This is a genomic window from Antricoccus suffuscus (assembly GCF_003003235.1).
In the GTDB taxonomy this organism is placed as follows: Bacteria; Actinomycetota; Actinomycetes; order Mycobacteriales; family Antricoccaceae; genus Antricoccus; species Antricoccus suffuscus.
The window spans coordinates 115,030-172,133 of the sequence record NZ_PVUE01000009.1 but is presented as its reverse complement, the minus strand read 5'-3'; the positions used below and the strand labels follow the sequence as shown (position 1 = coordinate 172,133).

50 protein-coding genes are annotated in these 57,104 nt (G+C 63.7%); 22 read left to right on the top strand and 28 right to left on the bottom strand.

What is annotated here, in order from left to right; genetic code table 11:
- Window positions 1-472 precede the first annotated feature (472 nt).
- Entirely contained in the window at window positions 473-2,116 is a 1,644-nt protein-coding gene (gene pgm / locus CLV47_RS12380) for a phosphoglucomutase (alpha-D-glucose-1,6-bisphosphate-dependent) (RefSeq protein ID WP_106349353.1), read from the top strand.
- A gap of 17 nt (window positions 2,117-2,133) precedes the next feature.
- Window positions 2,134-3,741, top strand: a complete 1,608-nt coding sequence (locus tag CLV47_RS12375; protein WP_106349352.1) for an acyl--CoA ligase family protein — start codon at window positions 2,134-2,136, stop codon at window positions 3,739-3,741.
- An 83-nt stretch (window positions 3,742-3,824) separates the two neighbouring features.
- Here the strand turns inward: CLV47_RS12375 and CLV47_RS12370 are convergent, their stop codons facing one another.
- The 5 genes from CLV47_RS12370 to CLV47_RS12350 all read right to left on the bottom strand — a co-directional run bounded on the left by CLV47_RS12370 (window position 3,825) and on the right by CLV47_RS12350 (window position 9,762).
- Window positions 3,825-5,399: an ABC transporter substrate-binding protein gene (locus CLV47_RS12370; RefSeq protein ID WP_106349351.1), complete on the bottom strand. Its 1,575-nt coding sequence runs from the start codon at window positions 5,397-5,399 to the stop codon at window positions 3,825-3,827.
- Between the two features lie 198 nt (window positions 5,400-5,597).
- Window positions 5,598-7,172, bottom strand: coding sequence for an ABC transporter substrate-binding protein (locus tag CLV47_RS12365; RefSeq protein ID WP_170111054.1), 1,575 nt, complete (start codon window positions 7,170-7,172; stop codon window positions 5,598-5,600).
- A 190-nt stretch (window positions 7,173-7,362) separates the two neighbouring features.
- Window positions 7,363-7,983 carry a TetR/AcrR family transcriptional regulator gene (locus CLV47_RS12360; protein WP_106349349.1) on the bottom strand — a complete coding sequence of 207 codons (621 nt, stop codon included), beginning with the start codon at window positions 7,981-7,983 and terminating at the stop codon, window positions 7,363-7,365.
- Between the two features lie 114 nt (window positions 7,984-8,097).
- Window positions 8,098-8,910, bottom strand: a complete 813-nt coding sequence (locus CLV47_RS12355; protein ID WP_106349348.1) for an enoyl-CoA hydratase/isomerase family protein — start codon at window positions 8,908-8,910, stop codon at window positions 8,098-8,100.
- Window positions 8,911-8,931: 21 nt separating this feature from the next.
- The gene (locus CLV47_RS12350; RefSeq protein ID WP_202862545.1) at window positions 8,932-9,762 is read right to left on the bottom strand and encodes an enoyl-CoA hydratase/isomerase family protein; all 831 of its coding nucleotides are present in this window, start codon (window positions 9,760-9,762) and stop codon (window positions 8,932-8,934) included.
- A gap of 259 nt (window positions 9,763-10,021) precedes the next feature.
- Between CLV47_RS12350 and CLV47_RS12345 the strand changes: the two genes are divergently transcribed.
- Together CLV47_RS12345 and CLV47_RS12340 are read left to right on the top strand one after the other, a co-directional pair.
- Window positions 10,022-10,216, top strand: a complete 195-nt coding sequence (locus tag CLV47_RS12345; RefSeq protein ID WP_106349347.1) for an Asp-tRNA(Asn)/Glu-tRNA(Gln) amidotransferase subunit GatC — start codon at window positions 10,022-10,024, stop codon at window positions 10,214-10,216.
- Between the two features lie 5 nt (window positions 10,217-10,221).
- Window positions 10,222-11,610, top strand: a complete 1,389-nt coding sequence (locus tag CLV47_RS12340) for an amidase (protein ID WP_106349368.1) — start codon at window positions 10,222-10,224, stop codon at window positions 11,608-11,610.
- Between the two features lie 152 nt (window positions 11,611-11,762).
- On the opposite strand, the gene CLV47_RS12335 is transcribed toward CLV47_RS12340, so the two are convergent.
- The 8 genes from CLV47_RS12335 to CLV47_RS12300 all read right to left on the bottom strand — a co-directional run bounded on the left by CLV47_RS12335 (window position 11,763) and on the right by CLV47_RS12300 (window position 21,483).
- The gene (locus tag CLV47_RS12335) at window positions 11,763-12,728 is read right to left on the bottom strand and encodes an ABC transporter permease (protein ID WP_106349346.1); all 966 of its coding nucleotides are present in this window, start codon (window positions 12,726-12,728) and stop codon (window positions 11,763-11,765) included.
- A gap of 4 nt (window positions 12,729-12,732) precedes the next feature.
- Complete coding sequence (locus tag CLV47_RS12330; RefSeq protein ID WP_106349345.1) at window positions 12,733-13,680, bottom strand: ABC transporter permease; 948 nt, start codon at window positions 13,678-13,680, stop codon at window positions 12,733-12,735.
- Window positions 13,681-13,687: 7 nt separating this feature from the next.
- Complete coding sequence (locus CLV47_RS12325) at window positions 13,688-14,740, bottom strand: ABC transporter ATP-binding protein (protein ID WP_106349344.1); 1,053 nt, start codon at window positions 14,738-14,740, stop codon at window positions 13,688-13,690.
- Complete coding sequence (locus CLV47_RS12320) at window positions 14,737-15,783, bottom strand: ABC transporter ATP-binding protein (protein ID WP_106349343.1); 1,047 nt, start codon at window positions 15,781-15,783, stop codon at window positions 14,737-14,739. Before CLV47_RS12320 ends, CLV47_RS12325 begins: the two co-directional genes overlap by 4 nt.
- 12 nt (window positions 15,784-15,795) lie before the next feature.
- The gene (locus tag CLV47_RS12315) at window positions 15,796-17,616 is read right to left on the bottom strand and encodes an ABC transporter substrate-binding protein (RefSeq protein WP_202862544.1); all 1,821 of its coding nucleotides are present in this window, start codon (window positions 17,614-17,616) and stop codon (window positions 15,796-15,798) included.
- Between the two features lie 354 nt (window positions 17,617-17,970).
- The gene (locus tag CLV47_RS12310) at window positions 17,971-19,128 is read right to left on the bottom strand and encodes an alpha/beta fold hydrolase (protein ID WP_106349366.1); all 1,158 of its coding nucleotides are present in this window, start codon (window positions 19,126-19,128) and stop codon (window positions 17,971-17,973) included.
- A gap of 198 nt (window positions 19,129-19,326) precedes the next feature.
- Complete coding sequence (locus CLV47_RS12305; protein WP_106349342.1) at window positions 19,327-19,623, bottom strand: hypothetical protein; 297 nt, start codon at window positions 19,621-19,623, stop codon at window positions 19,327-19,329.
- A gap of 87 nt (window positions 19,624-19,710) precedes the next feature.
- On the bottom strand, window positions 19,711-21,483 hold the full coding sequence (locus CLV47_RS12300; RefSeq protein WP_106349341.1) for a PHA/PHB synthase family protein: 1,773 nt from the start codon (window positions 21,481-21,483) through the stop codon (window positions 19,711-19,713).
- A gap of 132 nt (window positions 21,484-21,615) precedes the next feature.
- Between CLV47_RS12300 and CLV47_RS12295 the strand changes: the two genes are divergently transcribed.
- Entirely contained in the window at window positions 21,616-21,996 is a 381-nt protein-coding gene (locus CLV47_RS12295) for a helix-turn-helix domain-containing protein (protein ID WP_106349340.1), read from the top strand.
- Here the strand turns inward: CLV47_RS12295 and CLV47_RS12290 are convergent.
- Entirely contained in the window at window positions 21,993-23,123 is a 1,131-nt protein-coding gene (locus tag CLV47_RS12290; protein ID WP_238145424.1) for an NDMA-dependent alcohol dehydrogenase, read from the bottom strand. The genes CLV47_RS12295 and CLV47_RS12290 overlap by 4 nt on opposite strands.
- Before the next feature lie 121 nt (window positions 23,124-23,244).
- The gene (locus tag CLV47_RS12285) at window positions 23,245-23,766 is read right to left on the bottom strand and encodes a cupin domain-containing protein (RefSeq protein WP_106349339.1); all 522 of its coding nucleotides are present in this window, start codon (window positions 23,764-23,766) and stop codon (window positions 23,245-23,247) included.
- Between the two features lie 62 nt (window positions 23,767-23,828).
- Between CLV47_RS12285 and CLV47_RS12280 the strand changes: the two genes are divergently transcribed.
- Window positions 23,829-24,917 carry an SDR family oxidoreductase gene (locus tag CLV47_RS12280; protein ID WP_106349338.1) on the top strand — a complete coding sequence of 363 codons (1,089 nt, stop codon included), beginning with the start codon at window positions 23,829-23,831 and terminating at the stop codon, window positions 24,915-24,917.
- A 341-nt stretch (window positions 24,918-25,258) separates the two neighbouring features.
- Here the strand turns inward: CLV47_RS12280 and CLV47_RS12275 are convergent, their stop codons facing one another.
- The 4 genes from CLV47_RS12275 to CLV47_RS12260 all read right to left on the bottom strand — a co-directional run bounded on the left by CLV47_RS12275 (window position 25,259) and on the right by CLV47_RS12260 (window position 29,397).
- Window positions 25,259-26,476 (bottom strand): CaiB/BaiF CoA transferase family protein, encoded by a 1,218-nt coding sequence (locus CLV47_RS12275; protein ID WP_106349337.1) that lies wholly within the window; start codon window positions 26,474-26,476, stop codon window positions 25,259-25,261.
- Entirely contained in the window at window positions 26,473-27,429 is a 957-nt protein-coding gene (locus tag CLV47_RS12270; RefSeq protein WP_106349336.1) for a glycine reductase, read from the bottom strand. Before CLV47_RS12270 ends, CLV47_RS12275 begins: the two co-directional genes overlap by 4 nt.
- Window positions 27,430-27,559: 130 nt before the next feature.
- Window positions 27,560-28,267, bottom strand: coding sequence for an ABC transporter ATP-binding protein (locus tag CLV47_RS12265; protein WP_106349335.1), 708 nt, complete (start codon window positions 28,265-28,267; stop codon window positions 27,560-27,562).
- 50 nt (window positions 28,268-28,317) lie between these two features.
- Entirely contained in the window at window positions 28,318-29,397 is a 1,080-nt protein-coding gene (locus tag CLV47_RS12260) for an ABC transporter permease (RefSeq protein WP_106349334.1), read from the bottom strand.
- Window positions 29,398-29,625: 228 nt separating this feature from the next.
- On the opposite strand from CLV47_RS12260, the gene CLV47_RS12255 reads away from it, so the two are divergent.
- The 5 genes from CLV47_RS12255 to CLV47_RS12235 all read left to right on the top strand — a co-directional run bounded on the left by CLV47_RS12255 (window position 29,626) and on the right by CLV47_RS12235 (window position 34,740).
- On the top strand, window positions 29,626-31,818 hold the full coding sequence (locus tag CLV47_RS12255) for an MMPL family transporter (RefSeq protein ID WP_106349364.1): 2,193 nt from the start codon (window positions 29,626-29,628) through the stop codon (window positions 31,816-31,818).
- Window positions 31,811-33,049, top strand: coding sequence for a sensor histidine kinase (locus tag CLV47_RS12250; RefSeq protein WP_202862543.1), 1,239 nt, complete (start codon window positions 31,811-31,813; stop codon window positions 33,047-33,049). Before CLV47_RS12255 ends, CLV47_RS12250 begins: the two co-directional genes overlap by 8 nt.
- Window positions 33,046-33,675, top strand: a complete 630-nt coding sequence (locus CLV47_RS12245; RefSeq protein WP_106349333.1) for a response regulator — start codon at window positions 33,046-33,048, stop codon at window positions 33,673-33,675. Before CLV47_RS12250 ends, CLV47_RS12245 begins: the two co-directional genes overlap by 4 nt.
- Before the next feature lie 109 nt (window positions 33,676-33,784).
- Window positions 33,785-34,369, top strand: a complete 585-nt coding sequence (locus CLV47_RS12240) for a VOC family protein (protein WP_106349332.1) — start codon at window positions 33,785-33,787, stop codon at window positions 34,367-34,369.
- Complete coding sequence (locus CLV47_RS12235) at window positions 34,366-34,740, top strand: nuclear transport factor 2 family protein (protein WP_106349331.1); 375 nt, start codon at window positions 34,366-34,368, stop codon at window positions 34,738-34,740. The genes CLV47_RS12240 and CLV47_RS12235 overlap by 4 nt, the downstream gene beginning before the upstream one ends.
- A gap of 52 nt (window positions 34,741-34,792) precedes the next feature.
- On the opposite strand, the gene CLV47_RS12230 is transcribed toward CLV47_RS12235, so the two are convergent.
- The 4 genes from CLV47_RS12230 to CLV47_RS12215 form a co-directional block, all read right to left on the bottom strand.
- A complete protein-coding gene (locus CLV47_RS12230; RefSeq protein WP_106349330.1) occupies window positions 34,793-35,572 on the bottom strand; it encodes an IclR family transcriptional regulator in 780 nt (259 codons plus the stop codon).
- A 99-nt stretch (window positions 35,573-35,671) separates the two neighbouring features.
- Window positions 35,672-36,106, bottom strand: coding sequence for a DUF3237 family protein (locus CLV47_RS12225; protein WP_170111053.1), 435 nt, complete (start codon window positions 36,104-36,106; stop codon window positions 35,672-35,674).
- 29 nt (window positions 36,107-36,135) lie between these two features.
- Window positions 36,136-37,239 carry an alpha/beta hydrolase gene (locus CLV47_RS12220; RefSeq protein ID WP_106349328.1) on the bottom strand — a complete coding sequence of 368 codons (1,104 nt, stop codon included), beginning with the start codon at window positions 37,237-37,239 and terminating at the stop codon, window positions 36,136-36,138.
- A 20-nt stretch (window positions 37,240-37,259) separates the two neighbouring features.
- On the bottom strand, window positions 37,260-37,835 hold the full coding sequence (locus tag CLV47_RS12215) for an NADPH-dependent FMN reductase (RefSeq protein ID WP_146135375.1): 576 nt from the start codon (window positions 37,833-37,835) through the stop codon (window positions 37,260-37,262).
- Window positions 37,836-38,065: 230 nt separating this feature from the next.
- Between CLV47_RS12215 and CLV47_RS12210 the strand changes: the two genes are divergently transcribed.
- Genes CLV47_RS12210 through phtC form a run of 5 tightly spaced genes read left to right on the top strand, consistent with a single transcriptional unit; the run spans window position 38,066 to window position 41,838 of the window.
- Complete coding sequence (locus tag CLV47_RS12210; RefSeq protein ID WP_106349326.1) at window positions 38,066-39,463, top strand: Rieske 2Fe-2S domain-containing protein; 1,398 nt, start codon at window positions 38,066-38,068, stop codon at window positions 39,461-39,463.
- The gene (locus CLV47_RS12205) at window positions 39,460-40,047 is read left to right on the top strand and encodes a 3-phenylpropionate/cinnamic acid dioxygenase subunit beta (protein ID WP_106349325.1); all 588 of its coding nucleotides are present in this window, start codon (window positions 39,460-39,462) and stop codon (window positions 40,045-40,047) included. Before CLV47_RS12210 ends, CLV47_RS12205 begins: the two co-directional genes overlap by 4 nt.
- Entirely contained in the window at window positions 40,044-40,319 is a 276-nt protein-coding gene (locus CLV47_RS12200; RefSeq protein WP_106349324.1) for a hypothetical protein, read from the top strand. Before CLV47_RS12205 ends, CLV47_RS12200 begins: the two co-directional genes overlap by 4 nt.
- Complete coding sequence (hcaB, locus tag CLV47_RS12195) at window positions 40,316-41,098, top strand: 3-(cis-5,6-dihydroxycyclohexa-1,3-dien-1-yl)propanoate dehydrogenase (RefSeq protein ID WP_106349323.1); 783 nt, start codon at window positions 40,316-40,318, stop codon at window positions 41,096-41,098. Before CLV47_RS12200 ends, hcaB begins: the two co-directional genes overlap by 4 nt.
- An 8-nt stretch (window positions 41,099-41,106) precedes the next feature.
- Window positions 41,107-41,838, top strand: coding sequence for a 3,4-dihydroxyphthalate decarboxylase (gene phtC, locus CLV47_RS12190; protein ID WP_202862542.1), 732 nt, complete (start codon window positions 41,107-41,109; stop codon window positions 41,836-41,838).
- A gap of 270 nt (window positions 41,839-42,108) precedes the next feature.
- Here phtC and CLV47_RS12185 read toward each other — a convergent pair whose 3' ends face one another.
- Window positions 42,109-43,488 carry a maltokinase N-terminal cap-like domain-containing protein gene (locus tag CLV47_RS12185; RefSeq protein WP_106349321.1) on the bottom strand — a complete coding sequence of 460 codons (1,380 nt, stop codon included), beginning with the start codon at window positions 43,486-43,488 and terminating at the stop codon, window positions 42,109-42,111.
- Window positions 43,485-45,302 carry a maltose alpha-D-glucosyltransferase gene (treS, locus tag CLV47_RS12180; protein WP_238145423.1) on the bottom strand — a complete coding sequence of 606 codons (1,818 nt, stop codon included), beginning with the start codon at window positions 45,300-45,302 and terminating at the stop codon, window positions 43,485-43,487. Before treS ends, CLV47_RS12185 begins: the two co-directional genes overlap by 4 nt.
- A gap of 190 nt (window positions 45,303-45,492) precedes the next feature.
- Here treS and CLV47_RS12175 point away from each other — a divergent pair, with 190 nt between their 5' ends.
- From CLV47_RS12175 to CLV47_RS12155, 5 genes are all read left to right on the top strand, one after another.
- Window positions 45,493-45,789, top strand: coding sequence for an ArsR/SmtB family transcription factor (locus CLV47_RS12175; RefSeq protein ID WP_238145422.1), 297 nt, complete (start codon window positions 45,493-45,495; stop codon window positions 45,787-45,789).
- Window positions 45,786-46,874 carry an ACR3 family arsenite efflux transporter gene (gene arsB, locus CLV47_RS12170; RefSeq protein ID WP_106349318.1) on the top strand — a complete coding sequence of 363 codons (1,089 nt, stop codon included), beginning with the start codon at window positions 45,786-45,788 and terminating at the stop codon, window positions 46,872-46,874. Before CLV47_RS12175 ends, arsB begins: the two co-directional genes overlap by 4 nt.
- A gap of 147 nt (window positions 46,875-47,021) precedes the next feature.
- The gene (gene arsM, locus CLV47_RS12165; protein WP_106349317.1) at window positions 47,022-47,762 is read left to right on the top strand and encodes an arsenite methyltransferase; all 741 of its coding nucleotides are present in this window, start codon (window positions 47,022-47,024) and stop codon (window positions 47,760-47,762) included.
- Window positions 47,763-47,935: 173 nt separating this feature from the next.
- Window positions 47,936-49,498: an AMP-binding protein gene (locus tag CLV47_RS12160; protein WP_106349316.1), complete on the top strand. Its 1,563-nt coding sequence runs from the start codon at window positions 47,936-47,938 to the stop codon at window positions 49,496-49,498.
- 126 nt (window positions 49,499-49,624) lie between these two features.
- Window positions 49,625-50,164 carry a hypothetical protein gene (locus CLV47_RS12155; protein ID WP_177557532.1) on the top strand — a complete coding sequence of 180 codons (540 nt, stop codon included), beginning with the start codon at window positions 49,625-49,627 and terminating at the stop codon, window positions 50,162-50,164.
- On the opposite strand, the gene treZ is transcribed toward CLV47_RS12155, so the two are convergent.
- The 3 genes from treZ to glgX are packed head-to-tail and all read right to left on the bottom strand — an operon-like array spanning window position 50,127 to window position 56,347.
- Complete coding sequence (gene treZ, locus CLV47_RS12150) at window positions 50,127-51,860, bottom strand: malto-oligosyltrehalose trehalohydrolase (protein ID WP_106349315.1); 1,734 nt, start codon at window positions 51,858-51,860, stop codon at window positions 50,127-50,129. The genes CLV47_RS12155 and treZ overlap by 38 nt on opposite strands.
- On the bottom strand, window positions 51,860-54,196 hold the full coding sequence (treY, locus tag CLV47_RS12145) for a malto-oligosyltrehalose synthase (RefSeq protein WP_106349314.1): 2,337 nt from the start codon (window positions 54,194-54,196) through the stop codon (window positions 51,860-51,862). The genes treZ and treY overlap by 1 nt, the downstream gene beginning before the upstream one ends.
- A gap of 39 nt (window positions 54,197-54,235) precedes the next feature.
- Window positions 54,236-56,347, bottom strand: coding sequence for a glycogen debranching protein GlgX (gene glgX / locus CLV47_RS12140; protein WP_106349313.1), 2,112 nt, complete (start codon window positions 56,345-56,347; stop codon window positions 54,236-54,238).
- Between the two features lie 232 nt (window positions 56,348-56,579).
- Here glgX and CLV47_RS12135 point away from each other — a divergent pair, with 232 nt between their 5' ends.
- Window positions 56,580-57,050, top strand: a complete 471-nt coding sequence (locus tag CLV47_RS12135) for a DUF5709 domain-containing protein (RefSeq protein WP_202862541.1) — start codon at window positions 56,580-56,582, stop codon at window positions 57,048-57,050.
- Window positions 57,051-57,104 lie beyond the last annotated feature (54 nt).

The window sequence follows — 57,104 nt, the reverse complement described above, 5'->3', positions numbered from 1 at the left end:
AGCTCGACCGGTCCGAGCCCGGACAGCGCGCCCCGGGACGCGGTCGCGATCAACCCGGCGGCCGCACCGGCGAGGGCGTGCTGGCCGTCGGTGAGCAGGTCCCGTTCGGGCAGGTACGCCACGCTCACGACTACTCACCCCACTCCGTTCACCAGTCATTTCATTCATTAGCACGTACGTTCGATTCTAGATCATCACTGCAACACTTGTCTAGTGGTGAGGGCATGTTTTTCTGGGGCCCGGGTCCGCAGGAAAACATTTGTGCCGATTCGCACCGTGACCGACTCGCCGGTGATGTATTCGGGCACATATGTACCGGAAGGACGTGAGCGTCAGCGACCGCGGTCACCCACATTTTCGAAGTCGCGAGTTTGCGAAACCTTCGACTCGCTCGCGCTCGCTCAGGCCAAGTCGCCGCGGCCCCCTCAACCAACGGGAGGTAGACCTCGATTCTGATGGGTATTGTGTGGTCATGGGGATCAATGAACGCGCCGGACAACCCGCGAAGCCAAGCGATCTTGTCGATATTGACGCGTTGACGTCGGCGTACTTCGACCTCCAACCCGATGTCAGCGATCCGCGTCAGCGTGTCGCGTTCGGTACGTCGGGGCACCGCGGCTCGTCGCTCACCACGTCCTTCAACGACGCCCACATCGCCGCGACGTCGCAGGCGATCTGCGAATACCGAGCGCAGGCCGGGATCGGCGGCCCGCTGTTCCTCGGCCGCGACACGCACGCCCTGTCCGGGCCTGCGCACGACACTGCCCTGGAGGTCTTCGCCGCCAACGATGTCCACGTGCTCGTCGACTCGTCCGATGGTTATGTGCCGACTCCGTCGCTGTCGCACGCGATCTTGCGCTATAACGGCACTGCTGGCAATACCGGCCGCGCCGACGGTGTCGTCGTGACCCCGTCGCACAATCCGCCGGCCGACGGTGGTTTCAAGTACAACCCGCCAGACGGCGGTCCCGCCGGCGGCGACATCACCGGCTGGATCCAGGACCGCGCTAACGAGTTGCTGTCAGGCAACCTCGACGGCGTACGCCGGATCCGCGTCGAACGGGCCCGGGGAGCAGACACCACCGGCACCTACGACTTCATGTCGTCGTACGTCGACGACCTCGGGAGCATTGTCGACCTCGACGCCATCAAGCGCGCGGGGGTGCGGATCGGCGCCGATCCGCTCGGTGGCGCGAGCGTCGCCTATTGGGGCGCGATCGCCGACCGATATGGGATCGACCTGACCGTCGTCAACCCGCACGTCGATCCACAGTGGCCGTTTATGACGCTCGACTGGGACGGCAAGATCCGGATGGACTGCTCGTCGCCGTACGCCATGGCCAGTCTCGTTGCGGCGAAGGACAAGTACGACATTTCGACCGGTAACGACGCGGACTCCGACCGGCACGGCATCGTCACCCCCGACGCCGGCCTGATGAATCCCAACCACTATCTCGCCGTCGCGATCGATTACCTCTTCACGCACCGCCCGGCCTGGTCGGCAGGCACGGCAATCGGGAAGACTCTGGTGTCCTCCTCGATGATCGACCGTGTCGCGCAATCCCTTGACAGGGAGCTGATCGAGGTGCCAGTCGGCTTCAAATGGTTCGTCGCCGGACTCGTCGACGGCAGCATCGGTTTTGGCGGCGAAGAGTCGGCCGGGGCCTCCTTCCTTCGCACCGACGGCGGCGTCTGGACCACCGACAAGGACGGCATCATCCTCTGCCTACTCGCGTCCGAGATCCTCGCGACCACCGGAAAGTCACCCTCGGTGAGGTACGCCGAACTCACCGAGACGTTTGGCTCCCCGGCGTACGAACGCATCGACGCGCCCGCCACCCCCGAGCAAAAGGACAAGCTGAAGGGGCTGTCCGCCGACCAGGTCACCGCGACCGAGCTCGCCGGGGACCCGATAACCGCCAAACTCACCAATGCACCGGGAAACGGTGCCTCGATTGGCGGCCTCAAGGTGACCACGGACAGTGGCTGGTTTGCCGCACGCCCGTCCGGCACCGAGGACGTCTATAAAATCTATGCAGAGTCATTCAAAGGTCGCGACCATCTCACGCAGATCCAGGCCGCCGCCAAGAACGTCGTCGACAACGCAATCAGCTAAATATTCGGGAGAATACCGTGTCCTCGGTCTACGTCACACCGCTCACCCCTCTGTCGTTCCTCGAACGCTCCGCCGACGTCTATCCCGACAAAGTCGCTGCCATATATGGGAAGCGCCGCATCACGTTTGCCGAGCTCAAGTCCGACGTACTCAAGGTCGCCAATGCGCTGAAGGCAAGCGGGATCGAGCCCGGCGATCGGGTCGCCTACCTCATGCCCAACCTCCCGGAGATGCTGGTCGCGCACTTCGCCGTACCGCTCATCGGAGGCGTGCTCGTGGCCATGAATACGCGGCTTGCACCGGCCGAGCTCCGCTATATTTGCAACCACTCCGGCGCGAAGGTTCTCATCGCCGACGCCGGCCTGCACGACTCGTGGGGTGAGTTGGTCGGCACCACCGAAACCGTCAAAGAGATCTTCAGCTTCACCGATACCGAGGCACAGATCGCCCCTGTGGCGGGAATTCCGGCGTACGAGGAGCTCGTGGCTCGCGGCGACGAGTCCCCGCTTCCGTGGGAGGTCGAGGACGAGCTGGCGACGATCTCGATCAACTACACCTCCGGCACGACGGGCAAACCGAAGGGCGTCATGTACACCCATCGCGGCGCCTACCTCAACTCCTTCGGCGAGATCATCCACTCGACCCATTCGCCGGACAGCGTCTACTTATGGACTTTGCCGATGTTTCACTGCAACGGATGGTGCACGCCCTGGGCCCTGGTCGGGATCGGCGGCACACAGGTCTGCCTGCGCGAGGTACGCGGCGACGTGATCTGGGGCCTGTTCAGCGAGCACGGTGTCACGCACCTCAATGGTGCCCCGACAGTCGTCACCACGATCATGAACGCCGAACAAGCGGCGACCCTCGAATCGCCGATCACCATCACGACGGCCGGCGCCCCGCCGAGCCCCACCACCATCCTGCAGATGGAGAAGATGGGCTTCACCGTCGTACATGTCTACGGCCTGACCGAGACTTATGGCCCGTATTCCGTCGGCGAGTACAAGCGCGAGTGGGATTCCCTTGCCGCCGCGGAACGCGCCAAACTCCTTGCCCGCCAGGGTGTCGGCATGATCCAGACCGAACGGGTGCGCGTAGTCGACGAGCAGATGAACGACGTACCCGCCGACGGTCAGACCATGGGCGAGGTCGTGATGCGCGGCAACAACGTCATGAAGGGCTACTTCGACAACCCGGAAGGTACCGCCAAAGCGTTCGAGGGCGGTTGGTTCCATTCCGGCGATCTCGGCGTCATGCACCCGGATGGTTACGCCGAACTTCGCGACCGCGCTAAGGATGTCGTCGTCTCCGGAGGAGAAAACATCTCGACGATCGAAGTCGAGCAGGCCATTGTGTCGCACCCAAGCGTGCTCGAAGTGGCCGTCGTCGGCGTACCCGACGAGAAGTGGGGTGAACGCCCCAAGGCGTTTGTGACACTGCGCGACGGCAAGTCCGTCACCGAGGACGAGCTTCTTGCGCACGTGCGCACCCAGATCGCCCGCTACAAGTCTCCCGGACACATCGAGTTTGTCGACGAGCTGCCCAAGACCTCGACCGGCAAGATCCAGAAGTTCGCATTGCGCGACAAGGAGTGGGCCGGTCACGAGCACCGGATCAAGGGCTGAGCAAGATCAAGGGCTGAGCACAGAGAAACCGCCGCCCACTCCTTCCGGAGCGGGCGGCGGTTTCTCGCGTGAAGCTCGTTCTGTTACTTCTTGTCGACGGCGATCCCGCGCAGGTCGGGACTCCCGCTTGACTTCTGATAGATGTTCGATACCGCTGGTGACATGCCGGTCGCCAGGTGGATCATGCACACCGGGATCACGTGCGGCGGCGCGTCGACCCAGGCATCCATCATCTTCGCGTACGCCGTGCTGCGCTCGGCCGGATCGAGCGAGGCCGCGCCCTCGGCGGCGTACTTCAAGATGTCGTCATTGACTCCGCCGCCCGGATTGAACAGTGCGCTCGGCGCCAGGTATCGACCATTCAGCGCATCCGGGTCGTTAAGACCGGTGAACACCGAACTTGCCAAGTCGGAGGTCTTGTCAATCGAGAAGTCCTGCACCATCTGGGCCGGCGGTAGTGGCTTGACCGTCACCTTGATGCCGATGTTCTTCAGCTGATCCTGCACTACCTCGGCGAACTTCGTGTAGATCGTGACGTTGGGCGTCACCGTGGTGAGCTCGAGGTCCTTGACTCCCTTGTCTTTAAGGATTTTCTTAGCGGCCTCGGGGTCGTACGGGAATTTGTCGAGCCCGTCACCGATTTTCTTACTGTAGCCCGGACTCGTCTCGGGGAACGGTTGAATCTGCGGCGTGCAATGCCCGTCGTACATGCCCTCTGAGATCGCCTCGCGGTCGATCGCCATGTTGAGCGCCTTGCGGACCTCCGGGTCGCCCAGCGGGCCCTTGGACGTATTTAGCGCTATATAAAGGAAGATCGCGCTCGGCTTCGTGATGACCTTGATGCCGTCCTTCTCGGCGGTGTCCAACTGGTCGGGGTTGATCTGGGCAACGTCGATCTCGCCGGCGGCAAGCGCGTTGTAGCGCGTCTGGTCGTCGCTGATGAGCTTGAAGGTCATCGTGGCGACCTTCTGCGCATCCGGATCCCAGTAACCGTCGACCTTCTTGTACGAAACACGGTCGCCCGGAACAATCTCGGTCGTTTCGTAGCCACCGATGCCGACCGGCTGTGTCTTGAGGAGGCCGGCCTCCGCCGCGGCGGGCGATACCATCACGCCGGTACGAGCCGCGAGCGCGACCGCAAGGGACCCGAGTCCGCCGTCGACGCTGATCTTCACCGTCAGCGGGTCGACCACATCGACGCTGGTGATCTGATAAACCTCACCGGAGATCTTGCTGTCCTTCCCCCGGTTGCGGTCCAGGTTGTACTTCACGGCCGCCGCGTCAAACGGCGTGCCATCGGCAAAGCTCAGTCCCGCACGCAGCTTGAGGGTCATGGACTTCAGGTCAGCGGCCGAGGTAAATTCGGTCGCCAGTTGTGGCTCGATGTCACCGTCCGGAGTCTGCTGCAGGAGCTTGTCGTAGACCGGGTTCCAGAAGGAGATGTCCGCGCCGTTGATGCTGTCGATCGGGTCCCAGCTCGATGCGAACGCCGTGTAACCAAATGTGAAGTTCGCATTCGGGTCAAAATTCTTGGAGAGCTTAACCGACGTCGGATAGTCACTTGTCGCCTTGGTGCTCTTCTTCGGCGCGTCGCCGCAGCCGGCAAGCAACAGGCCGGCAGACAGCAGTACAGCGGTGATTTGAACTCGTCTTCGCATTTATTCCTCGTCTTTGTGAGATAGCGCCGCAAATCCATACGACGCACAAACGCACATAAAGGCTTTGTAATGTAATGAACGCTCCATATATCTAGCACGAGACCAGCGCGTCGGCAAGACCACGAGACCTAGTTGCAACCACAAAGCGGGCTCACCGGCGTCGCCGCCGGTGAGCCCGCTTTGTCGGATGGTGAATTACTACTTCTTAGCCACCGCAACGTCGCGCAAGTCCGCCGCCCCGCTAGCGGTCTGAGAAACGCCCGAGACGTTGGTCTGGAAGGCAGCGGCAAGATGCACCATGCACACTGGCAACATGTGCGGCGGTGAGTCGACCCACGCGTCCATCATCTTCTCGTAAGCCTTACTGCGCTCAGCCGGATCGAGCACTGCGGCGCCCTCGGCGGCGTACTTCATCAACTCGGGATATTCCGCGCCGCCCGGGTTGAACAGCGCCTTTGGTTGTAAGTAGCGGCCCGAGAGCGCATCGGGGTCATTAATTCCGGTAAACACCGAGGACGTCGCCTCGACAGACTTGTCAATCGAGAAGTCCTGGACGACCTGCGCCGCTGGCACGGATTTGACATTGACCGTGATCCCGACTTCCTTCAACTGAGCCTGAATCACCTCACCGAACTTGGTGTAAATGGTGACGTTCGGGCTGACAGACGTAATCTCAAGATCCTTGACCCCTTTTTCCTCGAGGATCTTCTTGGCCGCCTTAGGGTCATACGGGAAGACGTCGAGTCCGTCGCCGATCTTCTTGCTGTATCCGGGACTCGTTTCTGGGAAGGGCTGAATCTGCGGCGTGCAGTGGCCGTCGTACATGCCCACTGAAATTGCCTTGCGATCGATCGCCATGTTGAGTGCCTTGCGGACCTCCGGGTCGCCGAGCTGGCCCTTGGACGTGTTCAGCGCGAGGTACACGAAGATCGCGCTCGGCTTGGTGATGACCGCGAGCCCTTCCTTTTCCGCGCTGGCGAGCTGATCGGGGTTCAGCGAAGCACCGTCGAGCTCACCGGCCATCAGCGCGTTGTAGCGCGTGTTGTCATCCGTGATGAGTTTGTAGGTCATGGTGGCGACCTTCTGGGCTCCGGGCTCCCAGTAGCCGTCGGTCTTCTTGTAGGAAACGTGGTCACCCGGCACGATCTCGGTTGTGACGTAGGCGCCGGCGCCGACCGGTTCCGTCTGGATGATGCCGGCCTGCGCGGCGGCGGGTGAGACCATCATGCCGGCGCGCCCGGTAAGCCCGGTGGCGAGCGATCCGAGGCCACCATTGACGTTAATCTTCACCGTCAGCGGGTCGACGACCTCGACGCTGGTGATCTGGTAGAGCTCGCCGGAGATCTTGCTGTTCTTCGCGCGAGCGCGGTCGAGGTTGAACTGGACCGCCGTGGCGTCGAACGGCGTGCCGTCGGAGAAAGTCAGGCCCTCACGCAGCTTCAGCGTCATGGACGCCAGGTCTGCCGCGGGCGTGAATGCCGTCGCCAGCATCGGCTCGACCTTGCCGTCCTCATCCTGTTGCAGGAGTCGGTCGTAGACCGGCGCAAAGAACGTGAAGTCACCCCCGGTGACACTCTCAATGGGATCCCAGCTTGACGCGTACTGGACGTAGCCGTAGGTGAAGTTCGCATTCGGGTCGAAACCCTTTTTCAGGTCGATCGAGGTGGGATACTCGTCGGTCGCCTTTGTCGCCTTCTTCGGCGCATCACCACAGCCGGCGACGAGGAGACCAGTCGCCAGGAGCGCGGCGGTAAATCGGAAACGATGGCGCATCGAGATCGGAACCTTCCGTGAATACGTCGAGGCAAAGCTGCCTGTCGAATCGTCGGCGCACTCGCTCAATGCGAATGCGCCGCCATAATGTACTGGGCGATCCATTAATGACTAGCAGAGACTTAACATATGTTCAAGATCACTCTTCAGTCCGCAACCTGACCGATACCCAACCGATCCTCGCGGTTCGCTATGCGCCCGGAGGTACCTGCAGGCCGGCGATCAGGAAGTCGGCGATTATGTCGGCGACCTCGGCGCTCGTATGTGCGCCGCGCGTCCGATACCACTGCGATACCAGGCTGACCATGCTCAGCATCGAGTTGGTGATCACCCGGTCGTCCGAGCGGAAGACTCCCGCGCGTACGCCGTCCTCGAGCGCCTGCTGCCAGAACTGCTGCACGTCATCTCGGGCCTGCTGAAACTCGTCTTGATGCGCCTTCGATAATGCGTCACGGTCCCGCAACTCAATCGTGACTGCGCGCCGATATCGAATGATGTGGGTGACGTGATCGCGCACCATTGCACGCAGGCGGTGCTCAGGATCGTCGTACGCCGCCACGGTACGTCGAGTGTTTTCATACATATTCGCGATGTACGAGCTAAGGATCTGCCAGAGCAGTTCGTCTTTGGACTTGATGTGGTAGTACAAGGCGCCGGACTGCACGTCGGCCATCTTGCAGATCTCCGAGACGCTGGTGCCGTGGAATCCTTGCCTGGCAAACAACTTGGTCGCGGAGTCGAGAATTCGCTTCTGGGTGTCGCCGGTGTCGGACCCGGGCGGGCGTCCACGGCGGGCTGGCGTCTGAGTCATCCCGCCTCCGGTGGGCCCGTCAATGTAGTAGCAACCACTACATTAGTAGCATGCTGCCGGAGAATTGCTTGGGCGCGACAAGGCTGCTGACACCAATCGTCGTACCGCAGCTGCCTAGCGGCCCTTGAAGACAGGGGCGCGCTTTTCGAGGAACGCCGAAGCAGCTTCCCGGCAGTCCTCCGTTCGGCCGACCTGCACGTGCGCGGCGATCTCGTTGTCCAGCGCAGTGGCGAATGTCTGGTCCTGGGCACCGTTGAGGCAGCCCTTCATCGCGGCCAACGCCAATGGAGAGCGGGTGGCCATCAACACCGCACGGGACGCGACAAATGGCATGAGTTCATCGGGTTCGCGTACGTCGGACACCAGACCGATCTCGAGTGCGCGCGCGGCGGTGAACTTCTCAGCAGCAAACATCAGCTCGCGAGCCCTCGAGGGGCCGACCAGCCGCTGAAACGTCCACGAGATGCCGAAGTCACCGGACAGACCTGCGGTGAGGAACGCGGTGTTGAATGCCGCTTTGCTTGAGGCATAACGGATATCGCAGGCCGCGGCGAGCGACAGCCCGGCGCCGGCGCAGGCACCGTTGATCGCCGCGATCGTTACTTTGGGCATGTCGTGCAACATCTGCACGACGCGCACGCGGGCTCGCAGGGTATTGATTGCCGTGGGGATGGGCGTCTGCGACTTCGGAGGGCCTTCGTTGCCTGAAATGTTGCCGAGGTCGCCGCCGGCGCTAAACGCCCGCCCCGAGCCGGTCAGGATGAGTACCCGCACGTCGTCGTTGCCGGAGACCTCCTCGAGCGCCGTGAGCAAGTTGTCCATCAACGGCTCCGAGAAGGTGTTGAGCTTGTCGGGGCGGTTGAGGGTTACGGTCGCGATCGCGTCATCGATCTCGAGTAATACCGGTTTTGTTTCCACGGAGGTCATGATTGTCTACCTAACTGTTGCTTAGCGGCCGTTGAAGGTCGGCGTACGACGAGTGCGGAAGGCATCGGTGCCCTCGCGTGAGTCTTCGGAGTCATTGGAGATCATTACCGATAGCGCCGCGTTGTCGAGACACTCGTCGAGAGTGCTGGTCGAGGCCCGGTCGATCATTCGATTGTTGAGCCGGATCGACAGCGGTGCACCGGCAGCGAGTTTGCCGGCCATCGCGCGGGCAGTCTCGATGAGGACGTCATCGTCGACGACCTGACCGACGAGCCCGAGTCGGTGAGCTTCTTCGGCGTCGTAAATCTCCCCGAGCAGGCTCATCCGTTTTGTCGCCTCGAGACCGATCAGCCGCTGGAAAAGCCACGGCCCACCTTCGTCCGACAGCAGACCAACGCGTACGGCGGTGTCGCCCAGTCGCGCGGACCGGGCCGCGATCCGGAAGTCACACGCCGCGGCGAGCGCGAGACCGCCAGCCACGGCGGCACCGTTCACCGCCGCAATAGTCGGCTTATCCATAGAATGCAGCGTGCGAATGACCGGATGCATCCCTTCACGCATGACAATGGCGTGCCCCAGCTGACGCTCCGCGGCGCCGTCAGAGCTCTTGAGGTCGCCTCCGGTGCAAAACCCTTTGCCGGTGCCGGTGATGATCAGTGCTCGCTGCGCGTCGTTAGCGGTAAAGGCCAACAGCGCGTCATTGATCTCGGCGCACATCTCTGAGGTGTAGGCGTTCATCGTGGCCGGACGGTTGAACGTCAGCGTCGTGACGCCGTCGCCGCCGTTCTCCACGATGATCGTCTTGTATGCCCGGCTTGTGCCAATGGAGTCGGAGTTACTGGTATTGCCCACGAAGCACCCTTTTCAGTATCTTGCCCCGACGTCGACGCGTGCAGGACCCGGTACGCCGACCCTAGCGAATATCGAAGATCTTCACGAACATCGGCGTATCGAATAGCAGGCGCGGGGCGGTTTCGGGAGTCTTTCGACGCCGAGTTCAAACCCCTTGTCGGCACCGCGGGCCCTTCGACAGGCAGGCACATCTGTGTGAGAATCCGACGCAGGGCCCGACGGCTACCGGCCGCCGGACACGGACGTGAGGCGGAGTCACATGGCGCAACGACCAAGTATCAGCGGACAGCCACTTGAGGAGGCCGCCAAAATGGCGCGTCTGGATCTCAGCGACGCGCGCAAGGAGGCCGTCGCACCGGCGCTGGATATGGTCCACGGCCTTGTCGACCTCCTCGACGGGATCGAACTGGGCGACGTACCCCCGGCTAGCAGCTTCAACGCTCGGTGGGTGTGATCGGCATGCATCCATACGAGCTGACGCTGACTGAAGCCGCCGAGAAGATCGGCAGCAAAGAACTCTCCCCCGTCGAGCTCGCAGAGTCTGTGCTCGGTCGAATCGAAGCGGTGGACGGCAGAGTCGGCGCGTTCGCCGCGGTGACCGCCGATCGCGCAATGGCCGACGCGAAGCGGGCCGCCGACGACATCGCCGCGGGCAACTACCGCGGCGCGCTGCATGGCGTGACGGTCGGCGTCAAGGACTTGGTCGACACGGCGGGCATCGCGACCACGTCAAGTTCGAAGACTCGGGCAGACAACGTGCCCAACGCCGACGCGGCGGTGGTCGAGCGGCTTAGCGGTGCCGGCGCCGTACTCGTCGGCAAGACGCATACGCACGAGTTCGCGTACGGCGTCATCACCCCGACGACTCGTAACCCGTGGAACCTCGACCACATACCGGGCGGCTCCAGTGGCGGGTCCGCGGCGGCCATCGCCTCCCAGATGTGCCACGGCGCGATCGGCACCGACACCGGCGGCTCGATCCGCATCCCGTCGGCCGCGTGCGGCACGGTCGGCCTGAAACCGACGTACGGCCGCGTCTCTCGGCGTGGCATAACGTCGCTGAGCTGGGCGCTCGATCACGTCGGCCCGATCACCCGCACCGTGCATGACGCGGCCCTGATGATGAATGTGCTCGCCGGTTACGACCGCGCCGACCCGGGGACGGTCGACGAGCCGGTACCCGACTTCACCGCCGGACTCGACTCGGGCGTGAAAGGCATGGTCTTCGGCCTGCCCACCAACTACTTCTTCGACAACATCGACCTCGAGGTGGAGTCCGCCGTACGCGCCGCGGTCGACGTACTCACAGGTCTCGGCGCGCAGGTCCGCGAGATCGAGCTTCCGATGACCGAGACCTATATGTCGGTGGAGTTCGGGATCCTCGTGCCCGAGGCAAGCGCGTACCACCAGAAACTGTTGCGCGAGAAGGCCGACCTCTACACCGACGACGTACGAGTCTTCCTCGACGCCGGCGAGCTCATGCTCGCGACTGACTACATCAAGGCGCTGCGCGTGCGCACCTTGATCCAGGACGGCTGGCGAGACATGTTCGAGGGGCTCGACGCCGTACTCGCGCCGACCCTGCCCTCGACCGCCGCCCGCGTCGGCCAGGACACCTTCAACTGGGGCGTCGAGGAGCCGGTCATCAATGCCTATGTGCGGACCTCCGCGCCGGGCAATCTGACTGGCCTGCCGGGATTGTCGGTGCCGTGCGGGCTCAGCAACGACGGCCTGCCGATCGGGCTGCAGATCCTTGGCAAGCCGTTCGCCGAGCCGACTGTCCTGCGCATCGGGGCGGCGTACGAGGCCGCCAACCCGTCTGCCGGCAAGGTGCCCACGCTCGGCTAGGCCGCTGCGTCAGTCCGCGACTTCGTGACGGATCGCCGGCCATTCGTGACGGACGGACGGACATTCGTGACGGATCGCCGGCCATTCGTGACGGACGGGCGGACATTCGCGACGGATCGCCGGCCATTCGCGACGGATCGGGGGAACTGACGCTATGTCAGGCGCACCCGCGGATCGAGTACGGCGTAGAGCAAGTCGACAATGATGTTCGCGAGCACGACAAACACTGCGGCTAGCAGCACTATCGCGATGATCACCGGCTCATCCTGGTTGACCACCGCCTGCACGGACATCCGGCCGAGTCCGTTGAGCCCGAACACCTGCTCGGTGACGATGGCACCACCTAGTAGTACGGCGACGTCGATGCCGAACTGGGTGACGATCGGGACGAGCGCGGCGCGAAGAGCATGTCGGAACGTCACGCGCGTGTCGGAGAGACCCTTCGCCCGCGCTGTACGGATGTAGTCCTCGCCGTAGACTTCGAGCATCTGCCCGCGAGTCAACCGCACGTAGACCGCCATCGAGGCCACGGCCAGCGTGATCCACGGCAGGATCAGGTGCGAGAACCAGCCGGCGGGGTCCTGCGTCAACGGCACGTATCCGCTGCCCGGGAACAGATCCACGCCGTTGATGTGCAACTGGAAGAACAAGAAGTACAGCAGCAGCAGGCCGAGCACGAACGTCGGAAACGACAGACCCGTCAAGGCAAAGAGCGTGGCCCCGCGATCGAGCAGGGTCCGAGGGCGGGTAGCGGAGAGTATCCCGATGAGCACGCCAAGCACGACCCAGATGATGGCCGCGCCGATCGCGAGCGACGCGGTCACCGGGAGCGCGCGGGCGATGAGCGTGGTGACCGGCTCATGGCTGTAGTACGAAAAGCCGAGATCGCCGTGGAACAGCCGCACGATGAAGTGCCAGTACTGCACCTGAATCGGCTGGTCGAGGCCTAGCTGGGCGGTCACCGTATGCACGAGCTGCTGGTTCTGTGCCGCAAACTTGCCCAACAGCAGCTGCGCCACATTCGTCGGCGCGATGAAGAAGATGCCGAAGACGATAACGCTGATCAACCAGATCACGATCAGACCGGTGAGGAGGCGGCGGATCAGAAACCTAATCATTCGGCTACCTCGCCATCAGTCGTTCGGTCCGTGGATCGAGCGCGTCGCGGACGCTGTCGCCGAGCAGATTAAACGCTAACGTCGTGAGAATCAGTGCCAGGCAGGGGAAGACAAGGAACCACCAACCAACTTGATAGAAATTCTGCGCGTCGCTGATCATGTTGCCCCAGCTCGGCGTGGGCGGAATGATGCCGACTCCGAGGTAGGAAAGGGTCGCCTCGAAGACGATTGAGACTGGGATCAGCAGTGTCGCGTAGACGATCACCGGCGCGATCAGGTTGGGCAACACGTCGACGACCATGATGCGCAGGTCACCCGCGCCAAGCGAGCGCGCCGCCTCGATGTACTCACGTTCTCTAATTGCCAGAGTCTGGCCGCGCACAATTCGCCCGACGGCGGCCCACGAGAAGAACGCGATCACGACAATCTCGATCAGTTCGCTGGGGCCGACAACCGAGACGAGCGCGATGGCGAACAGCAGGAACGGGAAGGACAACACCACGTCCATCAGCCGCGACAGGATGGTGTCGACCACCGGGCCGAAGTAGCCCGCGCATAGCCCGACGACCACACCGATGAACGCCGCTGCAGCTGCAGCAGCCACACCAACGACCAGCGAAACTCTTGTGCCATAGATGATCCGGACGAGGATGTCACGGCCGAGGTTGTCCGTGCCGAGCCAGTGACGCGAGTTGGGGGCGACAGGTAGACCGGCGACAGTGATCCCGAAGTCGCGATCCTGTTCGGTGGGAGAGTAGCCGACCAGGTGCGACAGCGGCCCCGCGAACACGGCCACGACGATCAGGAGCACGATGAACGTCGCGCACGCGACGGCGACCTTGTCCCGGCGCAGTCGAGCCCATGCGATCTGCCATGGACTGCGACCGGCCACGGGCTGCCCGGCGGGTGGCGTCTGGACTGGACCCGTCGTCGTCAGCTCGGTGGCAGACATCGCAGCATCACGCTTCCGCGACGCTGTTTGAGGTGCCGGCAAGTCGTTCTCCCGGCTCGACCGGGAAGAGGCACGCGGTGAGGTGATCCCCAGGGTCTGCCGCGCGCGGCTCGAGCGCGGGGATCTCTGCCGAGCAGATTGCCTGCGCCTTAGGACAACGCGGATGGAATCGACAGCCGGACGGCGGACTGACCGGTGACGGAACGTCGCCGCTCAGGAGGATCCGTTGCCGCTGTCGGGACCGGTCCGGGTCGGCGATCGACGCAGCAGATAGAAGCGCATTGGTGTAGGGATGCCTTGGTACGCCGTACAAGTCGGATCGGTCGGCGAGTTCCACTATCTTGCCTAGATACATCACCGCCACCCGATCACTGACGTGCTCGACTACCGACAGATCGTGCGCGATAAACACATACGTGAGGTCGAAGTCGTGCTGGAGCGACTCGAGCAGGTTGATGATCTGGGCCTGGATTGATACGTCGAGCGCAGAAACCGGCTCGTCGCACACGATCAGCTTTGGCTTCAGGGCGAGAGCTCGCGCCACTCCAATTCGTTGCCGTTGGCCGCCGGAGAAGTCAGCCGGAAACCTGTTGTAATGCTCCGGGTTGAGGCCGACGAGCTCCATGAGTTCCTGCACCCGGCGCTTGCGCTCCGCGCCATTGGCGATCCCGTGGATCGCGAACGGATCGCCGATGATCGAGCCGACCCGTCGTCGCGGGTTGAGTGAGCCGTAGGGATCCTGGAAAATCATCTGGACTTCCCTGCGGTACGGACGAAGTTGGCGCCGCGACAGGGTCGACAGATCCGTGTCTTCGAACAGCACCCGACCGCCGGTCAGCGGATATAGCCGGGTGATGCACCGTGCCAGTGTCGACTTGCCGCAACCGGTCTCCCCGACCAGCCCGAGCGTCTCGCCACGGCGTACCTCGAGGTCGACCCCGTCCACGGCGTGGACTCGGCCGATCTCCTTCTTGAAGATGATCCCCCGTTTGATCGGAAAATGCTTCACCACGCCTTCCACCCGTAGTAGTACGTCGCCGCGAGGCCGCGGATCGCTCATGATGCAACCTCCCGTTCGGATTCCCGCAGCGGCGCTTCGTTGGCCGCCGCTGCCCTAGCTTGATGTGTCTGCGGCGCAAGCCCGCGCAGACCCGGGGGCAGCCAGCACGCGGAAGTATGGTCGTCGGCAACCTCGGTCAACTGCGGATCTTCGACAGCGCAGCGCTGCATCGCATAGCGGCAGCGCGGATGGAACGCGCAGCCAGACGGAATATTGATCAAACTTGGCGGCGTACCGGGGATTGGGCGAAGCTTCTCCCCTGTCCCTGCGGCACCTGGAATCGACTCGAGCAGGCCAACCGTGTACGGATGGTGCGCGTCGTAGTACAGCGGGCGCCGTGGCGCCTGCTCCACGGCGCGACCGGCGTACATCACCAACACCTCATCGGCGATGTCTGCGATGACGCCTAGGTCGTGGGTAATCATGATCAGCGCCGTGTCGAACTCCTTCTGCAGCCGTGTCATTAGATCGATGACTTGCGCCTGTACCGTCGCGTCCAGAGCCGTCGTCGGCTCGTCGGCGATGATCAGTGCGGGGTCAAGGGCAAGGGCCATCGCGATCATGGCACGCTGACGCATGCCCCCGGAGAACTGGTGCGGATAGTCGTCAACCCGGCTTTCAGCCTCCGGGATCCCCACCAGAGACAGCAATTCCACCGCCCGGGCACGTGCCGCGCGCTTGCTCACCTTGCGGTGCGCCCTGATCATCTCGACGATCTGCCAGCCGACCTTGTACAGCGGATGCAGGCTCGACAGCGGATCTTGGAACACGGTAGAGATCTGTGCGCCGCGGACCTGACGAAGCTCCTTCTTGCCCATAGTGAGCAGGTCGTGACCTTCGAACATCGCCGTACCTGTCACGGTCGCGCCTTGAGTCAGGCCGAGCAAGGTCTGCGTGCAGACGCTCTTGCCCGAACCTGACTCCCCGACGATGCCTAGGGTGTGTCCGCGTTCGAGGGCGAACGACACCCCGCGGACGGCCCGGACAAGGCCGTCCGCGGTTGGAAACGTCACCGACAGGTCAGTGACCTCGAGCAGAGCCATGGCCCGCCCCTGTCAGCTAGTCGGATCCAGCCAGATTTGCGTGATGTCGTAGTTGACGCTGCTCGGCAACTCAAGCGCGTTATGTACCCGCGTCGAGCGGAAGATCGGTGTCGACTGCGTTTGGAACGGCACGAACGCGGCGTCCTTCATGACCTGCATATCCGCCTCGTGCATGGCTTTCGTGATCTCCGCCTTGTCGGTCGAGGCCAGGGCCTTGTCGATATCGGCGTTCACTGTCGCGTTGTTGTAGTCGCCCCAGTCGGTCGATCCCGGCCCGTAGGTCCGGCCATCGAACAGCGGTTCCATGATGGAACGGGCGTTGTTGCCGTACCAGTCGGGAATCCAGCCGGGTTCGGAGATGTCCCACGTACCGGCCTTCGCCGCATCCGGTGCCGACAGGTACTTCCCGTAGTAGTCGCCCGCGCTGGACGGCGTACCGACGGTCGTGATCCCGCACTTGGCCAGGTCTGCCTGGATCGACTGGTAGACCGCGGGATGCTTACCGGAAGTCCGGTACACGTCCTTGAGGGTCAGACCGTTTGGATAGCCTGCCTCCTTCAACAGCGACTTGCATTTGGCCGGATCGCCTTTGTTGTCCTTGGTCGGGTAGAGGTTGAACTTCTCGTAGCCGACGTTGCCCGGTGGAATCACCTGGTTGAGTGGCTGGTTGAGCGTCGGACCACCGTAGATCTGTCCGAGCGCTACCTTGTCTACGGCGTACTCGATTGCCTGCCGTACCTTGACCTTGCCGAGGGCGCCATTGTTGTTGGGGCTCTGCATGTTGAAGGTCAGGAACGGGTTGGTGTCGAGGTTCGCGTAGATCCCGAGCCGCGGGTCGTTCTGCGCTTTCAGGGCCGGGACGTTGGCCGTCGGCACTGTGGTATCCCACGACATGTCGGCAGTTCCTGCCTCGATCTGCTGCTGTACACCGTTTTCGTCCGGTCCGAGGGTGATCTGAATGTGATCGACGTACTGATGCCGGATCGGATCGGACTTCTGACTCCATGCCGTGTTTCGGTCGAGCATGTAGGACTGGCCGGGCGTGTACTGCACGATCTTGTACGGGCCGTCGGAGATCGTGTGTTGACGGAAGTTCGCATCGTCCGGAAGGTAGTTCAGGTACTCGACAGGGGCCGGAGACGAGAACGGCAACGCCAATATATTGATGAAATCGCCCGCCGGCTTAGTCAAGGTGAACTTCACCGTGTTGTCGTTCACCGCTTCAATACCGGAGATCTGGTTGCTCTCGATGAACGCCTTGAATGCCTCGACCGTCGGCGCAACCTTGGCAAACGCGTCGCAGTACTCTTGCATTCCTTCAATGACGCCCTCGTAGTAGCCGGGCGCGCCGACCGAGTTCTGCGTCGGGTTGCACAACCGCTTGAAGCCAAGGACAACGTCGTTGGCGGTGACTGCCCGAGCCGGCGTAGTGTCCCACTTGACGCCATCGCGAAGATGGATTGTGTAGGTCTTGCCGTCAGAACTGATCCCGCCGTTGCTCGTGGTCGGGATCTCGGTGGCAATGTCCGGGGTCGGGGTGTTCGCCTTGTCAAGGTTCGTCGAGGCCGGATAGCTGAACAGCTGGCGCGTGTACGCCCGCATTAAGGTGTAGGTCGCCGTGTAGTAGCCGGCGGCGGTGTCGAGGTGATCGACGTCCGCGTTGCCTACTATCTTGAGGGTTCCGCCTTGTTTGACGCTCCCGCTCGCGTTGACGTTGGCGCTCTGCGCCGACGACGAACTTGAACCCGTCTTGCCGTTGCTCGACGAGGACGGCGTGCTGCTACAGGCAGTCGTCACCATCGCAAGCGCGGCTGCTATGGAAAGCGCCGCCATCGTTCGATTTTTTCTGAGCATTGCTCGGACCTCCAGAACGTCAAATGACGGAAGCCCAGCGGAAACACTCGTCGTGGCGGCGGGCGCCTCTGAGGGCATTGCCGACACCGTGGACATCGCAGTTGTGAGGCAGTCGAGCAGTTAGGCCATGCGGTCGAGCTAGCAGGCTGTCGCGAACCGTGTGGAGCGCGGTGAAACAATTCGGTATGACCTGAAATGTATGCCCGCTATGTGGGAACCCGCCTGGGCCCAAGGCGAGAGTGCATCGAAATCGCAACCAGACCGTTACCTCGGCGTGCCTTTCGACGACGTCAGATCACGCCCAGTTCACACCTCGGTCGCGCTGGCAGCGAGCTACTTCGAGATTGTGAGGACGTTCGCCATGAGCTTGGTCCAATGATTGCGCAAAGACGTGTGGCCCATAAACAGACCGAGGTGGCCGGCCTCTACTAGTTCGCGGGCGATCTGCGCTTTCGGTGTCGAAATGTAGTCGGCGAGGGCCCACACCTGGTCGGCCGGCGTGATGTGGTCTTGAGTGCCGGCCAGCAAGTTGACCTGGCAGTCGATCTTGGCGAGGTCGACGTACTCGCCGCCGATCTGCAGTGTGCCTTTGACGAGCTTGTTTCCGGCGAAAAGCTCCTCGACGATCCAGAGGTAGAACGCACCCGAGATGTCCTGCGTCCACTCGAACCAGTCGGTGAACTCGGTATAGCGGCGCACTGCATCGGCGTCGTTGATCTGCGGCAGCAGCCCCCAGATCCGTTCAATTTCGCCGGGCGGCTGCATCATCTTGAAGCCGGTGACCTGGTTGCTTCCGGCGTACAGGCCGTTGTTGGATTCGACCATCGAGCGGTACGCCGCAATGTCGGCACGGCCGCCCAGGACGTCGATCCACTCGAGGATCACGCCATCGCCTGCGTGGTAGTCGATCGGCGCGCCGCCGATGGTCAGCGAGTTGACCTTGTCAGGGTGGAGCGCCGCATAGATTGTCGCCAACCAGCCGCCCTGGCAGTCACCGACGAGGTTGGCTTTCCCGCCGAGTGCATCGACGGATTCATCCATGATCGCGAGGTAGTCGTCAATCGAGAAGTCTTTGCTTTCCTCGGTGGCCGGCGTCCAGTCGAGCGTGAAGAGCCGGTCCAGGCCGCATTCGCGGATGGTGATCATCTGACTCTGGTCACGGGCAAAATCGACAATCGACGAGGAATGGCCGGCCTGCGGTGGCAGCACGAGCGTGGCGACCTTGGCCTTCGGGCGGGCCGCGGAGTAGTCCAGCAACCGAGCGACCGGCCACGTCTTGACGACTTTGTGCGGGTGTGCCCATTTCGGCTCGTTGCGCTGGGTCGTCACCCGCCACCACTCGGCCAGATCGTTTGCGACGTCCAACGGCGTACTTTGCCGATCTACCGCACCCAGCCAATAGTCAGTCCAGCCGGTCGCAATGGCGAGTGAGGCTTCGAATGGGGCCGTCGCAAAGCTGGAGATGATCTTGGTCGGCATCGCTGTACTCATGGAGAATTCGTCCTTGTCAGATTGACGTGATCCACGCAACTGGATCACCGAACAATACAGCGGACCGTCCGGTCGGACTGGCAGGTCCGCACAAATTCCATAACGATCTGACCGCGATCAGGCCGAAGAAATCGACATAACCGACAAAGGGCGGGCGACCAATTAGGTCACCCGCCCCAGTTGTACTGCGAAAATGTGTTACTTCAGCGCCTCGCGAGCGGCGTTGGTGTACGCCGTGCTGACGGACGTAACGAAGTTGGCATGTGCGCTGGCGAGTGCGCTGACCCAGTCGAGCTGCGATGCGCCGGCGACCTTCTCTTCGAAGTCGAGCAGGCTGGTCAGCGTCTTCTCGTAGGCATCAAGCGACAGGTTGCCGGTCTGCTTCGCGGCAGTGAGCACCTTCTCGTTGAGTTCACGGATGCGCTCAGCAGCCGCTTCGTAGTCGACGTTCATCGGGTTGGGGATGTTCGTGTTCTTGTCGTTGGCGGCGGCCATGTCTAACTCCTCAGTTGGATTGGTTATGTCCATTAGCAATGTTAGCTGGAGTTTGCTAACTTGAGTAACGTTTGTGATCTATCGATCTCAGGTCACGACATAAGTGCCCGGCGCATCACCGATCGGCTTGTACTTCGCACTCCCCATGTTGGGCGGCTCGACCAGATCTCCCGCGCGGGCATTCGACCAGTCGATCCAGTCCCGCCACCACGTGTCGGGGCGTCGCGAGATCGCCAGCCGCCACTGTGCCGGGTCGTCCGGATACTGAGCGCCGCTGTCGTCGAATACCTCATACCAGGACTTCGGACTCGGCGGGTTGACGATGCCAGCGATATGCCCGCCACTCGAAAGCACGTAACGCACGTTGCCACCGAAAAGATGCACCGCGGCGTACGACGCCTGCCACGGCACGATGTGATCGTTGATCGCGCCTACGACGTACACATCATTGGTCACTTTGCCGAGGTCGGTCGTCGTGCCGTCGAGCTCAAACGCCCCCTTCGCCAGCTTGTTGGCGCCATACAGATCCGCCATGTACTGGCTGTACATGGCTTGCGTCATGTGGGTGGAGTCTTCGTTCCAGGCCAAAATGTCGAACGCCGGGGGCGGCTCACCCTTGAGCCACCGCGAAACGACGTAGTTGAAGATCAGGTCGTTGGCGCGCATGAGGTCGAAGGTGAATGACATGTCGTCACCCGAGAGATAACCCTGCTGTTGCATCCGGCCTTCGAGCTGGGTCATTGTTTCTGGGGAGATCATGACGCCCATCTCGCCGGGCGCGGAGTAGTCGAGCATCGTGTTGAGCAAGGTGAGCGTGCCCAGCGACTCCGTCCCGTGACCACGTAGATAGCCCGCCGCGATGCTGGCACTAACGCCGCCGAGACACAGCCCGACCACGTCGACCTTGGCGGCCTTGGTGATCCGCTTGACGATGTCGATCGCGTTAATCGACCCGTTCTGTAGATAATCGCCGAACGTCACCTTGCGCATCGACTCGTCGGGGTTGATATAGGACAGTACGAAAACGGTCCGGTTGTGCTTGACCGCCCATTCGGCGAAGCTGCGCCCGGGCGCAAGATCCATCACGTAGTACTTGTTGATCCACGGCGGGCTCAGAAGAATGGGTGTCTCGTGCACGGTCGGCGTCTGCGGCGAGTACTGGATCAGCTCGACCAGGTCGTTGCGGTAGACGACCTTGCCCGGGGTCGCGGCCAGGGTCTTGCCCATCTCGAAGTCACTGCGATCGACCTTCTTCGGTCGGCCACCGCGTTCGCGCACGTCCTCGGCTGCGTACCTCGCACCGGAGAACAGGCTCTTGCCGCCGGTCTGCAGCGCCTTGGTCATCACCGCCGGATTGGTGATCGCGAAGTTGGTCGGCGACGCGATGTTTTGGATCAGCTTGACGAACTGCCGGGCCCGCTCGTCGGTCATGTAGTCGACGCTGCCGGCGTCGACCACTTCGTCCACGAAGTTGCAGGCGGCGAGATACGTCTGCCTGATTCCGAAGAACAACGGGTTGTAGTCCCAAGCCGGGTCGGCGAATCGCTTGTCTCGCGGACCAGGAGGGACCGGTAGCGGGTCGTTGGAGTTGACGAACCGTCGGATACTTGCCCGCGGCACCTTCACGACTGCCCGCGCAAAACGGACCCCCGCCTGCGAGACGTCTCCCGGATGTTTCGCCGCTTCCTTGGCGACCGCTGCGGTCGCGGGCAGCCAACCGATCGGGTCCACTCGGCGTACCGCCTTGCCGAGGAGCTCGCTCAGGCGTGGATTCCTTGTGCCGCCGGAACTCTTAGGCGTCGCGCCTTGCTCTTCGTCGGGCTGTTTCGAATCGCTTCTTGCAGATTGATCAGTCGTCATCGCACGCTCACCATCGTCCGGGGTACGTCGCCGTAACTCGCCAATAGATGCGCCAAGACCTTTCTCAGCCTTGGTTGAGCCAGACCTTACGCCGGATCGCTGCGACGCAACAGTTCTCGCTAATATCGGCGGATGACCGACAACGACGATATGGAGACAACGCTCGGCGAGATCATCCGCCGACAGCGGGAGATCGCCGCTTTACCAATGCGCCAACTGGCATCAATGGCGGGCATCTCGAACCCATACCTGTCGCAGATCGAGCACGGGCTACGCGAACCCTCCGAGCAGGTACTCGAAGGGATCGCCAAGTCGCTGCGGACCTCGGTCGACGACCTCCTGGGACGGTCGAAGCCAGACGTACGACGCCGCGCCGTACTCGACGCGGTAGCCGAAGACCCGGGCCTTACCGCGGCACAGCGGCGCGCATTGACCGAGGTATATCAGTCAATGATCGCCGCCACGTCGGCAAAGAAGTCCCGGCGCGCCAAGCCGAGCTCCGACGCGCCCTAGTTCGAGGGCGAGAATTCAATGACTCCGCGGATGTTGCGACCTTCGAGCATGTCGGTGAAACCTTCGTTGATCTGCTCCAGCGAGTAGGTCTTGGTGACCAACCCGTCGAGGTCGAGCTGACCGTTGCGGTACAGCCGCAGCAGACGCGGGATGGCGCTGCGGGGATTGGTCGAGCCATACAACGAGCCGTGGATCTGCTTTTCGTAGACCGCGATCTCCATCATGCTCAGGTTGACCTGGGTTTCCGCGGCGGGATGAATGTTGGTGATGATGATCCGGCCGCGCTTGCCGACTAGTGCGCTGACCTTCATCATTGTCGAGCCGTCGCCGACACCCATCGTCATGATGACCTGGTGTCCCATCGTCCCGTGAGTGATCTCCCGAACCAGCTCGAATGCCTCGTCGAGGGATGCGGCGCCATGAGTCGCACCGAACTTCTTAGCCTGCTCTAGCTTCCACGGCACCGGATCGACCGCGACGATCTGCTCGGCGCCGGCCAGCCGCGCGCCTTGTACGGCGTTCGCACCGACGCCACCGGCGCCTACGATGATCGCGGTTTCGCCGGGCTTGATGCCGCCGCCGGCGTACACCGCCGAACCGAATCCCGTGACGACACCGCAGCCGAGCAGGCAAGCCCGGTTGAGCGGGATGTCATCGGGGATCTTTACGCAGGCAGTCGAGTGCAGCACGGTGTGCCGCGCGCCAGAACCGACCCGCGACTCGGTCGCGAGGTCCGTGCCATCGGCCGCGTGATGGCGCGCGGTTCCGTCAAACAGCTGCAAACCCTTGCCGATGCTCGCGTTGCTGTCGCACAGGTTCTGGTGTCCCCCGACGCACATCTCGCATCGACCGCAGGACGGGACAAACATCGTGACCACATGATCGCCGACCTTGAGATGATCGACGCCCGGGCCGATCTCCTGCACGACGCCGGCTCCCTCGTGCCCCGGAATCATCGGTAGCAGACCGGGCAGGTCACCGGTACGAATGTGCTCGTTTGAATGGCACAGTCCGGTGGCCGCGAGCTCGACTAGAACCTCTCCATGCTTGGGCGAGTCGAGAGTGATCTCTTCGACCGACCAGTCCTCGTGCAAATTCCTTAGGATCGCTGCCTGCGACTTAATCATTACGCACCCTTCGCCGTTGTTCTTTCGAACCTACGGCACAAGGACGTCCTTTGGATAATGTCATCGGTTTCGCGCGTCATAACAAGCGGTTCGTATGACGTTATTCGAGGTGGAGCGGCGGCTAGCCGGCAGTTGTGCGGACCGGACCGTCCCACTTCAGGTCAGGCAGATTGACGACGATTGCTTCCTGCGTCGTACGCGCAATCACCACCACGGCCTCGTTGTCGGGATCCGGGTTTTCCTCGCGGTGCGGCACGAACGGCGGCACAAAGATGTAGTCGCCCGGCTTGGTCTCTACGACGGTCTCCACCGGCGGCGTCTGGTCGATGTCGAGGAAGACGAAGCGCGGGTTGCCGCTGGCGACGTAGATCGCGGTCTCGGACTTGCCGTGATGGTGGTTAGCCGAGTTAGTCGAGGGTGCGACGTGGGTCTGGCCCATCCAAAGGTTCTCGGACCCGACCGTCTTGCCGCTGATGGCCTCGACTCGTCGCATTCCAGTGGTCTGCGACGTATCGCTGCTGAACGCGCCGGGCGCAATGTGATGCAGCCTGCGGTGAAACGCGTCAATCACGTCCGGATCGGGTACGCCGGAAGCGCCCGCGCCCACAACTTCGTCTGTACCTTCGCAAGTGTCATCAGCCATGGGTACAGATTACGCAGGGGCCACGTACGGTAGGTGGCCATACCACCGGTGCGGAGGGCGAGATGGCAAACGTTGTACTGGTCGCGGGCGCGAGCGGCCTCGTCGGGGCGGCCACCGTCGAGCGCTTTCTGCGCGATGGCTGGGATGTGGTCGCCACATCCCGGCGAAAGCCGGAGCTGTCCACCAGCCGGCAGTATCGCTTTATCCCCCTGGATCTCACCGATCGCTCCGCCTGCGAAACCGCGTCGGCAACACTGAAGGACGTCACTCACCTCGTCTATACGGCGGTGTACGAGAAGCCCGGACTCGTGCGCGGCTGGACCGACGACGACCAGATGCAGACCAACCTCGCCATGCTTCGCAATCTGCTCGAGCCGCTATCGCGCGCCGCTGAACTGCGGCACGTGACGATCCTGCAGGGCACTAAGGCGTACGGCGTACACCTCCACCGGGTGCCGATCCCGGCCCGCGAACGACAGTCCCGCGACAAGCACGCAAACTTCTACTGGCTTCAGGAGGACTACCTCAAGGAGACGGCCGCGTCCGCCGGCTTCGACTTCACGATCATGCGTCCGCAGATCATCGTCGGTCCCAACGTCGGCGTCGCGATGAACCTGCCACCGGTCATCGGGGTGTACGCCGCTATCTGTCGTGAGACCGGCCTGCCGTTCGGCTTTCCCGGCGGAGCGTCGTACGTCTGGCAGGCCGTCGACTGTCGGCTCGTCGCTGATGCGATTCGCTGGGCGGCCGAGGCGGCCGCTGCCGCCGGTCAACACTTCAACCTGACCAACGGAGAAGTTGCCGAGTGGCGGGATCTGTGGCCGTCGTTCGCGCAGGCCCTTGGTTTAGAGCCCGGACCGGACCGCCCTACTCGACTTGCGGAATTTTTGCCCACGCAGGCGGAGGTATGGGACCGCATCGTCCGGGCCAACGGGCTGCGGCCCACTTCTCTCAACGACGTACTGGGCGAGTCGCACCACTACGCAGACTTCTGCTTTGCCTATGGGGCAACCGATCCGCCACCGCCGGCGCTCGTCAGCTCGATCAAGATCAAGCAGGCCGGCTTCGGCGGCGTCTGCGACACCGAAGAGTCATTCCGGCATTGGTTCGACGTACTCGTGAACCGGAAGATCCTTCCCCCGGTCCGCTGAATCAACCTCGCTCGAGTTGCCGACAAGGAGCCACCGCAAACGTCCCATTTCAATCGTCGCGGCGCTTGTTGCACTCAGCCGCGCGTGCTATCACTAAGGAATGGGCAGGCAGGCCGTGGGGATAATTTACGTGGTCGTGATGGTTGCGGTCATAGTCGGCGTGGATGTCCTGTTTTTCCGTCACCAATTCTGGCCGCGGCTAATGGTAAATATCGGCATCGTACTGGTGTTTGTGGCGTTCTATTTAAGGTTTGTAAAGCAAACATGAGCGCGCCCGCAACGCGGCACCGCTAGCCCGAGACTTGGATTTCAGACGACTTGGATTTCCGACGACTTGGGTTTCAGACGACTTGGTCCGCCCTCAGCTGCGCGATCTCGGATGTGCTGAAACCGGCCTCGGCGAGGACCTCGTCGGTGTGCTCGCCGACCTGCGGCGCCGTACGATCGATGCCGCCGTTGCCATGCCGCAGCTCGAAGCCGGCTCCCGCGAGCGTGACCGGACCGTACGCCGTATCGACGGTCCGGATGAGGTTGCGGTGCTCGAGCTGAGGATGGTCGATCGCCTCGGCGATCGTCAGGATCGACGCGCACGGTACGTCGGCGTCGGTGAGGCGTCGCTCCCAGTCGCGCGGGTCCCCGCCGTCCATCGCGTCCTCGATGAGCGCGCGCAATGCGACCGTGTTGGCCGTCCGCGCCTGCCAGTCGGCGTACCTCGGGTCATTGAGCGCGTCCGCTCGTCCGAGCGTGCGCAGTAGCGACTCGAACTGGCGGTCCGAAAGCACCGCCAACACGATGAAACCCGATCCGCAGCGAAACCGGTCGGCGGTCGGCTTTCTGGTGACAGATAGATTGCCCGCCTGTTGCCGAAGCTCGCCGAGGACGGTGTATTCGGCGATCTGGTCGGACATCAGGCTCAGCATCGAGTCGAACATCGCCACGTCGACGAACTGCCCGCGGCCGGTGCGCGATCGCTGGTGCAACGCGGTCGAAACGGCGAAAGCGGCGGTGAGCCCGGCAGCCAGATCGGCAAGCGCGATCCCGGCCCTCATCGGCCCGCCGCTCGGGTCGCCGGTCAGCGACATCAGCCCGGACATCGCCTGAATCTTGCCGTCGAAGGTCGCGGTCGCGCGTTCCGGTCCCGTCGTACCGAATCCCGAGACGCTGCAGTAGATCAGTTGTGGGTTGAGTTCGGCGAGCACGTCGTACCCGATGCCGAGCCGATCCATCACGCCTGGTCGGAAGTTCTCCCACACGACGTCTGCCTCGGCGGCTAGTCGCTTGACGATGTCAACGGCTGCCGGCTTTTTCAAATCAAGTGTCAAGCCGCGCTTGTTGGCGTTAAACGCCATGAAACTCGGAGCAAGCCCTCGCGCAGACCACTCGTCGCCTAGCGCCGACCGCCGGATGTCCTCGCCACCGCGCGGTTCGACCTTAATGACGTCGGCGCCCTGCAGCGCGAACTGGTGAGTGCCGACCGGCCCGGCGAACACTTGTGTGAAATCAAGGATCTTTACGTCACTGAATGCCTTGTCACTGGATGCATTCTCACTGCTGGTCATGTCTTGATGGTCGATTCGCGGACCGCGCGGGCGGTCTCCTTGATCGCGTCGTTCTCAGCGCGCAGCCTGGCCAACTCCTCGGGCGAGACCCGGTCGACGTTGCAATAGTCCATCCGCCAGTCATCGGGCCCTACCCACGCTAACGGGTTTTGCACCGTCGTACGCGGACCGGGCGCGGACTCGAGCACCCGAAGCGCGAACTCCAGCGTGTCGGCCTGCGACCGCGGATCGCCCGGTCGGCCGGCCGCATTGCCCAGCGGGAAGTCGCTGAACGCGAACCGCGGTACGCCGGCGTACTCCACGATGTCCTTCGCCGCGCCCATCACCACGGTGGGGATCCCGTTGGACTCGAGGTACCGCGCGACGAGCGAGAGAGTCTGATGGCAAACCGGACAGTTGGGCACGAGCACCGCGGCGTCGGCGCCGTCGTCCCGGCAGAGCTCTAGGAGCCGCGGGCAGTCGACCTCCAGCGTGCGCCGCTGGCTGCGGTTGGTGGGCGCCCCGTGGAATCGCTCCGTGAGAGCGCCGATCCGGCCAGCGGTCACCGCGTCACGCAGAGCCGGTAGTGGGAAGTAGGTGCCACTGTCGGCGGCAGTCGTGTGAGTGCGGTCGATCGCGACGTGCGATATCCGCAGGTCGTGGTCCTCGTCTGTGCGCCCCGAGTAGACCTCGTAGAACTTTGCCGCCGCGTTGTACGGCGCTCCCGGGCCCTGGTCCCCTTTGCCCTCTTGGTACGGCGCAGCGGTCGTGATCAGCGCCAGCCGGGATTCGGCAAGCGGCTTCGCGAGCGAGGCGAACGGGACCTCGGCGTAATGCGCCCACCGGTAGGGGTTGCCGTAGCCGAGCGCGAGATACCAGTCTCGGGTGCGCTGCATATAAGGGACGGGCGCGGTCCACTCAGGCGCGAATTCTGTGGTGTCTGTCAGCGGCGTGCGATGTTCCGAATCAGCCATAAGCCCAGATTACGCAGATGCCGCATGACCGGCTGCGCCCCAGGTCACGCCAAAGTCCTCCTAGTGCCCTCTAAAAAGGCGGCACAGGGAGGACGTTGGGTCGACAAGGAGCCGGTATTCGACCAGGACGTTACGCCGGCTGCAGTCCGCGGTCGGTGTCATGCACGGTCAGTACGCCGTCGTCCATTCCGAAGACCCGGTCGACCGAGCCGAGGTGCTCCACGTCGTGGGTCACCATGACGGTCGCGACGCCGCGTTCGTGCGTCACCTCGCCCAGAAGGTCGAGGATCGCCGCACCGCGCTCCTTATCCAACGCGGAGGTGGGCTCATCGACCAGCAGCAGCGTCGGCGTGTTCATCAGGGCACGGGCGATTCCGACCCGTTGACGCTGACCGCCGGAAAGCTGATGCGGGCGGCGACCGGCCGCGTCACGCAGCCCGACCCGATCGAGGATCTCCTTGGCGCGGTCCGTCGCGTCGGATGGTTTCTCGCCCCGCAGATGCGCGACGATTTGCAGCTGTTCAAGCGCGGTCAGTGACCCGATCAGGTTGGACTGCTGAAAGACGAAACCAATCTCGTCACGGCGTACGGTTGTGCGGTCCTTCGCCCTGAGTGAGCCCACGTCGACGCCGCCGATCTCGATCGTGCCGCGGGTCGGCTGCTGGAGCAGGCCGGCGACCGCGAGAAGCGTCGACTTGCCTGACCCGGACGGCCCGGTCACCGCGACGAACTCGCCCGCGGCCACCTCCATCGACACGGAGTCGAGGGCTTTGATTTCGCTGTCGCCGTCGGGGTAGATCATGCTGACGTCGTTGAGGGTAAGTGCTGTGGTGCTCATGTATATCTCCAAAGTGACTGAGGATTTGCTCGGGCTGTGTACGGCACGCGCTAGCGGGCCGCGCCGAGGGCGGTGATGGGGTCGACCGACGAGATGCGCTTGAGGGCGGCAAGTGCGCCGACCATCCCGAGCGCGATCAGTAGCGCCAGCGGTACGACGGTCGTGGACACATCGACCACGAAGGGCACCACACTCGCGGCTAGCAGACCCAGACCGCTAGCGACCAGCGCACCGATCCCGCCGCCGATCAGCAGCACGAAGAACGCCTGCGCCGCAGCATCTTTCACGACGTACTTTGTGCTCGCGCCGACCGCCTTCAGTACGGCGATGTCAGGTGTGCGCTGGATCGTCCACACGGTGAAGAACGCGCCCACAACGACGGCGCTGATGCCGAGCAGCAGCACCCGGATCATCGTGAGCGAACCGTTCTCGGCCGAGTAGGACCCGACCGCGCCCAGCGAACCGTCGAGCGTTTCAGTGACCGTTTTGCTGTTCTTCTCAAGCGCGGCGCCGTTGTAGTCGCCGGTCGTATTGAGTGCGAGCACGGTTGAGGTAGCGCCGCCGGCGGCGTCGAGTGACTGCCACTGTGACAGATCCATCCACACGACGGGCGTGTGGTTGTACGACGAGTCGGCACGCATCGCCGCAACGGTGAACGTCGTACCGCCGATCGTGATCTCGTCCCCAACCTTGACGCCGTCATCCTTAAGCGCATCGGAGACGACGACCTCGTTGTCACCGACGCCCTGCGGCGTCACAAAGCCTTTGGGCTGCACGCCAAACGCGGAAATAGCCACGCGCTTGGCACCCTTCTGCATACTCGTCTGTGCGATACCAATCGGAGTCGCCGCGGTCACGCCGGTTGCCTTGTCCTTGGAAGCGTCGGCGTACTGCTGCAACTGCTTCTCATCGAGTCGGCTTTGACCGTACGACGCGCTGTCACCGTCCGCGGGTGCGCTGAAGACGATTCGGTCGGCGTTCAGCGAGGTAATCGCCGAGACCGACTGGGCACCGAGTCCGGCGGTTAGCCCGGACAGCAGCACGACAAGCAGCGTGATGAGGGCGATGACGGCCCCCATCAGAGTGAAGCGGCCACGCGCGAAGCGAAGGTCGCGGAGTGCGAGAAACATGAAGATCCTTTCGTTACGCGGTGGGGGCCTTGTGGGCTTCCTGGGCCGCATATCTAGGTTCTCGTCTTTCCCGGCGTTTCGAATCAGTCGGCCGACTGGACCCGGACGATCATTGGGCTGAAGGTGAGATCAATCGAAAGGTTGATGTGCCAGGATTGATTTTCAGGTTGGGTGGTCTGCGACGTCTGCGCATTGCCCGACGCTCGCACTCATCGGGAAGGCATCGTCATGACCACCGGACTTCGAGCCGCTGCCGGAGCGCGGCGCGGGATCATCGTCGTCCTCGTCGTAGCCGTGTGGTTGGCCATCGCGGCGTTCGGCGGCCCGGCCATCGGCAAGCTGGCCTCGGTGGTCAGCAACGACCAGGCGACCTTTCTCCCCAAGTCCGCGGAGTCGGTAAAGGCTAATGCCGAGTTCGCGAAGTTCAGCGACGCCAAGACGGTCCCCGCGTTCCTGATCATCTCGGGCAGCGGGGTGTACGACGACGCGTTCGGCGGCCAGCCCGCTCAACCCAGCCAGCCCGATCAGCAGAACGGACCGCCTGGGTCGGCGTACGCCGCGGCCCTGATCGACAAGGTAACGGTCGGGAAGACCCCGCTGCAGGACTATCTCGCCAAGGGCCAAGTGTCGGTTGTGCTGCCCGCGAAAGACAAGTCGGGCGTCATGGTCGTGATCCCGCTCGACAGCGCCAAGGCCAACGCGAGCGACGCACAAGGCATTTCCAATCTGTCCAGCATCGTTGAGGCAATCCGCGCGGACACTAAGACCTCCGTCCCGGGGGCGACGGTGCACCTGACGGGTCCCGCCGGGTATGGCGCGGATATCGGTGCGGCATTCGCCGGGATCGACGGCGTATTGCTCCTCGTCGCGCTGCTCGCCGTACTGCTCATCCTGCTGATCGTCTACCGCGCCATCGCCGTGCCCATCATCGTGCTGCTCAGCGCCATGTGCGCTCTGGCGCTCGGCGGTGGAGTCGTCTACCTCCTGGCGAAGAGCGACGTCATCGCGGTCAATGGTCAGTCTCAGGGAATCTTGTTTATTTTGGTGATCGGCGCAGCCACCGATTACGGGCTGTTGCTGGTCTCACGATTCCGAGAAGAGCTGCAACGCACCCCATCGACGGTCCAAGCGATGATGCGGGCATGGCGAGCGTGCCTGGCTCCGATCGCCGCATCCGCGGTCACCGTCATCGCCGGGCTGCTGTGCTTATTACTGTCCGATCTGCGTTCAAATCAGGGACTCGGACCGGTTGGCGCGATCGGAATCGGCTGCGCGTTTATCGGCGCGATGACCCTCCTGCCGGCGCTGCTCTTATTGGGTCGCTGGATCTTCTGGCCGAGGGTGCCACACTTGCAGACGGACCATCAGCGCACTGAGGAAGATCAGGTCAGCACCGGCATGTGGTCCCGGATAAGCGGGTTCGTACGACGCCGGCCCCGCCGCATCTGGGTTGTCGTCGCGATCATCCTCGCAGGGTTTTGCATCGCCGTACCGTCCTTCAAGGCGTCCGGTACGACGACTGCCGCGACGTTCCTGTCCGATGTCGACTCGGTGGCTGGGCAGCACGTGCTGGACACGAAGTTTGATGCCGGCGCTGGTTCGCCGATCCAAATCCTCAGTCCGGCAGACAAGGCCGCGGCGGTCGCGGCCGCCGCGGGAAACGCTCAGGGGATCGAAAAGGCGACTGTGCTAGACAACGAGGTCGACGGCAACGTCATCGTCAACGCCATCCCTCGCAACCCCGACGACGCGACCGGCGCCGTAACAGCCGTGCGCGACGCCGTGCATCCCATCGCACCGGGCAAGATCCTGGTCGGTGGCACGGAGGCGCTGCGGGTGGACACCATCGCGGCCTCGACGCACGACCTGCGGACCATAGTGCCGGTCATCCTGCTCGTCGTACTGCTCGTCCTCATCCTTCTCCTACGCTCGATCATCGCTCCGCTGATGCTGGTGATCGCGACCGTCCTGTCCTTCGGCACGGCTCTCGGCCTGTCGGCGCTGTTGTTCAACCACGTCTTCGACTACCCCGGCTCTGACCCCGCCGTACCCCTGATGGCGTTCGTGTTCCTGGTCGCGCTCGGCGTGGACTACTCGATCTTCTTGATGTCGCGCGCCCGTGAGGAAGTCACGGCGCACGGACCGACGACCGGGGTCACTCGTGCACTCACCCTGACCGGCGGGGTGATCACGAGCGCCGGAATCGTGCTGGCCGCGACGTTCGCTGCGCTCAACGTGATCCCGATCCTTTTCATGGTCCAGATCGCGTTTATCGTGCCGGTCGGCGTACTGCTCGACACTCTGGTCGTGCGCACTCTTCTCGTCCCGGCGTTGGCGATCGACCTCGGCCGCTTCACATGGTGGCCCTCGCACCTTTCCAAGATCACGCCCAAACACCTACGAGCGGAAGCGGATGCCTAGTATCGACCTCTCGCACAGCACCGATCCGTCACCGGTGCTGCGCGCCATGCAGATTGGCCAGCACGTATTGTTCGGCACCTTGTTGTTGCTGGGCGCAATCCGTGGCGCCCAGACCGATCACGCCGGATGGGTCATCACGGGCGCGATACTTCTCGCGCTGTGGTACGTCGCCGGTATATGGATCGCGCGGCGCTGGCCGACAATAACGGGAGCGGCCGTCTGGCTCGGCGTACTGGCGCTGGGCTGGCTCCTCCTGATCTTCCTGAGCGTTGACTTCTCGTGGGTTGTGTTCGCGATATTCCTGCTGTGTCTGCACTTATTGCCCACTCGTGCCGCCGTGCCGCTCATCGCGCTGCTGACCGCGGTCGTCATCGTCGTACAAGTTACTCAGGCACCGAACAACGTGGCGGCGCAGATCCTCGGACCGATCTTCGGCGCCGCCGTTGCCATTGGGTTCGGGCTTGCCTACAGCCGATTGACCAGCGAGAGTCACGCGCGGCAGCAACTTGTCAATGAGTTGATGCAAGTGCAGGACGATCTCCTACACACCAGCGACGAGCTCGCCGGAGCACAACGGCAAGCCGGCGTACTGGCCGAACGCGCCCGCCTCGCCCGCGAGATCCACGACACCCTCGCGCAAGGATTCTCGTCGGTGCTGCTGCTCTCGCGGGCCGGAATAGCCCAGGCCGATGACCTCACCGAACGTCGGCTCTTCACCCAGATCGAGACCACCGCGCGCGACAACCTCGAGGAGGCGCGCCGCGTCGTACACGCGCTCGCCCCAGCCGCGCTCGATGACGCTCCGCTGGTCGCCGCGCTGACCCGGCTCGTCGACCGGTTGGGTGAGCAGACCGGCATCGAGGGGGCGGTCAACGTCGCCGGTACGCCGGTGCCGCTGCGCTCGGTGAGTGAGGTCGCGTTGCTGCGGGTCGCACAGTCGGCATTGGCCAACGTGCGCCAGCATTCGGCGGCACGTCGCGTGGGTGTGACGCTCACCTATGACTCCGACGCGGTGGTCCTCGACATCGTCGACGACGGTCGGGGTTTCGACGCGGCCAACGAGGAACGTGCGCCGTCGCCCACTGCCGGTTCCGGGTTCGGGTTACGCGCGATGCGTGAGCGGCTCGTCGCGCTCGGCGGCACGTTCGATGTCGAGTCCGCGCCCGGAGACGGTACGGCGGTGGCCGCGCGGATACCGTTGCACGTAGCCACGAGTGAGGAGCACACATGACCAAAACGGTGACGGTGCTGCTGGTCGACGATCATCCGGTCGTACGCGCCGGGCTGCGCGCTTTGCTCAGCTCCAGCGACGGCATCGACGTGGTCGGTGAGGCGTCCGGGGGCGTCGAAGGTGTCGCGCTCGTGCGCTCCCTCGCACCCGACGTCGTGCTGATGGACCTGCAGATGGGTGACGGCGTCGACGGCGTCGAGGCGACCAAACGCATCGGCGCGTTGGAGTCGCCGCCGCACGTCCTGATCCTCACGACGTACGACACCGACGCCGACATTCTGCGTGCCGTCGAGGCCGGCGCGAGCGGCTACCTGCTCAAGGACGCGCCGACGCAACAGCTCGTCGACGCCGTGCACGCCGCCGCGCGTGGCGAAACCGTACTCGCGCCGCCGGTCGCCAGCCGGCTGATGAACCGGCTGCGCTCCGGCCGGCCCGAGCTCAGCGGGCGCGAGCTGGAGGTCTTATCGCTCGTCGCCTCCGGCAAGCCAAACAAGGCCATCTCAAAGCAGCTGTTCGTCTCGGAGGCGACGGTGAAGTCGCATCTCGTGCACATCTTCACCAAGCTCGATGTCGACAGCCGGACCGCTGCGGTATCCAAAGCCCGGGACCTCGGGCTCCTCCGCTAGCGAGCACGCCGAGCTCTCCGCCAGCACGCACATGGCAGAGCGGTTTTCTTTACACCAGAATGTCATTCCATTACCGTGATGGGCATCCATACTTCCCAGGAGGGGCGCGATGACCAATACCGCGATGACCAATACGGAGTTCGACCTTCAAGGTGTCTGTCACCTGGCAGTGGTGTGCGAAGACATGGAACGGACCGTTGACTTCTACACCAACGTGCTGGGCATGAAGCTCAGCAAGACGATCACCCTGCCGGGTGGCATGGGCCAGCATTTCTTCTTCCACATGGGCGGCGACCAGTACCTGGCGTTCTTCTGGTTCAAGAACGCACCGGCCAAGGCTCCCGGCGTTGCCTCGTCCGCCGTGCTGCCAGGCGTTGGCGGCGACATCGCAACCGCGCACGGTTCGATGAACCACGTAGCGTTCAAGGTGCCGTTGGAGAAGTTCGACGAGTACGCCGAGAAACTTCGGGCCAAGGGCGTCGTCACCGGACCGGTGCTGAACCACGACGACAGTGAGCGCGGTGCCTCACCGGAAGTGCATGAGGGCACGTTCGTCAGGTCGATCTACTTCTTCGATCCTGACGGAATCTTGCTCGAGTTCGCGGCCTGGACACGCGCGCTGCGACCGGACGACGTGAACTCGGCGCCGATGACCAAGGACGGCGTTCTTGCCAACTCCGCGGTGAGCGCATGAACGAGCAGGAAATGCTCGCCTTCGCCGACAAGTTCTTCGCGGTTGTGTCTGCCGGCGACATCGAAACCCTCAAGACGCTGTACCACGACGACGTCGCGGTCTGGCACAACTACGAGGAACACGAGCAAAACAAGGAAGAAAACCTCGAGACCCTGGGCAGCATTCCTCGGCGCTACGACAGTTTCGACTACGCCGACGCCCGGTGCGTGGCCATTGCTGGAGGCTTCCTACGACAACACGTCATCCACGCCTCCCGGAATGGCAAGAAGGCGGTCATACCCGCGATCCTGCGCGTCTATGTCGACGAGGGCAAAGTACGTCGCATCGAGGAGTACTTCGATCGCGGACAGTTGACGGCGGCACTCACGTAAGACGGGCACCGGCTTCTAGGCCTCAACACTGATCCGCTCAGAGGAAATCCGCTCAGAGAAAGAACGACGCCACCTCGGTCGCGACACTGTGTAGTTCCTCAGCGATCTCAGAGCGGGTCTGGGGGGACATTCGCGGTTTGGGGCACGATACGTTCAGCGCGTAGCGAGCGGCGCCAAACTCGCCCAGCGCCACCGCGACCGAGGCCACTCCTTCTTCGCTTTCTTCCATGCTGGCGGCATAGCCGTTCTTGCGCACCCGCGCAATCTGGCGCAATAGCTCCGTCCGAGACGTGAGCGACTGCGCCGTCAGGCCCACCAACTCCTCGTCCGGATATAGCGAATGCAACGCGTCGTCCTCGAGAGTGGCAAGCAGGGACTTGCCCGACGAGGTGCAGTGCGCCGGCATCGAGACACCCAAACGGGATCCGACCCGGACGGCGCGGGGGCTCTCCACGGAGTCGACGAAGGTCACCGACGCTCCGTCCAACCTCGCCAGGTGCGCGGTCTCACCCAGGCTGGCGGACAGGCGTTCCAGGAATGGATGCAGGCGGGCGCGGACATCGATACGACGCAACACCGAGAACGCGATGTTCGTCAGCGCTGGACCGGGCTCGTAGCCCCGCGATCCGTCCGCATGCCGCACGAAGCCCCGATACTCCAGCATCGCCAGCAGCCGGTGCGCGGTCGACGATGCCACACCGAGAAATTCGCTGACCTCCGTGAGCCGCAGAGTCTTCCGCTCCTCGAACAAGAGCAGGATCCGCAACGCGTTGTCGACTGACTCGATCGGGTACTGCGGACGACCGGCGCCACCTGCCTTCTTCACTGCCATGCGCACACTCTATCGTCGCGGTCCCTGGTCAATGCCGGCGATCATTCTCAAGCCACAGCCCCACAGCGATCACGGTTCACCGTTACGTCGCGCCGACGCCTAACGCAGTTCGTAGACCAGATATTCGAGCGAATTGCCGTCCGAACTCATTGATCCCTTCGCCACCGCTTGGATACCGACCAGCCATCGATATCGAGGATCTCCGGTCGCAAAATTGAGCGATACATACACGGGTTCGGCCGGAAATTTGCTGATGTCATTGATGCGGCCCGTGTATGTGATCAAGATGAGCGCACCATCGTGCGTCCCTATCGTCATACGGGAATCGACAAGTGTCAGGCCATCGTCTGCTGTCGTTGCCCAGTCAGCCGCGGCTACACCGGCGAGCTGGCCGCTGAGCCGTTCTCCGGTCACCACTACGGACGCGGCTTCAGCCGATACCCGCCGCCCGAGAGGGCCCGGGCCGGTGTCGTATCGCGGGCCGCGTTCAATCGTGATCGCACACAGATCGACGAGTTGCAGTTGCGAAGTCATCATCTCTTCCTCACTACAGACTTGCGACGTCAGCGAACCGGGTTCGTGTCGAAATGCTCAGCCACCCACTGCGCGATCAAGTCGGCTACACCGTCGCGCGCGCCAGCCGGTTCGAGGAAGTAGTGGTCACCAGGCAGGTCGACGCGCCGCTTGTCCTTGGTACCGATGGCGTCATAGATGCTGTCGGCATCACTGGGAAAGACCCCGCAGTCGGCATCCGCGTTGATGACCAGCGAGGGGACGCGCACCTTGGCGAGATGCGACTCAGCGCGGCACTGGGACTGCGACAGGCTCCACATGTTGAGCCAGTTCCGAAGAGTCGTCTCTCCACCGATCCCGCGGTCGCCACGATTGGCGACCTCGGTGCTCCCCCGATAGCACCTGCCCGGAGGCCTGTTGGTCGGCTCCAGCGTGGGGTCGACCATCCGCGGGTCCGCCCAGGTCCGCGATACCGAGAAGTGACGGTCGAAGTAGCCGGCGGCCGTAACCCGGGACAGTTCCTTCTCGGCCCAGGCCGTGATCCGATGGTTTCGCTCCACCTGGGCGGCGCGATAGCGGGCCACGAATTCGGCGGTGAACGGCGGCCCGTTGTCCGGGTTGAACAGGTCCAACTGGGGATCGGTCTGCGTCGGGTCGTCCTCGTCCACGACCGATGCGTCCATCCACGCGGTGAGCACATCCGGCCTGCCCAGGTGCGCGGCCACGGAAACGAACCCGTCACCGGCCGAGAGATCATCCAGGCCGGGCGCCGGGGCGAGATCGCGCGCTCCCTGGATGACTGGCTCCACCGCCTGCGCCTGGTACGCCGCCATAAGGGACCCCCCTCCGGAGTTACCAAGCAGCACGACCTGCTCGACGCCGGCGACCTCGCGCAACCAACGGACGCCAACCCCGATATCGACCACCGCGTGATCGAGGGTGAACAGCGGTTCGTAGCCGCGAAAGCGGGTGTTCCAGCCAAGGAACCCGATGCCGCGCTCGGCCATCATGTCGGCAAGGTAGTGCTCAGAGAAGTCGATTTGATAATGGGTGGCGATCATCGCGACGCGAGGCCGCTCGCCCTCCGGCGCGTAATAGAGCCCCTGGCAGGGGCGACCTCCCGCGCCTGCGCGCTTGGCGCCTGGCGACTCCATGCTGACAAATGTCCTGGCGATCACAAGATCGCTCCCTCCTGCTGTTGCATCCGAACCAGACTTCCAAGGCCCTCGAAGATCTGGTCGAGGCGTTCGATCGCGACGGGATCGGTCAGTCGATACTCCTCGTCAAACGCGCCCGCGGCCATGCTGAGCAGCAGCTCGGGCCCCGGCACAACCGGCGATCGAGAGAAGACGAAAGTATGTCGGAGCTCAAACTGGCTCCGGGCAGTGCCCAGTCGGCCCGCCGAGGCACCGATGATGGCCACGGGCTTGTGTTGCAGAACGGACTGACCGAGCGGTATCGAGAGCCAGTCCAGCGCGTTCTTCAACGGTCCCGGAACGCCGCCGTTGTATTCGGGCGTCGCGATCAGCAACGCATCAGCCTCCGCCACGCGCCGTTTCAGCTCGAGGACGATCGACGGCTCGTCAACGAGGAGATCCTCGTTGAAGAGAGGGAGTTTGCCGACCACGTCGGCCACGCGGATATCGACACCGGTCGGGGCACGATCGACGGCGGCCTGCATCAGTTTCCGGTTGAACGAATCTCGTCGGATGCTCCCGATCAAGCCGCACAGCACCATGTCCCTGCTCACTTGAGGTCCCTGCTCACTTTGAGCCCACTTTCCCTCACCCGATCCGGCTACGACTGTGACACAGCACGCCGACACTAACTCATCGCGTTGTATTGCAGAAGCGTCCTCTGCAAATTTCTGAACACAACTGCGCCCGCGACGAGACGAACTCCCAGCGCCCGCGCATTTGACAAAGCGTGGCGGCCTCAGAAGAATATACTTCTGCTATTCAGAATTAGGATCGAGGCCTCATGCGCGACGCTGCCCGGGTACTGGCGAATGTTCGACGGGGCATGCTGCCGGCGCACATCTACAACGACGCCGAGGTTTTCACCGCCGAGTGCGAGCGTCTGTTCAGCCGCGCCTGGATGTTCCTGGCGCACGAGTCTGAGATCCCGCAAGTGGGCGACTACGTCGTACGCCGCGTGCTGGAGGACTCCTTCATCGTGAGCCGCGATCAGGACGGCGACGTGCACGCCATGTTCAACATGTGCCTGCACCGTGGCATGCAGGTGTGCCGCGCTGAAGAGGGCAACGCCTCCCATTTCCGCTGCCCGTACCACGGCTGGTCCTATCGAAATGACGGCCGCATTGCCGGCCTTCCCTTCCACAAGGACGCCTACGGCGGCGAGGAAGGCTTCGCACGCAAGGGAAAGCGGCTGCTGCCGGCACCGCGGCTCGACACCTACAACGGCCTGATCTTCATATCCATGGATCCGGACGCACCCTCGCTGACCGACTACCTCGGCGGCTTCGGTTTCTATCTCGACTACTACACGAAGCAGAGCGCCAGCGGCTGCGAACTGTTGGGGCCACAGCGCTGGCGCATTAACGCCAACTGGAAGATCGGGGCAGAGAACTTCGCCGGGGACATGTACCACACCCCGCACACGCATACCTCCGTCGTCGAAATCGGGCTCTTCCGGGAACCTCAGGCCCAAAAACGCAAGGATGGCAACACCTATTGGGCTGGGCGGGGCGGTGGTACGACGTACAAACTGCCGCCCGGATCCTTCGAGGAGTCCATGGCGTACGTCGGCTATCCCGCTGACATGGCCGCCCGGATGAAGGAGCAGTGGACCGCCCAGCAACAGGATGTCATCGGACGAGATGGATTCATGGTCTCGGCGGCGTCGGCCTTCCCGAACCTCAGCCTGGTGCACAACTGGCCCAAAGTCGCCGACAGCGATGCCGTTGTCCCGTTTATCTCGCTCCGACTCTGGCAACCGATCAGCGCCAACGAGACCGAGGTGTTGTCCTGGTTCGTCGTCGACAAGGAGGCCCCCGAGTCGTTCAAGGAACTCTCCTACAAGGCCTACCTGATGTGTTTCGGCAGCAGCGGGATGTTCGAACAAGACGACGTCGAGAACTGGGTTTCGCTGACCACCACGGCCGGCGGCAGCATGGCCCGCCGGCTGCTGCTCAACGGCCGAATGGGAATGCTGGAAGACGGGAGTCCGGTCGTGCCGCCGTTGACTCCGGAGCAGTTCGCCGGCCCAGGCGTCGCTCATGTCGGGTACGGCGAGTACAACCAGCGGCATCTGCTCGGCGAGTGGGCCGACTACCTAGAGAGGCCGCCGCTCGACGTCAGTCAGATCACCGTAGGCAGGCAGCAGCCGGACCTCGAGTTGGCCGGAGATCCAACGTGAGCGCCCGGGTCCCGATCCAGTCGACCGATAGCCCACTCGGTCAGCACGCCTCCCGGACTGAGCGCATTGGCTCGTCGCTGCCGTTCGATGACGCCCGGCACCTGCTCGCACACCGGTGGCTTATCGATGAGGCGTACCTCCTCGACGATCAGGACTATGAGCGGTGGCTCGACCTGATGAGCGATGACATCCACTACTTCATGCCCATCCGAATCACCACCGCCGCAGCCTCCAGCTTCGACACGGCACGTCGGATGGCGCACTTCGACGAGGACAAGTACTCACTGAACAGACGCGTCGCCCGGCTACACACCGAGCACGCCTGGACCGAGGATCCACCCTCGCGAGTCCGGCATCACCTTTCGAATGTGCGCACCTTCGCCACAGACAACGACAACGAACTCATCGTCGAATCCGCCGTACTACTCTTTCGCAGTCGCGGGGACATCGCCGAACCCTCCTTCGTCTCGGCCGGAAGAGTCGACCTTCTTCGGCGGGAGGATCGCGACTGGCGCCTCGCCCGCCGCCACATCACCGTCGACGAGTCGGTATTACGCACCCAGAACCTCGCGGTGTTCCTATGAGTGGCCACCAGGAGGAGCTTGCGGCGCTGCGGGCCGGACGCGAAGGCGATGCGCTCGTCATCGGCAACGAGTTCTCCGAGGTCTCCGTCTCCAAGGTGCACACCCGCAACGGTGTCCGGCTCCTGATCGAGTCGCCGAAGTCCGGCCAGTGGGTGAGTATCGACCCGCTCGAACTCGAGTCGCTGACCTGGCAGAACGAGGCCACGTTCTCGGCCATGGTCGGTAGACCCTTCGCGCCGCTGTTCGACCAAGACGCGGAGAACGGCCGGTGAGCAGCTGGCTGGCCGGCAAGCGCGCCCTGGTCGTCGGTGGCGGTTCGGGGATCGGCAGAGGCGTGGTGGCCGCCTTCCGCGCGGAGGGCGCCGCGGTCGGCGTACTCGAACTGGACCGGGCCAAATGCGCCAGTCTGACGGAGGCAGACCCCGACCTCCTCGTCGTCGAGGGCGACGCGACCACCGCGGCCGCGAACCAGCGGGCCGTCACCGAATCCGTCGACGCCTTCGGCGGACTCGACGTACTGGTCAGCTGCGTCGGGATCTTCGACTTCTACCGGCAGCTCGAGGACATCAGCGATGACGAGCTCGGCCCTGCCTTCGATGAGATCTTCTCCGTCAACGTGCTCTCCTACCTACGCAGCGCAAAGGCGGCCATTCCGGCCCTCCGCGCCTCAGGGGGAAACATCGTGCTGACGGAGTCGACTTCGGCGTACGCCGCCGGTCGCGGTGGCACCTTGTACGTCGCGTCGAAGTTCGCCACCCGGGGCCTGGTCACCACCCTCGCCCACGAGCTCGCACCGGACATCCGCGTCAACGGGGTCGCTCCGGGCGGCACCCTGAACACCGACCTGCGCGGCCTGACCTCATTCGGACTGCAGGAGACTCGGCTGTCTGGCCCCGATCGGGCGCGCGAACTGGCGGCCAGGACGCCGTTGCACGTCGCACTAGGCCCGGAAGACCACGCCTGGGGCTACGTCTTCCTTGCCTCCGACCGTGCCCGCGGCATAACCGGACGAGTCGTGCACAGCGACGGCGGCACCGGTGTCGGCCAATGACCTGCGTCGTGAATGATCTTGCAGAGCTTCGGCAACAGGTCTCCGACGGCTGTCGTGTCCTAGCAGGTCGCGATCTCGCCCCCGGGATCCTCGGACACATCAGCGTTCGGGTCGGAGACCAGTTGCTGATCCGGTGCCGCGGACCTCGCGAACGGGGCCTCGCCCACACGACACCCACAGACATTCACCTCGTCGCCCGAGACGGATCGCCCGGTGCGGCCGGGGAGCTCGCCGGCGGCTGGACCCCGCCCCACGAACTTCCTCTACACGTCGAGGTATTGAACGCCCGCAGCGACGTGACGTGCGTCGTGCACGCGCATCCCGCCGACGTCGTTGCGGCCGACCTCGCCGGCGTGCGCCTGCAGCCGATCGTAGGCGCATACGATCTGCCCGGTGCCGCGCTCGTCCGAGGCGGCGTCCCGGTTTACCCGCGATCGGTGCTCATTAACACCACCGAGCTAGGTGTCGAGGTCGCCGACTGCCTCGGGTCGTATCCGGTCGTGCTCATGCGCGGGCACGGTCTCATCTCGACCGGCGACACAGTTGCCGAGGCGGTGCTACGGGCCGCCTCGGTGAACACCCTCGCCGGGCTCTCTTTGAAGATCCTGGGCGCAGGCGGAGCTCTCAGGCCAATTCCCGAGGAAGATCTTCGCCTGCTACCCGACCTGGGCGCCACGCTTAACCTCGCGACCGCCTGGCGTCACGAGCTTGCCCGCCTGCGGCCACACGAGGATGCATGAGAGCCTCGAAATAAGTAGATTTGGTCACATGACCAGGTCATTTGCCGTACATGACGCAAACATTGACCGTAGTATCTTTCCAACGTTCGACATTCGTGTCGAATATTTCATGAATTTCCCGGGGGAGGGAACACGAGCCGGGCCGCGCAAGTGGCTTCGCGAAGAGCACCAACGGCTTCGGCGATCACCGGTTTAGTAGCGAAAGGTCCCGTCGGTTCCACGACGTCGCTGTCGTCTACCGACGGGACTTTTCTGCGCGGAAGATGCCACCTACTCGGCGGCCAGGCGATGCAGTGATGCCAGCGGCACCGGCAGCCAGCTCGGACGATTGCGCGCCTCGTACACCGCCTCGTAGACGGCCTTGTCCGCCTCAAGGGCGCGCAGCAGCACGGCACCCTCGCGCGGATCGGCGCTGCTTTCCTCGGCGTACCCCGCGCAGTAGGCGTCTCGGTTTCGGGTGGTCCACTCACGCGATCGGGCCTCGGTCTGCGCCGTACCCTCGCCCTCAGACAACTGATATCGCGCGGCGTAGTCGAAGCTACGCAGCATCCCGGCGACATCACGCAACGGCGAGTCGAGGGCGCGGCGCTCGATGATGCTCTTAGCCGGCTCACCTTCGAAGTCGAGCAAGATCCATCGCCGCGCCGTCCGCAGCACCTGCCCGAGGTGCAAGTCGCCGTGCACTCGTTGGGCCGGTACGACGGTGCCCAAGTCCGCGACCGCTTCGTAAAGCCGCCGAAGGTCCGACGCGACTGGAGCCAGCTCGGCGACTTCGATGAGCGCGGCATCGAGGCGCGTCAGCATTGCGGCGACTCGTGCGCGCACGTCGTCCGGCGAGAGATTCGTCGTACCGAACGCCGCGGCAAGGTCGGCGTGCACCTGCGCCGTCGACTGCCCGAGCCGGTGCGCCTCCGAGGCGAAGTCGCCGCCAACCTCATCGGCGTGCAGGTCACCCTCCGCCATCAGGTCTCGCACGCTGGTCGTGGCCAGCTTCCAACCATCGGTCGCGGTGACCATGAAGTCCTGCAGCATTGCCAGGCTCCATGGCTCGCCGTCGATCGTCGCGGTGACATGCCCGAGAAGATTCGCGACATGCTCGCCCCCGAGATCGGCCAACGCGCCGTGGATCTCGATGTCAGGGTTGAGCCCTGCCTCAATCCGCCGGAAGGTCTTCATGATGGCCGCGTCGCCAAACACGATCGAGGTGTTGGACTGCTCGGCCGACAACGCCAGGCTCGGCTCGCCCACTGGCATCTCATCAGGAGCGACGCGGCGCACGAACCGAAGCCCGTCGATCTCGGCCTCCGCGACGAGCGCATCGAGCCATGCGCCGGTCACGTCCTTGTCGTGCAGCGCGTCGTACAGGTGGACCGTCGACTCGCCGTCTTCATCGAGCATCGCGCCGACGAAGACGTGATCGAGCTGCTGCGCGGGCTCGTCGCGCAGCACCAGCGGCACCTGGTAGTGCTCGACATCGCCGTTCTCGTAGGTAATGTCGGCAATCCAAATCTGCACCGGGTGAGGGTCCTCGGTCAGCGTCGCCAACTGCCGCGCGTGCACCGACCCGGCACGCGACTTCCCGGCGTACCAGCGCTGCTGACCGAGCCAGTCGCTCAGTACCCGGCCGACTTCGGCGGAGCTGATCTTCACTTCGCCGCTCCTTCCGTTGACGCAGCGCCATCGTCACCGTCGGCGTCTTCGCTTGCGACCAGCGAGCCCGACCCTTCGTCCGCCTGCAGCTGCGTATCGGCATAGCTCTCATCGCCTTCGGATGCGGGCAACCCCGTGCTCATGCCAGGTTGCTCGGCCGGAATTCGCAGCCAGTAGAAGCCATGTCCGGCAATCGTCAGCAGATACGGAAGCTCTCCGATCGCGGGGAACCTGCTGCCGCCGGTCATCTCGATCGGCTCGGAACCCTCCCAGTGTCGCAGGTCCAGCTTGACCGCCTGCGGGAACCGCGACAGGTTGTTGACGCAGATGACCACGTCGTCGCCGTACGTCCGAGCAAACGACAGCACTGAGGGATTGGAGCCGCCCAGGTCGCTGAAGGTACCCAGGCCAAATGCCGGATTAGCCTTGCGCAAGGAGATCATCCGCCTGGTCCAGTGCAGTAGCGACGACGTGTTGCGGGTCTGCGACTCAACGTTGGTGGCCTGGTAGCCGTAGACGGAGTCGGAGTTGACCGGCAGGTAGAGCCGGGCCGGTTCGCATCGCGAAAACCCGGCATTGCGATCCGGAGTCCACTGCATCGGGGTGCGCACGCCGTCCCGGTCGCCAAGCCAGATGTTGTCGCCCATCCCGATCTCGTCGCCGTAGTAGAGCACCGGTGAACCGGGCAACGACATCAGCAGCGCCGTGAACAGCTCGACGCGATTGCGGTCGTTGTCGAGCAATGGGGCGAGTCGCCGACGGATGCCAATGTTGGCCTTCATCCGGGGATCCTGCGCGTATTCATCCCACATGTAGTCGCGCTCTTCGTCGGAGACCATCTCCAGCGTCAGCTCGTCGTGATTGCGCAGGAAGATCCCCCACTGACAGGTATCCGGTATATCTGGAGTCTGGGCGAGAATCTCCGAGATTGGGTAGCGCTGCTCGCGCCGTACTGCCATGAAAATGCGCGGCATCACCGGGAAGTGAAACGCCATATGGCACTCGTCCCCGCCCGCGTCAAAGTCGCCGAAGTACTCCACGACGTCGGCCGGCCACTGGTTGGCCTCGCACAGCAGCACCCGGTCCGGGTAGCTGTCGTCGATCTCCTTACGGAGCCGTTTCAGCAGCGAGTGCGTCTCTGGCAGGTTCTCGCCGTTCGTGCCGTCCCGCTCGAAGAGGTAAGGCACCGCGTCGAGCCGGAAGCCGTCGATGCCCATGTCGAGCCAAAACCGGATCGCGTCCATGATCGCCTCGACGACGGCCGGGTTGTCGAAGTTGAGATCGGGCTGGTGGGAAAAGAACCGGTGCCAGAAATACTGCTTGCGCACCCGGTCGAAGGTCCAGTTGGACTGCTCGGTGTCCACGAAGATGATCCGCGCGTCCGGATAGCGAGTGTCATCGTCGGCCCACACATAGAAGTCGCCGTACGGCCCATCGGGATCCTCGCGGGACTGCTGAAACCACGGATGCGCGTCAGAGGTGTGGTTCATGACGAAGTCGATGATCACCCGGATACCGCGTTCGTGCGCCGCCTTCAAGAAGTCGGCGAAGTCATCCAGCGTCCCGAATTCCGGGAGCACGCCGACATAGTCGGATACGTCGTACCCGCCATCGCGGAGTGGAGACGGAAAGAACGGCGGAAGCCACAAGCAGTCAACGCCGAGCCAGTGCAGGTAGTCGAGTTTGTCGATGAGGCCACGAAGGTCGCCGGTGCCATCACCGTTGGAGTCGTTGAAGCCGCGCACGAGGACCTCATAAAAGACCGCGCGTTTAAACCACTCCGGATCACGCGTGTTCAAGACCAGATCGGTCACGAAACCATCCTTGGCGTTGACGTCATGGACATCTCGGATCAAGTCTGCCACGCCCGTCGTACTGATCTGCACCGACCGAGACCCCGAAATTTCTAAACAGCATCGGCACAACGCCTTGCACCGTTGATTCGAAGAATGTTTAATTAGGCGCATGTCGAATCAGTGTTGCGCACCCCTGCAGAGTGCACCGATGGACTCCGCCGATGCCGTGGGGTTCGCGAAAGTGTTCAAGGCGCTGGGCGATCCGGTGCGCCTGCAGCTATACAGCCTGATTGCCTCCAGGGACGAGCCGGTGTGCGTGTGCGACCTGCTTGCCTCATTCGAGCTGACCGCGCCGACGATCTCGCACCATTTGAAGTCGTTACGGATCGCCGGGCTAATCGACAGTGAGCGTCGCGGTACGTGGGTCTATTACTGGCCCGTTGATGAGGCGCGTCAGCGAGTGGCTTCGTTGCTGGGATCCCGCGAGGTGCTGAGCGCGCCGTGAGTCTCGCCGTTACTAATGAGCCACAAAGAACGGCCCGACTGGGTCTGCTGGATCGGTTTCTACCGGTCTGGATCGGACTCGCCATGCTTGCCGGGCTGGCCTTAGGCGCGACCGTGCCGGGTCTGCCGGACGCGCTGTCCGCCATACAGGTCGACGGTGTTTCTGTTCCAATCGCACTCGGCTTGCTGGTCATGATGTACCCGCCGCTGGCGAAGGTGCGCTACGACCAGTTCGGCGCCGTGGCAGCCGACCGTCGGCTGATGGTCGTAAGTCTGATCCTGAACTGGGTCGTTGGGCCGGCCATCATGTTTACGCTCGCGTGGCTGCTACTGCCTGACCTGCCCGAGTACCGCACGGGTCTGATCATCGTCGGCCTCGCACGATGTATTGCGATGGTTGTCGTATGGAACGACCTCGCCTGCGGCGACCGGAATGCCGCGGCGTTCCTCGTCACGCTGAACTCGATATTCCAGGTCGTCATGTTCGCCGGGCTCGGTTGGTTCTACCTTGACCTGCTTCCGGGCTGGCTCGGACTACAGACCGGAACACTCGATGTATCTATGTGGCAGATCGCTAAGTCGGTACTGATCTTCCTCGGGATTCCACTTGCCGCCGGCTTCTTGGGCCGCCGGATACTCGAACGAGTCCGCGACCGACAGTGGTACGAGAACACCTACTTGAGGCGCATCTCGCCGTTGGCCTTATACGGCCTGTTGTTCACGATCGTGATCCTGTTCTCCTTGCAAGGCAGGCAAATTCTTGATCGTCCCTTCGACGTCGCACGAATTGCCGTCCCCTTGCTCCTGTACTTCGCGCTCATGTGGACCGGCGCGTACTACACCAGCCGGCTCGTCGGGATGGACTATCCGCGGTCGGCGACCGTCGCGTTCACTGCGGCGGGCAACAACTTCGAGCTGGCGATAGCGGTCGCGATCGGTACGTTCGGCGCGGCCAGTGGACAAGCACTCGCCGGAGTCGTCGGACCACTCATCGAAGTCCCAGCACTCGTCGCCCTCGTCTACGTCAGCCTCAAGCTCCGCAAGAGAATCTCGCCTGCGAGCTCCACCGAAGGCACGCGCTCATGAGACCACGCCCAAGGCGTCACCGGAATCGCACGAATGCGACAGATCCGCGACGACATCACACGCCACGTCCAAATCCTCATCACGCAGTTCGCCGCATCAGAGCGCACCTAAGCACGCACGGAACAGTCGATACATACGGAGGAATCCATGACCACAAATGACATCCGCGAGACGGTCCGCCGACGGTACGCCGCGGCCGCGACCAGTCCGAGCACGACCACCAGCTGCTGCGGGCCCGCCGGCACGAGCGACCTCGACCGCGGCGGCGTATTCGGCGCCACCCTGTATGGCGAGAACGACCAGAACGAGGCCCTCAGCGGCTCGCTAGGATGCGGCGTACCCACGCAGGTCGCCGACCTTCAAGAGGGTGAGACCGTCCTCGACCTCGGCTCCGGTACCGGTGGCGACGTACTCATCTCGGCACAACGAGTCGGACCCAGCGGCAAGGTCTACGGGCTGGACATGACCGACGAGATGCTCGAGAAGGCTCGAGGCAACGCCGCTTCGGCCGGAGTCACTAACGTCGAGTTCCTCAAGGGCTACCTCGAGGAGATCCCGTTGCCGGACGGCTCGGTCGACATCGCATTGTCGAACTGCGTCATCAATCTCGCGGCGGACAAGCAGGTCGTGCTGCGCGAAACGGCCCGCGTTATCCGACCCGGCGGACGGATCGCCTTCAGCGACGTCATCGCGTCCGACGACATGCCTGAGGAGGTCCGCGAGGATATGCAGCAGTGGACCGGCTGCGTTGCCGGCGCCCTCACCCGCGGCCAGTTCGAGCACTACCTCGCGGACGCGGGTTTCACCGACATCACGATTACGCCGAGCCATCAGGTGCACGAGTACGCCCACTCCGCACTCATCAAGGCGTCGCGACCGCACCTCTGAGTAGTGGCTTAATCCAGCAGTTGAGGTGGTCGTGACACCCGCCAGCGACCGAAGCACGTGGCGAGCAATCACGTCACAAGCGCGCAATACCCGGGCCTTCGCTCACCTCGATGACCCGAGCCATGGGGCAGACTGGGGCCGAGACCTGTTCACGGGCTAAGGAGTGCAGCACGATGGATCTGATCGGTGAACGCAACCTGCGAGATCTCCTCACTGAGCGCGCGAATCGCTATCCGGACAAGACGTACCTCGTGTTCGAGGACCAGGCGGGAAACGTCCTCGAATACACCTACGCCGAGTTTCTCATTCATGTGCAGAGCGCGGCGGCCGGCTTCGCGTCGCTGGGCATCGCCAAGGGCGACGCTGTAGTCATCCAGCTCCCGAACTGTCCGGAGTTCCTCTTCGCCTGGTTCGGCATCGGCTGGATCGGCGCTATCGCGGTCCCATCGAACACCGCAAACACCGCCCCCGAGATGCGGCACATCCTCGACCTGTCCGATGCCGTCGCGGTGGTGTGCTCGCCGCCGTACCGCCAGGTGATCGACGACGCGCTGGAGTCTGCCGACGGCGTGCGACACCGGATTTTGGCGCGCATGCCAGGCGCGGCGCCGGAAGGCTGGACGTCGTACGACGAGATGGTGGCGGTCCATCAGCCAGCGGCGGATGTCGCAGTCGGAAGCGAGGACGTCATGCAGATGATCTTCACGTCCGGCACGACGTCACAGCCGAAGGCCGTCATGCTGACGCACGCCAACTGCCTGCACTCCGGCGAGCGAGCCTCCCGATGCACCGCGGTGAGTGACTCGGACCGGGTGCTTACCGCGCTTCCGGCGTTCCACGTCAACGCGCAGTCGCTGACCGTGCTCGCGGCCCTTACCGTCGGCGCTACCTGCGTGCTGTTGGAGGAATACAGGGCGAGCAAGTTTTGGGACCAGATCCGCCGGCACGAGGCAACGGCGGTAAGCCTGGTCGCGATGCAGGTACGCACGCTGCTCGCGCAACCGGCGGCGCAGACCGACCGGGACCACGCCGTACGCCGCAACTTCTACGCCATCAACGTGCTGGACTCGGAGAAGGCGGAGTTCGAGCGGCGATTCGGCCTCGAGCTCGTCAACGGATACGGACTCAGCGAGACCATGACCGTCGTGACCATCGCACCGGTCTTCGGCGAGAAAAGATGGCCGTCGATCGGGCTTCCGGCGTACGACCGGCAAGTCAGGATCGTCGATGCGGACGGTGAGGACGTCCCCACTGGCGACGTTGGCGAGATCATCGTCTCGGGCATCCCCGGCCGGACGATCATGAAGGGCTACTTCAAGGACCCCGAGGCGACCGCGCAGGCGATCCGGGACGGCTGGTTCTATTCCGGCGACAACGGGTACGTCGACGAGAAAGGCTACGTCTACTTTTTCGACCGCCAGAAGGACGTCATCAAGCGGGCCGGCGAAAACATTTCAGCGAGCGAAGTCGAGGCCGCGCTTCTACTCCACGATCACATACTGGAAGCCGCCGTTATCGGCGTGCCGGACCCGATCCGGGACGAGGCCGTCAAGGCCTTCGTCGTTATCGGGGGCGGCGTCGAGTTGACCGCAGACCAGATCATCGAGCACTGCGGGAGCCGTCTGGCACCATTCAAGGTGCCGACCCTGGTGGAGTTCGTCGATTCCTTGCCCAAGACGTCGGTCGGGAAGATCGAGAAAAAGGCGCTGCGGGCCAGCGAATCCGGCGCACGCTAGTCTCGTGTGTAGACAAAGGGCGCTATAGAGTCCCTTTCTCTACGCGCGAGATCAAATCAGCCACGATCGCTGCGGACGGCCGGCTGCCGATTGCCGATCGCGCGACCCCGGCCCTACAGTAAGTGCATGGCGACCTTGCAGACACCGTTGCACCCAAGCGCGTTGCGACGGATCGCCGCGGCATACCGGGAGGACATGGGCAGGCGGGAGCGGTCGATTCTGGTGTCGTGGGCCGGCTTCACCGGTTCGTTCGCGGCCGTACGCGCGATCACCCACGCCATACACGCCGGCAAGGGACCGTTCAAGAACCTGAGCGTTGGTGGTGAACATCTGCACCACTACATGTGGGGCATCGCTTCACTGGCCGGCGTCGGAGCGCTAGAAGTCGCAGGCAAAGAGCAGCGGCGGCACCATCCGATGGTCGCGCTCGCTTATGGGTTCGGACTCGCGCTCATCGTCGACGAGTTCGCCCTCCTGCTGGACCTGAAGGACGTCTACTGGGCAAAGCAGGGCCGTATCTCTGTCGACCTCGGCATCGCCACGGTGGCTCTCGGCGGGACGGCCTTCGCGGCCACTCCGCTCTGGCGTCGCCTGCTCGATAAGAGCTGGTCGGACCGGCGGTCAGCCGTTATCGCACGATCGCCGCGGACTGCGACGGCAACGTGAGCGCATCATCGCCGAGCAGTACGCCGTCCGCGGTGGCGAGCACGATCTCGACCGCGCCCGGGAGCGACACGGACTGCGGATTGTCCGCGAGATTGGCTACGACACGGTGCCCGCCTCGATGGATCACGACCCAACGAGAGTCCTCGTCGTACTCCACTTGCGTGCGGTCCAGGCGCGGGTCGGACAGGTCCGGCGTGGCCGCGCGCAGCGCGATAAGCGATCGGTAGAAGTCCAGGAGCGAGGCGTGCGCGGGCGCCGTCAACTCGTCCCAGCGCAGTACGGCGCTGCGGTAGGTCGCCGGGTCTTGCGGGTCGGGCATCGTCGTCGGATCCCAGCCATATCCGGAAAACTCGGCCAGCCGGCCCGCGCTCACGGCCTTCGCAAGGTCCGGCTCGGGGTGCGAGGTGAAGAACGGCCACGGCGTCGACGCGGCCCACTCCTCCCCCATCCACAGCATCGGCGTGTACGGCGACGTCAGCAGCAGCATCGCGCCCACTCGCAGCAGCGCAGGTGTCGTGAGCGCGCTGAGCCGGTCGCCGGCCGCGCGGTTGCCGACCTGGTCGTGGTCCTGCAGGAACGTCACGAAGCGCCAGCCAGGAGTGCGTTCTCGGTCGACGGGGAAGCCGTGGTTACGCCCGCGGAAGCTTGAGTATGTGCCGTCGTGGAAGAACGCGCGAGTCGAGACCTTCGCCAGACAGGCCAACGATCCGAAATCGGCGTAGTAGCCGCGACGTTCGCCGGTCAACAGGGCGTGCAGCGCATGATGGACGTCGTCGTCCCACTGGCCGGTGAGGCCGAAGCCGCCCTCGTCGTCCGGCGTGATCAGCTTCGGGTCGTTGAGATCGGACTCGGCGATCAGCGACAACGGCCGGCCCACCTGCTTCTCGAGGTCGGCGACGTCCAGCGCCAACTGCTTGAGAATGTGCGTAGGAGACTCGTCGACGAGCGCGTGTACGGCATCCAGGCGCAGCCCGTCGATGTGGAACTCGCCGAGCCACATCAGCGCGTTGTCGAGGATGTAGCGGCGCACCTCAGCGCTGCCCTCCCCGTCGAGGTTGATCAAATCGCCCCACGTGTTGCGCCCAGACTTCAAATATGGGCCGAACCGCGGCAGGTAGTTGCCGCTCGGGCCAAGGTGGTTGTAGACGACATCGAGCACCACGGCCAGCCCGCGCGCGTGTGCCGCGTCGACGAACCGTTTCAGCGCGTCCGGGCCGCCGTACGGCGCATGCACGGCGTACCAGTCGACACCGTCGTAGCCCCAATTCCATACACCGTTAAAAGCGTTGAGCGGCAGCAGTTCTACGTGCGTAATGCCGAGATCGACGAGGTAGTCCAGCCGCTCGATCGCCGAGTCCAGCGTGGCGCCCGCGGTGAACGTGCCGATGTGCAGCTCATAGATGACCGCGCCGGTCAGGTCGCGCCCGGGCCACGATGCGTCCGACCATGCGAAGTCGTCAGGGTAGATCCGGCTCGGGCCGTGCACGCCGTCTGGTTGCCAGCGGCTACGCGGATCCGGCAGGCACGTCGGGTCATCGTCGAGCAGGAAGCCATAGTCGGCGCCGGGGACGAGCGCACCGTCCACGAGCGACCACCAACCGCCGGCGCCCGGATCCATTGGTACGACGCGCGAATCGTCACCAATCTGGAGTCGGACGACGCTCGCCAATGGCGCCCACACCGCGACCTGCCCCATCACGCACCGCCTTCGCGGCGCAGCAGCAGCGCCACGGGATAACGATCGAGCAGGTCGGCGACCCGTATCGTCCCCTCGTATCGCAATCCGGTCATGGCGTCGATGTACTGCGCGGCAGGCAATGTCAGAGTGCTGGACGCCCACTTGTCTCCGAGCGCAACCGGAAGCCGGGTCGCGACGGTGATCGCCCCACCGCGGTCAAACGCGACTAGATGGTCGCGGCCGGGGCCGTCGGCGTACATCGGTCGATAGGTGTGGAAGAGGTTTGGCAAGTCGCGGCGGGCGCGCAACGCACGGCTGGTAACCCAAATCTTGACCAGGCCGGATTCGTCGAGCGTGGGTAGCGCTCCCCCGGACGACACGGCGCGCAGCGCTTCAGCGTGCGCCTCGAAGTCGACAGGACGACGATTGTCAGGGTCTACCAGCGAATCCTCGCCGAGCTCGCTTCCTTGATAGACGTCCGGCACGCCAGGAATCGTAAGCTGAATCAGCTTTTGGCTCAGCGAGTTCGACAAACCGTACGGCACCAGCCGCGCGGCGAAATCCTCAATGATCGCGCGGACCGTCGGGTCGTCGTACGCCGCGTCAACCGCCGCGTGGACCGCGCGTTCGAAGTCCGCGTCGGGATCGATCCAACCGGTGCCGTCGGCAGCCTCACGCATTGCCTTTTCGGCGTACGCGTGCATCCGGTCCCGTTCGATCAGCCCCGTCGCCGCGAACGTCTGCCATAGAAGGTATCCGAACGCTCGGTTCGGGATCGGGACGAGTGCGGCGAGACGGCTCGCGACCTCGGCCCACGAGTCCCCCAGCTCGGGGATGACGGCGAGCCGCGCGCGAACGTCCTCGCCGCGTTTGGTGTCGTGCGTCGAGAGCGTCGTCATGCTGTACGGCGCCCGCTGCAGCCGCTCGCGTTGTGCCGCATGAAAATCGTCAAGGCTGAGGCCGAAGGTGCCCGGGTTGCCGCCGACCTCGTTGAGCCCGATCGCCCTGCTGTAGCGGTAGTACGCCGTGTCCTCGACGCCCTTTGCCATGATCGCGCCGGTCGCCTGCTGGAACCGGGCGCACGCCTCGGTCTGCGGATCGCTCAGCCACGGCTGCAACGCCTCGATTGCCTGCGCCAGTTCGGGTCGGCGTACGGCGGCGACCCGCGCCGCCCGCGCCAGACGCTCTCGGCCGAGTGGCAGGTAGGACCGGTAGACGTCGAACGCCACGGCGAGCTCGGTCAGCGCGTCGACGGCGTACTCGACGCCGGGCACGGCTCGCGCGACGCGGTGGATCTCCGCCTGGAGGATAGTCGTCGCGATGAGGCGCTTGCCTTCGGCGATGTGTTGCTCCCAGTCCCTCTCGTCAGCGGTGACGTCTCGATAGATCCGAGTCATCTTCTCTGACGCATCCTCGTCATACAGAAGCGTATTGACCTCCGCGAGCACGTCGTAGCCCGTCGTGCCGGCCACCGGCCAGGAGGACGGCAGGTGTTCGCCGGGTTCGGTGATCTTCTCGACCGTGATCCACGCCCCCCGCGCTTGGGCGGCGAGCGTCTCGAGGTAGTCGCCGGGGTCGGTGAGCCCGTCCGGATGATCGACCCGGATCCCCGTGACGCCATAGTCGCGGAGCCACCGCAGAATCTCAGCGTGGGTGGCATCGAAGACCGACGGGTCCTCCACGCGCAGACCCGCCAGTGTCGTGACGGCAAAGAACCGCCGGTAGTTCTGGTCGGTATCTGCGCGCCGGTAGTTGACCAGTCGATAGTGCTGACGTTCGTGCACCCGTCGCGCCGTGTCGCCCTCGGTGTAGGTGCCGGGCGCCACCGGGAAACGGTGTTGGTAGTAGTGCAGCTCGTAACGCGGCTCATCCGAGCTGTTATCGACGTACAACCGCAGCTGCCGGTCCAGGTCGAACCCGTCACCGAGCACAGGCAGCAACACCTTGCCGTCGGCGACTTCGTAGTCCACGTCGTACCACCGGGCGGCCGGTGACTCGCGGCCCATGCGCAGAAACTCCCACCACACACCGTTTTGGGCGGCATCCGCGACACCCATGTGATTGGGCACGATGTCAACGACTAGGGCAAGTCCGGCATCAGCGCTGGCCTTCGCAAGCTCGGCGAACCCATCGGGGCCGCCTCGAGATGGGTCGATTTGGGAGTGGTCGACAACGTCGTACCCGTGCATCGACCCGTCGGTCGCCTTCAGTAGCGGCGAAACGTAGATCGCGCCGACCCCGAGCTCGCGCAGATAGCCGACGAGCCGCGCGGCCCTCTGCAACGTGAGTTCCGAGGTGATCTGAAGCCGGTACGTCGAGGTCGGTGCGTTGCTCTGACGGGTCTCGGTGCTCATCAACTACCTTTCCCTGCGCCGGCCAATTTCGCCGCCACCCTAGTCGTTGCGCTGCAGCACGACGAGTGCCCGCGGACCGAGGGCGAACGTGCCGCCGCCGGGCATCGGTTGGGCATCCTCGGGCTGCGCCGCCGTACTCGTGTCGAGCACGACCCGCCACGATACTTCGTCCGCGTCGCCGGGCAAGTGGAAATCGATCTCTTCATAGTGAGCCGAGAAACAGATCAGAAAGGAGTCGTCGACGATAGGCTCGCCGCGCATGTCGGTGCCCTGAATGCCCTGCCCGTAGAGGAACATGCCGATGGACTTGCCGAATCCGGAGTCCCAGTCCTCGTCGGTCATCTCACTACCGTCGGGTCGAAGCCACGCGATGTCAGGCAGCGGATCCTCGCCTTTGCGGCGTACCGGTTTGCCGTCGAAGAACCTGCGGCGCCGGAACGTCGGATGATCGCGGCGGAGCGCGCTGACCGCTCGGGTGAAGTCGATGAGCTCGGTATCGGCTTCCTCCCAGTCGATCCAGGAGATCTCGTTGTCCTGACAGTAGACATTGTTATTGCCCTGTTGAGTGCGGCCAAGTTCGTCGCCGTGGCTGAGCATGGGCACACCCTGGGACAGGATTAACGTCGCGATGAAGTTGCGCTGCTGCCTGCGACGTAGCTCTCGGATGCCTTCGTCGTCCGTCGGCCCCTCGGCGCCGCAGTTCCACGAGCGGTTGTGGCTTTCGCCGTCGTTGTTGTCCTCGCCGTTGGCCTCGTTGTGTTTATCGTTGTAGGACACCAGATCCCGCAGAGTGAATCCATCGTGCGCCGTGACAAAGTTGATGCTGGCGACCGGTCGCCGCGCCGTACGCTCGTAGAGGTCGGCCGAGCCGGTCAAACGGGCCGCGAACTCGCCTAGCGTGGACGGCTCGCCGCGCCAGAAGTCACGCACGGTATCGCGGTATTTGCCGTTCCACTCCGTCCACAACGGTGGAAAGTTGCCGACCTGGTAGCCGCCTGGACCGACGTCCCACGGTTCGGCGATCAGCTTCACCTGACTGATGACCGGGTCTTGCTGGACGAGCTCGAAGAACGTCGAAAGCCGGTCGACGTCGTGAAACTCGCGCGCCAGGGTCGCGGCGAGATCGAATCGGAACCCGTCGACCCGCATCTCGGTGACCCAGTAGCGCAGCGAGTCCATGATCAACTGCAGCGAGTGCGGGTTGCGGCTGTTGAAGCTGTTGCCCGTGCCGGTGTAGTCCATGTAGTACCGCGGGTCGTCATCGACGAGCCGGTAGTACGCCGCGTTGTCGATTCCCCGGAAACTCAGCGTCGGCCCAAGATGGCTGCCTTCGGCGGTGTGGTTGTAGACCACGTCGAGGATTACCTCGATATCGGCGGCGTGCAACGCGCGGACCATCGCCTTGAATTCTTGGACTTGGCCGCCCGGTGTTTCGGACGAACTGTACTTCGCATCTGGGGCGAAGAACCCAATCGTGTTGTAGCCCCAGTAGTTGCTCAGGCCCTTGTCGACGAGCGTCGAGTCGTTGGCGAAATGGTGCACTGGCATCAGCTCGAGTGCCGTCACTCCCACCGATTTCAGGTGTTCGATGATCACCGGGTGGGCCACCCCGGCGTACGTTCCGCGCAGATGCTCTGGCAGGTCCGGGTGTCGTTGGGTGAGGCCCTTGACGTGTGCCTCGTAAATGACCGTGTCGGTGTAGGGCCGCTTGGCCTGCCGGTCATTGCCCCAGTCGAAGAAGGGGTTGATGACCACGGACTTCGGCATGTGCGCGGCCGAGTCGTCCTCATTGTGGCTGTTCTCGTCACCGAAGTTGTAGCCAAACAGGCTCTGATCCCAGTCGAATGTGCCGTGGATGGCCTTCGCGTAGGGGTCGAGCAGAAGCTTGGCGGGGTTGCAGCGATGCCCGGCCGCCGCGTCGTTGGGCCCGTGCACGCGGTAGCCATAGAGTTGACCGGGCTGCACGTCGGGCAGGAACGCGTGCCACACCAGGGCGTCTACCTCGGTCAGGTCGGCCCGAGTCTCGGTCCCATCGGAGTCGAAAAGGCACAGCTCGACGCGTTCGGCGATTTCGCTGAAGAGCGCAAAGTTGGTGCCCGAACCGTCGTACGTCGCACCGAGCGGGTAGGCGGTACCTGGCCAGATCTGCATGTGTCTCCTTCGTCAGACCCCATAAGTATGGTGCCTGCGCCTGATCGCTCCGACGGCAACTGCCAATCCGTCGTGCACGTCATGCAGGTCCCACCCGCGTCGGCGCGGCGCGAGCGGTAGTCGCCCTACACCTAGTCACGGCTTCCTCGTCGTTGTCGCGGCCGATGTGGCGCGCCAAGGAAGAGAAACGCGCGACGCGGGAGCGACATCGTGGGATCCGAAGTCTCGGATCATGCGGCATCAGGTCACCCCGCGTAACGTCTGCACTGGCAGATACGTCGAGCTGATCTGGAGTGAGTTGATGACCGAATCCGAGACCGGCGGCTACACCGATGGCATCGACGGCGTCGAGGATATGGACGCCGTCGATATGTTGACCGGTGACGACCAGGACGAGCCCTACGACACGTCGTACTCTCCCCCGGACTACGAGCCGAGCGCCGCGCGTCATGGCATGACCGCTCGCGAGGAACGCGAGGGCGAGACGCTCGACGAACGCCTCGCCGAAGAGGAACCGGACATCAGCCTGGACGACGCCGCCGACGAGACCTCCGATCCACGGGCCGGACGACTTGTCGCACCCGACGAGGGTGCGCGCCCGGACACCGATGCGCAGGAGGTCGCGTACGACGCAGGCAAGGCCGGCAGTGCGGCCAGCGCCGAGGAGGCTGCCGTGCATCTCGTCGACGACCCCGGCGAATAGCGCCACCGAAGTCCCGTCGTGAACGCCGTCGCGCCGGTCACCATCCTCGGTGAC

What these genes read in the sequence shown, in the direction of transcription:
- pgm (WP_106349353.1), top strand. Translation starts at nt 473, where the DNA reads ATGGGGATCAATGAACGCGCCGGACAACCCGCGAAGCCAAGCGATCTT.
- CLV47_RS12370 (WP_106349351.1), bottom strand. Translation starts at nt 5,399, where the DNA reads ATGCGAAGACGAGTTCAAATCACCGCTGTACTGCTGTCTGCCGGCCTG.
- CLV47_RS12365 (WP_170111054.1), bottom strand. Translation starts at nt 7,172, where the DNA reads ATGCGCCATCGTTTCCGATTTACCGCCGCGCTCCTGGCGACTGGTCTC.
- CLV47_RS12360 (WP_106349349.1), bottom strand. Translation starts at nt 7,983, where the DNA reads ATGACTCAGACGCCAGCCCGCCGTGGACGCCCGCCCGGGTCCGACACC.
- CLV47_RS12355 (WP_106349348.1), bottom strand. Translation starts at nt 8,910, where the DNA reads ATGACCTCCGTGGAAACAAAACCGGTATTACTCGAGATCGATGACGCG.
- CLV47_RS12345 (WP_106349347.1), top strand. Translation starts at nt 10,022, where the DNA reads ATGGCGCAACGACCAAGTATCAGCGGACAGCCACTTGAGGAGGCCGCC.
- CLV47_RS12340 (WP_106349368.1), top strand. Translation starts at nt 10,222, where the DNA reads ATGCATCCATACGAGCTGACGCTGACTGAAGCCGCCGAGAAGATCGGC.
- CLV47_RS12335 (WP_106349346.1), bottom strand. Translation starts at nt 12,728, where the DNA reads ATGATTAGGTTTCTGATCCGCCGCCTCCTCACCGGTCTGATCGTGATC.
- CLV47_RS12330 (WP_106349345.1), bottom strand. Translation starts at nt 13,680, where the DNA reads ATGTCTGCCACCGAGCTGACGACGACGGGTCCAGTCCAGACGCCACCC.
- CLV47_RS12325 (WP_106349344.1), bottom strand. Translation starts at nt 14,740, where the DNA reads ATGAGCGATCCGCGGCCTCGCGGCGACGTACTACTACGGGTGGAAGGC.
- CLV47_RS12320 (WP_106349343.1), bottom strand. Translation starts at nt 15,783, where the DNA reads ATGGCTCTGCTCGAGGTCACTGACCTGTCGGTGACGTTTCCAACCGCG.
- CLV47_RS12315 (WP_202862544.1), bottom strand. Translation starts at nt 17,616, where the DNA reads ATGGCGGCGCTTTCCATAGCAGCCGCGCTTGCGATGGTGACGACTGCC.
- CLV47_RS12310 (WP_106349366.1), bottom strand. Translation starts at nt 19,128, where the DNA reads ATGAGTACAGCGATGCCGACCAAGATCATCTCCAGCTTTGCGACGGCC.
- CLV47_RS12305 (WP_106349342.1), bottom strand. Translation starts at nt 19,623, where the DNA reads ATGGCCGCCGCCAACGACAAGAACACGAACATCCCCAACCCGATGAAC.
- CLV47_RS12300 (WP_106349341.1), bottom strand. Translation starts at nt 21,483, where the DNA reads ATGACGACTGATCAATCTGCAAGAAGCGATTCGAAACAGCCCGACGAA.
- CLV47_RS12295 (WP_106349340.1), top strand. Translation starts at nt 21,616, where the DNA reads ATGACCGACAACGACGATATGGAGACAACGCTCGGCGAGATCATCCGC.
- CLV47_RS12290 (WP_238145424.1), bottom strand. Translation starts at nt 23,123, where the DNA reads ATGATTAAGTCGCAGGCAGCGATCCTAAGGAATTTGCACGAGGACTGG.
- CLV47_RS12285 (WP_106349339.1), bottom strand. Translation starts at nt 23,766, where the DNA reads ATGGCTGATGACACTTGCGAAGGTACAGACGAAGTTGTGGGCGCGGGC.
- CLV47_RS12280 (WP_106349338.1), top strand. Translation starts at nt 23,829, where the DNA reads ATGGCAAACGTTGTACTGGTCGCGGGCGCGAGCGGCCTCGTCGGGGCG.
- CLV47_RS12275 (WP_106349337.1), bottom strand. Translation starts at nt 26,476, where the DNA reads ATGACCAGCAGTGAGAATGCATCCAGTGACAAGGCATTCAGTGACGTA.
- CLV47_RS12270 (WP_106349336.1), bottom strand. Translation starts at nt 27,429, where the DNA reads ATGGCTGATTCGGAACATCGCACGCCGCTGACAGACACCACAGAATTC.
- CLV47_RS12265 (WP_106349335.1), bottom strand. Translation starts at nt 28,267, where the DNA reads ATGAGCACCACAGCACTTACCCTCAACGACGTCAGCATGATCTACCCC.
- CLV47_RS12260 (WP_106349334.1), bottom strand. Translation starts at nt 29,397, where the DNA reads ATGTTTCTCGCACTCCGCGACCTTCGCTTCGCGCGTGGCCGCTTCACT.
- CLV47_RS12255 (WP_106349364.1), top strand. Translation starts at nt 29,626, where the DNA reads ATGACCACCGGACTTCGAGCCGCTGCCGGAGCGCGGCGCGGGATCATC.
- CLV47_RS12250 (WP_202862543.1), top strand. Translation starts at nt 31,811, where the DNA reads ATGCCTAGTATCGACCTCTCGCACAGCACCGATCCGTCACCGGTGCTG.
- CLV47_RS12245 (WP_106349333.1), top strand. Translation starts at nt 33,046, where the DNA reads ATGACCAAAACGGTGACGGTGCTGCTGGTCGACGATCATCCGGTCGTA.
- CLV47_RS12240 (WP_106349332.1), top strand. Translation starts at nt 33,785, where the DNA reads ATGACCAATACCGCGATGACCAATACGGAGTTCGACCTTCAAGGTGTC.
- CLV47_RS12235 (WP_106349331.1), top strand. Translation starts at nt 34,366, where the DNA reads ATGAACGAGCAGGAAATGCTCGCCTTCGCCGACAAGTTCTTCGCGGTT.
- CLV47_RS12230 (WP_106349330.1), bottom strand. Translation starts at nt 35,572, where the DNA reads ATGGCAGTGAAGAAGGCAGGTGGCGCCGGTCGTCCGCAGTACCCGATC.
- CLV47_RS12225 (WP_170111053.1), bottom strand. Translation starts at nt 36,106, where the DNA reads ATGACTTCGCAACTGCAACTCGTCGATCTGTGTGCGATCACGATTGAA.
- CLV47_RS12220 (WP_106349328.1), bottom strand. Translation starts at nt 37,239, where the DNA reads ATGGAGTCGCCAGGCGCCAAGCGCGCAGGCGCGGGAGGTCGCCCCTGC.
- CLV47_RS12210 (WP_106349326.1), top strand. Translation starts at nt 38,066, where the DNA reads ATGCGCGACGCTGCCCGGGTACTGGCGAATGTTCGACGGGGCATGCTG.
- CLV47_RS12200 (WP_106349324.1), top strand. Translation starts at nt 40,044, where the DNA reads ATGAGTGGCCACCAGGAGGAGCTTGCGGCGCTGCGGGCCGGACGCGAA.
- CLV47_RS12175 (WP_238145422.1), top strand. Translation starts at nt 45,493, where the DNA reads ATGGACTCCGCCGATGCCGTGGGGTTCGCGAAAGTGTTCAAGGCGCTG.
- arsM (WP_106349317.1), top strand. Translation starts at nt 47,022, where the DNA reads ATGACCACAAATGACATCCGCGAGACGGTCCGCCGACGGTACGCCGCG.
- CLV47_RS12160 (WP_106349316.1), top strand. Translation starts at nt 47,936, where the DNA reads ATGGATCTGATCGGTGAACGCAACCTGCGAGATCTCCTCACTGAGCGC.
- CLV47_RS12155 (WP_177557532.1), top strand. Translation starts at nt 49,625, where the DNA reads ATGGCGACCTTGCAGACACCGTTGCACCCAAGCGCGTTGCGACGGATC.
- treZ (WP_106349315.1), bottom strand. Translation starts at nt 51,860, where the DNA reads ATGGGGCAGGTCGCGGTGTGGGCGCCATTGGCGAGCGTCGTCCGACTC.
- treY (WP_106349314.1), bottom strand. Translation starts at nt 54,196, where the DNA reads ATGAGCACCGAGACCCGTCAGAGCAACGCACCGACCTCGACGTACCGG.
- glgX (WP_106349313.1), bottom strand. Translation starts at nt 56,347, where the DNA reads ATGCAGATCTGGCCAGGTACCGCCTACCCGCTCGGTGCGACGTACGAC.
- CLV47_RS12135 (WP_202862541.1), top strand. Translation starts at nt 56,580, where the DNA reads ATGCGGCATCAGGTCACCCCGCGTAACGTCTGCACTGGCAGATACGTC.